The 56,834-nt window shown below is 30.6% G+C and carries 63 protein-coding genes (1 of these 63 running past the window's edge); 12 read left to right on the forward strand and 51 right to left on the reverse strand.

The features are described from left to right. Positions 1-964 (reverse strand): cache domain-containing protein (locus tag AJN58_RS03820; protein ID WP_214283842.1); only part of this gene is annotated, 964 nt, incomplete at its 3' end. A 236-nt stretch (positions 965-1,200) separates the two neighbouring features. On the opposite strand from AJN58_RS03820, the gene AJN58_RS03825 reads away from it, so the two are divergent. From AJN58_RS03825 to AJN58_RS03835, 3 genes are read left to right on the forward strand one after another with little or no spacing between them, the layout of a single operon-like run. Next, positions 1,201-2,076: a metal ABC transporter solute-binding protein, Zn/Mn family gene (locus tag AJN58_RS03825; RefSeq protein ID WP_070233931.1), complete on the forward strand. Its 876-nt coding sequence runs from the start codon at positions 1,201-1,203 to the stop codon at positions 2,074-2,076. Positions 2,077-2,088: 12 nt separating this feature from the next. Beyond that, positions 2,089-2,943, forward strand: a complete 855-nt coding sequence (locus tag AJN58_RS03830) for an ABC transporter ATP-binding protein (RefSeq protein ID WP_070233933.1) — start codon at positions 2,089-2,091, stop codon at positions 2,941-2,943. Further along, on the forward strand, positions 2,936-3,739 hold the full coding sequence (locus AJN58_RS03835) for a metal ABC transporter permease (RefSeq protein WP_070291992.1): 804 nt from the start codon (positions 2,936-2,938) through the stop codon (positions 3,737-3,739). The genes AJN58_RS03830 and AJN58_RS03835 overlap by 8 nt, the downstream gene beginning before the upstream one ends. Here AJN58_RS03835 and AJN58_RS03840 read toward each other — a convergent pair. The 11 genes from AJN58_RS03840 to AJN58_RS03890 form a co-directional block, all read right to left on the reverse strand. Further along, positions 3,728-5,056, reverse strand: a complete 1,329-nt coding sequence (locus AJN58_RS03840; RefSeq protein ID WP_070233935.1) for an McrC family protein — start codon at positions 5,054-5,056, stop codon at positions 3,728-3,730. The genes AJN58_RS03835 and AJN58_RS03840 overlap by 12 nt on opposite strands. After that, complete coding sequence (locus tag AJN58_RS03845) at positions 5,049-7,388, reverse strand: McrB family protein (protein ID WP_070233937.1); 2,340 nt, start codon at positions 7,386-7,388, stop codon at positions 5,049-5,051. The genes AJN58_RS03840 and AJN58_RS03845 overlap by 8 nt, the downstream gene beginning before the upstream one ends. Before the next feature lie 45 nt (positions 7,389-7,433). Then, complete coding sequence (rimP, locus tag AJN58_RS03850) at positions 7,434-7,850, reverse strand: ribosome maturation factor RimP (protein WP_070233940.1); 417 nt, start codon at positions 7,848-7,850, stop codon at positions 7,434-7,436. Then, complete coding sequence (rbfA, locus tag AJN58_RS03855; RefSeq protein ID WP_002778650.1) at positions 7,840-8,202, reverse strand: 30S ribosome-binding factor RbfA; 363 nt, start codon at positions 8,200-8,202, stop codon at positions 7,840-7,842. The genes rimP and rbfA overlap by 11 nt, the downstream gene beginning before the upstream one ends. After that, complete coding sequence (infB, locus tag AJN58_RS03860; protein ID WP_052858947.1) at positions 8,199-10,814, reverse strand: translation initiation factor IF-2; 2,616 nt, start codon at positions 10,812-10,814, stop codon at positions 8,199-8,201. Before infB ends, rbfA begins: the two co-directional genes overlap by 4 nt. Further along, positions 10,801-11,058: a DUF448 domain-containing protein gene (locus tag AJN58_RS03865; RefSeq protein ID WP_002870410.1), complete on the reverse strand. Its 258-nt coding sequence runs from the start codon at positions 11,056-11,058 to the stop codon at positions 10,801-10,803. The genes infB and AJN58_RS03865 overlap by 14 nt, the downstream gene beginning before the upstream one ends. A 24-nt stretch (positions 11,059-11,082) precedes the next feature. Next, positions 11,083-11,961 carry a homoserine kinase gene (thrB, locus tag AJN58_RS03870; RefSeq protein ID WP_002857455.1) on the reverse strand — a complete coding sequence of 293 codons (879 nt, stop codon included), beginning with the start codon at positions 11,959-11,961 and terminating at the stop codon, positions 11,083-11,085. A gap of 8 nt (positions 11,962-11,969) precedes the next feature. Further along, positions 11,970-12,371: a tRNA threonylcarbamoyladenosine biosynthesis protein TsaB gene (locus AJN58_RS03875; protein WP_032599159.1), complete on the reverse strand. Its 402-nt coding sequence runs from the start codon at positions 12,369-12,371 to the stop codon at positions 11,970-11,972. A gap of 38 nt (positions 12,372-12,409) precedes the next feature. After that, a complete protein-coding gene (lpxC, locus tag AJN58_RS03880; RefSeq protein WP_002859351.1) occupies positions 12,410-13,294 on the reverse strand; it encodes a UDP-3-O-acyl-N-acetylglucosamine deacetylase in 885 nt (294 codons plus the stop codon). After that, a complete protein-coding gene (locus AJN58_RS03885; RefSeq protein ID WP_070233941.1) occupies positions 13,294-14,667 on the reverse strand; it encodes a M23 family metallopeptidase in 1,374 nt (457 codons plus the stop codon). Before AJN58_RS03885 ends, lpxC begins: the two co-directional genes overlap by 1 nt. 79 nt (positions 14,668-14,746) lie before the next feature. Next, complete coding sequence (locus AJN58_RS03890; protein ID WP_002860956.1) at positions 14,747-15,574, reverse strand: prephenate dehydrogenase; 828 nt, start codon at positions 15,572-15,574, stop codon at positions 14,747-14,749. A gap of 76 nt (positions 15,575-15,650) precedes the next feature. On the opposite strand from AJN58_RS03890, the gene bamA reads away from it, so the two are divergent. Genes bamA through AJN58_RS03925 form a run of 7 tightly spaced genes read left to right on the forward strand, consistent with a single transcriptional unit; the run spans position 15,651 to position 22,167 of the window. After that, positions 15,651-17,870: an outer membrane protein assembly factor BamA gene (gene bamA / locus AJN58_RS03895; protein WP_070233942.1), complete on the forward strand. Its 2,220-nt coding sequence runs from the start codon at positions 15,651-15,653 to the stop codon at positions 17,868-17,870. After that, positions 17,870-18,592, forward strand: a complete 723-nt coding sequence (locus tag AJN58_RS03900; protein ID WP_070233943.1) for an inositol monophosphatase family protein — start codon at positions 17,870-17,872, stop codon at positions 18,590-18,592. Before bamA ends, AJN58_RS03900 begins: the two co-directional genes overlap by 1 nt. A gap of 8 nt (positions 18,593-18,600) precedes the next feature. Next, positions 18,601-19,443 (forward strand): acetyl-CoA carboxylase, carboxyltransferase subunit beta, encoded by an 843-nt coding sequence (gene accD / locus AJN58_RS03905; protein ID WP_070233944.1) that lies wholly within the window; start codon positions 18,601-18,603, stop codon positions 19,441-19,443. A 1-nt stretch (position 19,444) separates the two neighbouring features. Next, entirely contained in the window at positions 19,445-19,894 is a 450-nt protein-coding gene (locus AJN58_RS03910; RefSeq protein WP_002870404.1) for a 23S rRNA (pseudouridine(1915)-N(3))-methyltransferase RlmH, read from the forward strand. Between the two features lie 11 nt (positions 19,895-19,905). Then, positions 19,906-20,268, forward strand: coding sequence for a molecular chaperone DnaK suppressor DksA (dksA, locus tag AJN58_RS03915; protein ID WP_002870403.1), 363 nt, complete (start codon positions 19,906-19,908; stop codon positions 20,266-20,268). After that, a complete protein-coding gene (locus AJN58_RS03920) occupies positions 20,258-21,244 on the forward strand; it encodes a hypothetical protein (RefSeq protein WP_002870402.1) in 987 nt (328 codons plus the stop codon). Before dksA ends, AJN58_RS03920 begins: the two co-directional genes overlap by 11 nt. Next, on the forward strand, positions 21,241-22,167 hold the full coding sequence (locus tag AJN58_RS03925) for a tRNA dihydrouridine synthase (RefSeq protein WP_070243412.1): 927 nt from the start codon (positions 21,241-21,243) through the stop codon (positions 22,165-22,167). The genes AJN58_RS03920 and AJN58_RS03925 overlap by 4 nt, the downstream gene beginning before the upstream one ends. A 24-nt stretch (positions 22,168-22,191) precedes the next feature. Here the strand turns inward: AJN58_RS03925 and AJN58_RS03930 are convergent, their stop codons facing one another. From AJN58_RS03930 to aspA, 36 genes are all read right to left on the reverse strand, one after another. Continuing rightward, positions 22,192-23,394 carry a Cj0814 family flagellar-dependent secreted protein gene (locus AJN58_RS03930; RefSeq protein WP_070291994.1) on the reverse strand — a complete coding sequence of 401 codons (1,203 nt, stop codon included), beginning with the start codon at positions 23,392-23,394 and terminating at the stop codon, positions 22,192-22,194. A 127-nt stretch (positions 23,395-23,521) separates the two neighbouring features. Further along, positions 23,522-23,929: an rRNA maturation RNase YbeY gene (ybeY, locus tag AJN58_RS03935; protein ID WP_002871111.1), complete on the reverse strand. Its 408-nt coding sequence runs from the start codon at positions 23,927-23,929 to the stop codon at positions 23,522-23,524. Beyond that, positions 23,926-24,540, reverse strand: coding sequence for a recombination protein RecO (gene recO / locus AJN58_RS03940; RefSeq protein WP_070286488.1), 615 nt, complete (start codon positions 24,538-24,540; stop codon positions 23,926-23,928). Before recO ends, ybeY begins: the two co-directional genes overlap by 4 nt. Continuing rightward, positions 24,540-25,061, reverse strand: coding sequence for an isochorismatase family cysteine hydrolase (locus tag AJN58_RS03945; protein WP_002785057.1), 522 nt, complete (start codon positions 25,059-25,061; stop codon positions 24,540-24,542). Before AJN58_RS03945 ends, recO begins: the two co-directional genes overlap by 1 nt. 4 nt (positions 25,062-25,065) lie before the next feature. Next, positions 25,066-25,821 carry an ATP-binding protein gene (locus tag AJN58_RS03950; protein ID WP_002871110.1) on the reverse strand — a complete coding sequence of 252 codons (756 nt, stop codon included), beginning with the start codon at positions 25,819-25,821 and terminating at the stop codon, positions 25,066-25,068. Beyond that, complete coding sequence (gene pfs, locus AJN58_RS03955) at positions 25,818-26,507, reverse strand: aminodeoxyfutalosine nucleosidase (RefSeq protein ID WP_002859787.1); 690 nt, start codon at positions 26,505-26,507, stop codon at positions 25,818-25,820. The genes AJN58_RS03950 and pfs overlap by 4 nt, the downstream gene beginning before the upstream one ends. Beyond that, on the reverse strand, positions 26,504-27,376 hold the full coding sequence (locus AJN58_RS03960; RefSeq protein WP_230099754.1) for an ACP S-malonyltransferase: 873 nt from the start codon (positions 27,374-27,376) through the stop codon (positions 26,504-26,506). Before AJN58_RS03960 ends, pfs begins: the two co-directional genes overlap by 4 nt. Positions 27,377-27,423: 47 nt before the next feature. Continuing rightward, the gene (locus AJN58_RS03965; protein WP_070233950.1) at positions 27,424-27,987 is read right to left on the reverse strand and encodes a peptidylprolyl isomerase; all 564 of its coding nucleotides are present in this window, start codon (positions 27,985-27,987) and stop codon (positions 27,424-27,426) included. Positions 27,988-28,001: 14 nt separating this feature from the next. Continuing rightward, positions 28,002-28,949, reverse strand: coding sequence for a tetratricopeptide repeat protein (locus AJN58_RS03970; protein ID WP_070276136.1), 948 nt, complete (start codon positions 28,947-28,949; stop codon positions 28,002-28,004). Positions 28,950-28,952: 3 nt separating this feature from the next. Further along, positions 28,953-29,450, reverse strand: a complete 498-nt coding sequence (pal, locus tag AJN58_RS03975) for a peptidoglycan-associated lipoprotein Pal (RefSeq protein WP_002851617.1) — start codon at positions 29,448-29,450, stop codon at positions 28,953-28,955. A gap of 76 nt (positions 29,451-29,526) precedes the next feature. Continuing rightward, positions 29,527-30,735, reverse strand: coding sequence for a Tol-Pal system protein TolB (gene tolB, locus AJN58_RS03980; protein WP_002860943.1), 1,209 nt, complete (start codon positions 30,733-30,735; stop codon positions 29,527-29,529). Positions 30,736-30,744: 9 nt separating this feature from the next. Continuing rightward, the gene (locus AJN58_RS03985; protein ID WP_070286486.1) at positions 30,745-31,524 is read right to left on the reverse strand and encodes a TonB C-terminal domain-containing protein; all 780 of its coding nucleotides are present in this window, start codon (positions 31,522-31,524) and stop codon (positions 30,745-30,747) included. Between the two features lie 2 nt (positions 31,525-31,526). Then, on the reverse strand, positions 31,527-31,916 hold the full coding sequence (locus AJN58_RS03990; RefSeq protein ID WP_002866730.1) for an ExbD/TolR family protein: 390 nt from the start codon (positions 31,914-31,916) through the stop codon (positions 31,527-31,529). A gap of 8 nt (positions 31,917-31,924) precedes the next feature. Continuing rightward, a complete protein-coding gene (locus AJN58_RS03995; protein ID WP_002854361.1) occupies positions 31,925-32,479 on the reverse strand; it encodes a MotA/TolQ/ExbB proton channel family protein in 555 nt (184 codons plus the stop codon). Continuing rightward, a complete protein-coding gene (atpC, locus tag AJN58_RS04000) occupies positions 32,479-32,868 on the reverse strand; it encodes an ATP synthase F1 subunit epsilon (protein ID WP_002851752.1) in 390 nt (129 codons plus the stop codon). The genes AJN58_RS03995 and atpC overlap by 1 nt, the downstream gene beginning before the upstream one ends. A 3-nt stretch (positions 32,869-32,871) precedes the next feature. Further along, positions 32,872-34,269, reverse strand: coding sequence for a F0F1 ATP synthase subunit beta (gene atpD, locus AJN58_RS04005; RefSeq protein WP_002852005.1), 1,398 nt, complete (start codon positions 34,267-34,269; stop codon positions 32,872-32,874). A gap of 24 nt (positions 34,270-34,293) precedes the next feature. Beyond that, positions 34,294-35,178, reverse strand: coding sequence for an ATP synthase F1 subunit gamma (gene atpG, locus AJN58_RS04010; RefSeq protein ID WP_070291997.1), 885 nt, complete (start codon positions 35,176-35,178; stop codon positions 34,294-34,296). Positions 35,179-35,186: 8 nt separating this feature from the next. Continuing rightward, positions 35,187-36,692: a F0F1 ATP synthase subunit alpha gene (gene atpA, locus AJN58_RS04015; protein WP_070291998.1), complete on the reverse strand. Its 1,506-nt coding sequence runs from the start codon at positions 36,690-36,692 to the stop codon at positions 35,187-35,189. A 13-nt stretch (positions 36,693-36,705) separates the two neighbouring features. Beyond that, the gene (locus AJN58_RS04020) at positions 36,706-37,227 is read right to left on the reverse strand and encodes a F0F1 ATP synthase subunit delta (protein WP_070233955.1); all 522 of its coding nucleotides are present in this window, start codon (positions 37,225-37,227) and stop codon (positions 36,706-36,708) included. Between the two features lie 2 nt (positions 37,228-37,229). Beyond that, on the reverse strand, positions 37,230-37,742 hold the full coding sequence (locus AJN58_RS04025) for a F0F1 ATP synthase subunit B (RefSeq protein ID WP_044779374.1): 513 nt from the start codon (positions 37,740-37,742) through the stop codon (positions 37,230-37,232). A gap of 10 nt (positions 37,743-37,752) precedes the next feature. After that, positions 37,753-38,178 carry a FoF1 ATP synthase subunit B' gene (locus AJN58_RS04030; RefSeq protein WP_044779373.1) on the reverse strand — a complete coding sequence of 142 codons (426 nt, stop codon included), beginning with the start codon at positions 38,176-38,178 and terminating at the stop codon, positions 37,753-37,755. 60 nt (positions 38,179-38,238) lie between these two features. Beyond that, positions 38,239-39,075, reverse strand: a complete 837-nt coding sequence (locus AJN58_RS04035) for a ParB/RepB/Spo0J family partition protein (RefSeq protein ID WP_044779401.1) — start codon at positions 39,073-39,075, stop codon at positions 38,239-38,241. Positions 39,076-39,080: 5 nt separating this feature from the next. Beyond that, complete coding sequence (locus tag AJN58_RS04040; RefSeq protein WP_002851697.1) at positions 39,081-39,866, reverse strand: ParA family protein; 786 nt, start codon at positions 39,864-39,866, stop codon at positions 39,081-39,083. Then, a complete protein-coding gene (locus AJN58_RS04045) occupies positions 39,863-40,516 on the reverse strand; it encodes a biotin--[acetyl-CoA-carboxylase] ligase (protein WP_002881382.1) in 654 nt (217 codons plus the stop codon). The genes AJN58_RS04040 and AJN58_RS04045 overlap by 4 nt, the downstream gene beginning before the upstream one ends. After that, positions 40,479-41,396 (reverse strand): methionyl-tRNA formyltransferase, encoded by a 918-nt coding sequence (gene fmt / locus AJN58_RS04050; RefSeq protein ID WP_044779372.1) that lies wholly within the window; start codon positions 41,394-41,396, stop codon positions 40,479-40,481. The genes AJN58_RS04045 and fmt overlap by 38 nt, the downstream gene beginning before the upstream one ends. Positions 41,397-41,469: 73 nt before the next feature. Next, positions 41,470-42,225 carry a glutamate 5-kinase gene (gene proB / locus AJN58_RS04055; RefSeq protein WP_044779371.1) on the reverse strand — a complete coding sequence of 252 codons (756 nt, stop codon included), beginning with the start codon at positions 42,223-42,225 and terminating at the stop codon, positions 41,470-41,472. A 122-nt stretch (positions 42,226-42,347) separates the two neighbouring features. Further along, a complete protein-coding gene (obgE, locus tag AJN58_RS04060) occupies positions 42,348-43,385 on the reverse strand; it encodes a GTPase ObgE (RefSeq protein ID WP_044779370.1) in 1,038 nt (345 codons plus the stop codon). A 107-nt stretch (positions 43,386-43,492) separates the two neighbouring features. Continuing rightward, positions 43,493-43,747: a 50S ribosomal protein L27 gene (rpmA, locus tag AJN58_RS04065; protein WP_002800974.1), complete on the reverse strand. Its 255-nt coding sequence runs from the start codon at positions 43,745-43,747 to the stop codon at positions 43,493-43,495. Between the two features lie 10 nt (positions 43,748-43,757). Beyond that, positions 43,758-44,066 carry a 50S ribosomal protein L21 gene (gene rplU / locus AJN58_RS04070; RefSeq protein WP_002778820.1) on the reverse strand — a complete coding sequence of 103 codons (309 nt, stop codon included), beginning with the start codon at positions 44,064-44,066 and terminating at the stop codon, positions 43,758-43,760. A 158-nt stretch (positions 44,067-44,224) separates the two neighbouring features. Next, positions 44,225-45,427 (reverse strand): CsgG/HfaB family protein, encoded by a 1,203-nt coding sequence (locus AJN58_RS04075; RefSeq protein ID WP_070233957.1) that lies wholly within the window; start codon positions 45,425-45,427, stop codon positions 44,225-44,227. A 9-nt stretch (positions 45,428-45,436) separates the two neighbouring features. After that, positions 45,437-46,774, reverse strand: coding sequence for a DUF6844 domain-containing protein (locus AJN58_RS04080; protein WP_070233960.1), 1,338 nt, complete (start codon positions 46,772-46,774; stop codon positions 45,437-45,439). Positions 46,775-46,855: 81 nt separating this feature from the next. Continuing rightward, complete coding sequence (gene lpoB / locus AJN58_RS04085) at positions 46,856-47,479, reverse strand: penicillin-binding protein activator LpoB (protein WP_002851945.1); 624 nt, start codon at positions 47,477-47,479, stop codon at positions 46,856-46,858. A 23-nt stretch (positions 47,480-47,502) separates the two neighbouring features. Beyond that, positions 47,503-47,871: a YcfL family protein gene (locus AJN58_RS04090; protein ID WP_002881373.1), complete on the reverse strand. Its 369-nt coding sequence runs from the start codon at positions 47,869-47,871 to the stop codon at positions 47,503-47,505. 9 nt (positions 47,872-47,880) lie between these two features. Continuing rightward, the gene (locus AJN58_RS04095) at positions 47,881-49,242 is read right to left on the reverse strand and encodes a COG3014 family protein (protein ID WP_070233964.1); all 1,362 of its coding nucleotides are present in this window, start codon (positions 49,240-49,242) and stop codon (positions 47,881-47,883) included. Between the two features lie 105 nt (positions 49,243-49,347). Then, positions 49,348-50,685 carry an anaerobic C4-dicarboxylate transporter gene (locus AJN58_RS04100; protein WP_044779367.1) on the reverse strand — a complete coding sequence of 446 codons (1,338 nt, stop codon included), beginning with the start codon at positions 50,683-50,685 and terminating at the stop codon, positions 49,348-49,350. 16 nt (positions 50,686-50,701) lie between these two features. Continuing rightward, on the reverse strand, positions 50,702-52,108 hold the full coding sequence (gene aspA / locus AJN58_RS04105; protein ID WP_002854440.1) for an aspartate ammonia-lyase: 1,407 nt from the start codon (positions 52,106-52,108) through the stop codon (positions 50,702-50,704). A gap of 275 nt (positions 52,109-52,383) precedes the next feature. On the opposite strand from aspA, the gene ung reads away from it, so the two are divergent. Beyond that, a complete protein-coding gene (ung, locus tag AJN58_RS04110; protein ID WP_070233966.1) occupies positions 52,384-53,079 on the forward strand; it encodes a uracil-DNA glycosylase in 696 nt (231 codons plus the stop codon). Between the two features lie 119 nt (positions 53,080-53,198). Continuing rightward, positions 53,199-53,894 (forward strand): aspartate/glutamate racemase family protein, encoded by a 696-nt coding sequence (locus tag AJN58_RS04115; RefSeq protein ID WP_044779849.1) that lies wholly within the window; start codon positions 53,199-53,201, stop codon positions 53,892-53,894. 193 nt (positions 53,895-54,087) lie between these two features. On the opposite strand, the gene cydB is transcribed toward AJN58_RS04115, so the two are convergent. The 3 genes in view from cydB to AJN58_RS04135 are tightly spaced (each overlapping or abutting the next) and all read right to left on the reverse strand, a layout consistent with a single transcriptional unit that may run on beyond the window. Beyond that, positions 54,088-55,212 carry a cytochrome d ubiquinol oxidase subunit II gene (gene cydB / locus AJN58_RS04125; RefSeq protein ID WP_070276150.1) on the reverse strand — a complete coding sequence of 375 codons (1,125 nt, stop codon included), beginning with the start codon at positions 55,210-55,212 and terminating at the stop codon, positions 54,088-54,090. Beyond that, on the reverse strand, positions 55,212-56,774 hold the full coding sequence (locus AJN58_RS04130; RefSeq protein ID WP_070233969.1) for a cytochrome ubiquinol oxidase subunit I: 1,563 nt from the start codon (positions 56,772-56,774) through the stop codon (positions 55,212-55,214). The genes cydB and AJN58_RS04130 overlap by 1 nt, the downstream gene beginning before the upstream one ends. Then, positions 56,775-56,834, reverse strand: the 3' end of a protein-coding gene (locus AJN58_RS04135; protein WP_002860921.1) for a DUF4492 domain-containing protein. It continues 174 nt past the right edge of the window; only the last 60 of its 234 coding nucleotides appear in the window; its start codon lies beyond the right edge, outside the window; it ends in the stop codon at positions 56,775-56,777.

Raw genomic sequence — 56,834 nt, forward strand, 5'->3', positions numbered from 1 at the left:
TTTGGATAGCTGCAAGTGGAGAGAGATATTTTGATACGATGAAATAAAGGAGGATGACGCTAATAATACTTGTAAAAATAACAATCGCAGTTTGTATAAATGCAATTTTATAAACTGGAGCTTCTATTTGTTCTACTGGTTCTCCAACGCAAGCAGTATAAATTCCAGAAACTTTTGCACACACAGCAAATCTTTCACTATTATCTTTTGGTCTAGTATACTCAAAAGGTTCAAAATCTTTCTTGGTTTTTGCAAGATTTGCAATTGCACTAATATCATAACCTTGTTGTAAAAGAGCTTTGTCTGTAGAAACAAATACTTTATTTTCTTCATCAAATACAAAAGTTCTACCTGGTAAATTTTCAAATTCAGCTTGCAAATCTGCTGCAAGAACATCTACGGCCAAAACTCCTATAAATTTACCATCTTTATAAAGCGGAATAGAATATGTAAAGCAAGGTAAATTTGTAGTTACATCAATATAAGATGGGGTAATATAAAGTTTATTTGTTTTAACTGCTTCTATATAATATTCTCTTGTTCTAGCATCATAATTATCAGCTTTTCCATAAGTTCCAAAATCTAAATTTTTAGCATCAGAGTCTGGATCGCTTACAACAAGTTCGCCACTTGGTTGAGCAATATAAACTGCTAAGAATCTTCCAGCATCTCTAAAATTCTTTAAATCTTTTCCAACATAATGCATTAAAGCATCTTGACTATCTAACTGTTCTACAGGATGCTTTAAAATACTTTTAGCCAAACTTTCAAGAGCTAAAGAATTTCTTGCCTTAAAAGACTCCATAGAATTTTTAGCCGTTTTAACATAATTTATTTCAGCATTCACAACTTCATGAAAAATTGCTTGCTTTACAAATATAAATGTTACAACACCTAAAATTATCAAACACACTACTGCGATTAAATTTGCAATCAGTGAAACCTTCAATTTTACGCTTTTCATAATTTAAGCGCTCCTTTCTAATATTATTTTATAGGGATATTTACATAAAGTTTTATAATTATAAATTAAAAAATTTAAATTTTTACTTAAATTTAAAAGTTATAAAAAATTAATTTAATTAATATTAAATTAATTTATATTTATTATTTTTATTTAAAGTAATATCGCTTCGAAAATTCTATGTATTAAGCTTAATATCGTTATAATTTAGAAAAATTTATATCGAAGGAAATATTTTGAAAAAAATTATATTATTTATCTTATCTTTAGGGATATTTTATACTTTCACACAAGCTAAAAACTTCGAACAAGATCAAAATAACAACAGCAATTTAGTTAGTGTCAGTATAGCACCTCAAGCATTTTTTGTTAAAAAAATAGCTGCAAATACTCTAGATATCAATGTTATTTTGCCCCCAAATAGCAATGAGCATAATTTTGAATTTAAACCAAGCACTATGAAAAAACTTGAAAAAAGTGATATTTATTTCACCATGGGCTTAGAATTTGAGAAAGTTTTTACGGATAAATTTAAACAAAATTTTCCAAAACTTCAAGTTGTAAATATGCAAAAAAACATAGCTTTAATTCAAACTCATGACACTCACGAACACTCTCATGAACATGAGCATTTTGATCCTCATACTTGGTTAGATCCTATTTTAGTCCAAACTATGGCTTTAAATATTTATGACACCTTAATTCAAAAATATCCACAAAATAAAAATTTATATAAACAAAATTTAGATAAATTTTTAGCAGAATTAGATAGTTTAAATTTACAAATTGCCTCAAAATTAGAAAAATTAAAAAATAGAGAATTTGTAGTTTATCATCCTTCTTGGACATATTTTGCAAAACGCTATAATCTTACGCAAATTCCTGTAGAAATTTTAGGCAAAGAACCAAAAAGCAAAGATTTGCAAAACCTTATTACTCTAATAAAAGATAAAAATTTAAAAGTCATTTTTGTTCAAAATGGATTCCCTGAAAATGCAGCAAAAACACTTGCTAAAGAATGTAATGTAAAAATTTACAAAATAGATCATTTATCTTATGATTGGGAAAATGAGCTTTTAAAAACTGCTGATGCCTTTTCTCATAATTTATAATCAGGCTTTTTGATGCTTTTTTTTGAAATTTCTAATCTAAACTACGCTTATGACAATGAAATCATCTTAAAAAATATCAATCTTAGCTATGACAATAAAGACTTTCTCTCTATCATAGGTCCAAATGGCGCAGGAAAATCAACACTCGTAAAACTTATCTTAGGACTTTTAAAATCCAAAAATAAAATCCATTTCAAAGCTCTTCAAAGAAAAGAAATAGGCTATGTTCCTCAACACACTCTAGCCAATCCTAATTTTTGTCCAAGAGTGCTTGAAATCGTTCTTATGGGACTTTTAAGTAAAAAAATTTTTGGTTTTTATGGGAAAAAAGATAAAGAAAAAGCTATGCAAGCTTTAAGAAGCGTAGGAATGGAAAAATTTTGGAACAAAACAATTGATTCTCTAAGCGGAGGACAAAGACAACGTGTTTTTATCGCAAGAGCCTTAGCTAGTGAATGTAAGATGCTTATTTTAGATGAACCTACCGCAAGCGTTGATAACAAGTCTGCTATACAAATTTTTGAACTTCTAAGCTCTTTACACCAAAAAGGCATGGGAATTTTACTCATTTGTCACGATATCAACCTTGTATTAGCTTATAGCGATAAAATTGCACATTTAAACAAAGAACTTTTCTTGCATACCAACACTAAAGAAAAAGAAAAAAGTTCATTTTTAAAACATTTATACGAAAACCACTCTCATTTTTGTGATGTAGAAATGAGTTTAAATACTTGTTTTTGTGATGAAGAAAATTGCGATAGTAAAAAACTATGCGAACAAGAATTTACAAGAAGAAATTTGAAAAAAACAGAATTTAAAAAAGAAAATTTTTGTTTAAAATTTTCAAAGGAAAATAATGCTTGAAATTTTAAATTTCACCTTTTTTCAAAACGCTTTACTAGGAGCGATTTTAGTTAGTATAGCTTGTGGGATCATAGGTACTTTGGTGATGATAAATCGCCTTTTTTCTATGGCTGGAGGTATAACACATGGAGCTTTTGGTGGTATAGGTATAGCTTTTTATTTCTCTTTACCTATTTTATTAAGCACGGGAATATTTACTTTATTTTTGGCTTTTTTAGTAGCTTTTTTAGCTAAACACTATGAACACAGAAGTGATAGTATTATCGCTGTAATCTGGGCTTTTGGAATGGCTGTTGGGATTATTTTAATCGATTTAAGCCCTAGTTATAACACAGATTTAATGGCTTATCTTTTTGGAAGTATTTTAGCTGTAGGAACACAAGATTTATGGCTTATGGCTTTGGTTGATAGCGTGGTGGTTCTTTTGATCTTTTTATTTTATAGACAATTTGAAGCATTAAGCTTTGATACGGAATTTGCAAAAGTTCGTGGTATCAATACAAGTTTTTTTCATTATCTTTTAATCGCCCTTATGGCTTTTTGTATAGTTATTTCTATACGCCTTGTAGGGCTTATTTTGGTTATGGCTTTGCTTAGTATCCCAAGCTTTATTGCTGAAAATTTCACTAAAAGACTTGGCTTTATCATGATTTTGGCAAGTTTTTTAAGTATGATTTTTTGTGTTTTAGGACTTATACTTAGCTATTATCTTAATCTCTCAAGCGGTGCTTGCATCATAGCTGTAGCTTGTTTTAGTTTTTTAGTGCATTTGATAGGCAAATTTTTAAAAAGGTAAAGGTGCAAAACACACTTGCACTTTTATATCTTTTTGCCCTTGTTCTTTAAAATACAAATGTTCGCTTGCTTTAAAAACAAAAAATTTTTCTGCGATTTTTCTTTGTAAATCTTGAGTTTTTTCACATAAAGGATACACAAGTTTAATATCATAAATTTTAAATTTGCAAGCATAAGCAAACATTTGATATAAATCGCTTTGTTCTATGCCCTGCTTTTTATCTTCATCACTATCTGGAATTTTCCACTTGGTATCTAAAATCATTTTATTTTCTATATATAAATCAGGCTTTAACATGAAACAATTTTCATCATTTTTTGAGATTAAATACTTTCCATTGTTTTGAACTTTAATATCTTGAGTTGGATTTGCTTTTTTTAGCATATAAGCTACATAATCTTCAAAAATTTTCTCCATAGGAAAAAGCAAAGCAAAAGCTTCATTTTTACCATGATAAGGCATAAAACTTTCATTTTTTAAGAAAATTTTACACCACAAAAGCAAGTTTTCATAATAATCAAAATGTCTTGAAATTTTATAACTAAAATCTTTTTCATAATTTTTAGAAAATTCTACCTCATCGAGCATTTGCATAGATTTTATAAGTCTAAATTTATTCAAACTTGTTTTGGATTTTAAAAAATTTAGCGTTGATTTTATCAAACGATTGGGTGCTATATCTAAAACAAACTCATCATTGCTTGTAAAAAATCTTTCTTTGTGTATCAAATTTTGCTTGATATGCTTGTTAAATAGTAATTTTCCCTTTAAAAAAGCCCTATTTTCTTCGCAACTTAGATAAGATCTCATCAAGCCTTTTTTATACACGCTATCAAATTCATCTAAAAACATAGTGATAAACACTTCAAATAAAGGAATTTTAGAACTTTGCAAAGATGAAATTTGCGATTTTTTAAAGGGGGAGTTTTTTAAGGTTTTTAGCATATTTATCAAAAGATTTTTGGGATTAAATTTAAAATCTTTTTCATAAAAATCATTATTTTTAGAAATATTGTCTAATTCATAGTATCTTTTTAGTTTTTCTTTATCGTGATTTGAAGAGCTATCTTCTTTTTTATAGCTATCTAAATTCGTGCATTTTGGCAAGATCTCCAAAACCCCACTTTTAGTCTGTATAATGCCGACATAATTTTTAGCTTTTAAGGTATTTTTATTTTTAAAGCCTAGAAGATTTTCATTATTTTTTGCAAAATCTTCTAGCTCTTTATAAAACCCTTCGGCCTTTTCTTTGAAAATTTCTTTTAAATCTTCTTTAGAAAAAGCTTGGTGTTCGATGATGGAAAAAGTGCTATTCATTTTCGTTTTTTAATTTATTTGCTATTTCATCATTATAAATTGCTTGATATATTTCTATTTTATCCCAAATTTTATCATCAAATGAAGCAATATTATAAATACTTCTCTCGCTATTAACACTATCTAGATTTTTTATTTTTTGAAGATATTTATCATCTTTTTTATCTTCAAAAATCATACCATTATCATTTAAAACCGCATTAATCAAAGCATAATCATTATAAAAATACTCTTGCAAAAGCGGGATAATTTTGTTTTGAAAAATACTTTTTAAATCATTTAAATTTTCAACACCTATAAAAAATGCGTGTCCTATGGTTTTTTCTCTATCTAGTAAATATTCTATACGAGTGTTTATAGCTTTTAATAATTCTTGTAAATTAATACCTTCGCAATCCATAGATAATTTGCTCACATCAGGCATCATCTCAATAAATTCAAAGCGTCTTCGCAAAGCTGTATCAAGAGAAGTTATGCTTCTATCGGCTGTATTCATAGTGCCTATGATATAAACATTTTTAGGCACTCCAAATTTTTCACCGCTATAAGGCAAAGTCACTTTTAACTCTTCTTTTTCACCTATCCTTTTACTAGGCTCTATCAAGGTTATAAGCTCACCAAAAATCTTACTTACATTACCACGATTAATCTCATCTATGATGATTATATAAGGTTTTAAAGAATTATCATTGTTTTTATTATTTTCAATCTTTGCAGTTAATTGTTTTTCATATGCTTTAAATTTTTTCACTAAATTAAAGTAATAAGTATGAGTTCTATCAGCATAATCTCTATTAAATACCTTTTTAAACATTTCAGTAGCATTGTTAAATTCATCTTTGCATTTTAATAACTCCATAAATATAGATAAATTTAAATTAAAAATTCCATCGAATCTCTCTATGCCTTCACTATAAATCACAATTGTTTTATTATCAATTTCAATAACAAAGAAATTTCCACCCTTTGTTTTACCAATAGGCTCATTTGTTTCCAAAAGCCAATTTAAAAAATTTTCAACCTTTTCTTTTAATTCTATTTTTTTATTCAACTCATCTGCATTTAAGATACTATTCTCATAATTATCCAAAGCTTTTTCGCAAAGTTCTTTAAAAATTCCATCTTTTATTTCATATTCTATTTCTTTAGAATTTTCTTCACTATCTATGCGAGGCTTTATACCTTCTACAAATTCTTCATATCCATAGCTTTGATGAAAAGTAGTAAATACTATTTGTCCCTTTTTGACATACTCATCAAATTTTGCTTTTTTGTCATCTCTACTTTCTAAATTTTTGCCCAAAATTTCCAAAGCTTTATCTATAGTATGATAAGTTTTTCCTGTCCCTGGAGACCCATAAAAAATTTGATTTAAGGGTATAATTTTCATATTTGATTCCTCAGATTGCACTCTTTCAGTTATAAAAATATCTTGTTCATAATAATCAATCAAAAAAGCTCTATAATAATTCAATGCACTAGAATTGCTGTTTTTTAACTTAAATTCTTCATTTTTATTTAATTTATTTATATTTTGATCAAAACTAAATAAATCACAACTATATAGATTTTCTTTTAAAAATTCTTTTGATATATTTTCTATAACTTGAATATATTTATTTATAGTATTTTTATCTAATTTCTTTTTATTTAAATATTCACTAAATAAATTTTTCATTTTATCTATATAATTTTGACTATTCATGCCATATTTATTCCATAAAGGAATAGCTATATTTTCTATCATTTTAACTAATGATAAATTTTTATTCTCTAATAATTTTTTATGTATTTGATATATTTTTAATTTTTCTTTAAATTCATTTAAAGATATTAAATCTAAAACATTTTTAGAAAAAATATTAACTATTTTTATATTCTTTACATCTTGATAATGAAAAGCTATTTTCCATTTAATTGCATCCCCAAAATCTATTTTTTCTATAGTTTTTAAATTATTATCTTGACTTGCTTGTATTATTTGTATGATTTTTTCTTTGATATTATTAAATGCTTCATTTTCATTATTGCCATATTTAGCAATCCAAGCATAATTTTGACTATATAATCTACCACTAGAAGATTCTTTCTGACTTTCATCATTTCTTCTATATATACCAAATTTAAAAGCTGAGCCACCCCAAATACTTCCTAGATTATCCAATTTGCTTTCTATCCAAAAAGTAAAATCATCTCTATTTGGATTATCTTTTTTAATGTTAGTATATTCTTCAAGAGTCATATTTTTAACTTTTTCTAAAGTCCATACTTCTTGAAAATTTAAAAAGCCATCAAGCATTTCTTGTAATTTTTTTTCATCTAAATTCCACATTACCAAATCCTTAAATTATGCTATTTTAAATCATATTTAAATTTCCTACCACTCTACAAAAGTTCTAGCTTTTTTAATATCTGCAATTTCTATACTGATTTTTTCTTCTGAGTCTTCTATAAGAATGCGTTCATTTTTGACTTCTAAAAGTGTGCCTTGAAATTTTTCTTTTTCATTGGTTGTGATCTTCACAAGTTCACCTATACTTTTAGCAAAGTGTTCTATCTTACTCAGTTTTCTTTCAAGTCCTGGTGAAGATACTTCTAAAAAATACTCTCCATTTACAGGTGGTTCTACATCAAAAATAGGCGATAAAATTTCACTAAGCCTTGCACAATCATCAAGATTTACCCCGCCTTCTTTTTGCACATAAATTCTATAAATTTTTCTGCCATTTTCACTTACTAGCTCATCATCATAAAAACTAAGTCCTGCTTCTTTGCAAAGGGCTTCAAGATTCATTTTTATCCTTTTTTATTTTTTCAAAAAGTGCATCCATATGGTTTTGATACTCGAGCCTATCATCAAATTTAAAGTGAAAATTCGGACACCTATACCAGCCCTGCTCACTCATGCAGTAATTTTGCAAAGCTCTACTTGCCTTTTTTAAAGAAGATAAAATTTTTTCTTGCTCATGAACATTAAAAAACATCTTATCAAGATACACAAAAGCATCATATCTGCCTTTTTTACACTCTACATCCACTACACACAAATTTTTCAAATTTTCATCATCTAAATTTGCTAAAGCTTCAGGGATCAGCTCTTTTAAGATACTTTCAGTGCGTAGTTTTTTAATCTCACTTGGGTTCATAGACTTGCTTGTTCCTCTACTTCTTTATAGCTTTCTATATAATCACCCACTCTCATATCATCACACCCTTCTATACCTACGCCACACTCATAGCCTTTTGCCACTTCTTTAGCATCATCTTTAAAGCGTTTAAGCGAGCTTACATTTCCTTCATAAACCACAACTCCGTCACGGATAAGGCGAATTTTAGCTCCACGGTTAATCACCCCTTCAGTTACCATACAACCTGCAATTTGTCCGATTTTTGGCACATTGATCACTTGTCTAATCTCTGCTTGTCCTAATTGCTCTTCAGAAATAATCGGACTCATCATACCACCAAGCAAGGCTTTTACATCGTCTAAAAGATTATAAATCACATTATAGGTTTTAATTTCTACGCCTTTATCCTTAGCACGCTCTTTAACTTCCCCTGTTGGGCGTATGTTAAAACCTAGTACTATAGAGTTTTCACTCGCACTTGCAAGCTCTATATCACTTTGTGTGATCCCTCCTACCCCGCTATGAATGATATTCACTTTAATCTCATCATTTCTAAGTTTTTCTAAACTTGCTTTTAAGGCTTCTAAAGATCCTTGTACATCAGCTTTTAAAATAACAGGCAAGGCTTTTAGATTACCTTCTTTGATCTTAGCTCCAAGCTCATCAATGCTAACTTTAGTAGATTTACTAAGTTCTTTTTGGCGATTGTATTCGTGGCGTTTATTAGCGTATTCTCTTGCTTCTTTATCGGTTTTTACTGCGATTAAAATTTCACCTGCATCTGCTACTTCGCTAAGCCCTACGATAACCCCACATTCGCCTGGTTTGATTTCTTTTAAAGCTTTACCTTGATCATCACTCATCGCACGCACTTTTCCATAAGCCTCACCTGCAACCACAGTACTTCCTACAGTAAGTGTTCCATTTTGCACGATGATAGTAGCTACCGCACCACGCCCTTTTTGCACAGAACTTTCTATAATACTTGCTTTAGCAAAACTTTTTGGATTGGCTTTAAGTTCTAAAATATCAGCTTGTAAAAGCACGATCTCAAGCAAATCTTCAATCCCCATTCCTGTTTTAGCCGAAACCCCTACAAATTCATAAGATCCGCCCCATTCTACTGGCATGATTTCCATTTCTGCGAGTTGAGTTTTTACCATATCAGGATTTGCTGCTTCTTTATCCATTTTGTTAATAGCAATAATAATAGGCACACCTGCTGCCTTGGCATGATTTATCGCTTCTTTGGTTTGTGGTTTTACCCCATCATCTGCGGCCACAACAATGATTACAATATCAGTGATACTTGCACCCCTTGCACGCATAGCAGTAAAAGCTTCGTGACCTGGGGTATCGATAAAAGTAATTTTACGTCCATTTTTTTCTACCATATAAGCACCCACGTGCTGAGTAATACCCCCTGCTTCACCACTTGCAACGCGTGATTTTCTGATATAATCTAGCAAAGAAGTTTTACCATGATCAACATGCCCCATGATGGTAATCACAGGTGCTCTAGTCACTAAATCTTTTTCATCAGTCTCTTCTTCATAGTCTTTTACATAATCAAACTCATCAGCCTCGTTAATGATATTGATCTCTATACCAAATTCAGCAGCCAAAATTTCAATCGCATCTTCATCTAAGAAATCATTTTTTGTTGTCATCATTCCAAGCATGAAAAGTTTTGAAATCACTTCACTAGTGCTTTTTCCTATCTTATCAGCGAATTCATACACACGAATTTCTTTAGAAATAGAAACACTACTTACTTCTTCTACTTCCTTTTTTTCAATCTTTTTAGGTGGTTTTTTACGACTTCTTCTTTGAATTCCACCTTCAAGCCCAAAACCCGCAGAATTTCCAACAGCTTGTCTTATAAAATTAGGTTGTTTTTTATTGATATTTTGTGGTTTTTCTTGTTCTTTTACACTAAAATCAGGTAACACTACCTCATCTTCATCATCTAAAGAAATATCACCAAAATCATGTTCATCTAAAAAATTCATTTTTTCGGTACTTTCTTTTTTACTCGCAACAAAAGATTTTTTTTCTTTTTTCTTTTTCTTTAAACTCTCATCAGCATTTGAAAACATAGTTTTTAAACTTAAGCGCTCTTCATTATTGATAGATATATCATTTGAATTTTTTACTTCTTCTTTTTTAACTTGAATTTCTTCTTCGTCTTTTTTCTTTTTAACAATGACAAGTCCGCGTCTTTTGGCTAAAGTTGCACTAGCAAGGCTTTGTGGCTTATGAGTATCAATAATTTCTTGTTTTTCTTCCTCTTTTGCATTTTCTTTTTCAACTTTTAATTCTTCTTTTTTAACTTCTTTTTTAAGCTTTTCTTCTTTTTTAGGTTCTTTTTTTTCAGATTCATTTAGCTTTTCTTGTTCTTTTATATTTTCTTTTTTAGGCTTTTTTGCCGTAGGAGTTTTGATATTTTTCTTAAAAGCTTCTGGAATTTCTCTTGTTTGTATATACTCATAAATAGCTGCTGCGATCTCAGGCTCTACAGCATTTGATGCTGTTTTAATTCCAAGTCCTAATTCATTTGCCTTTTCAATAATTTCCTTACTATCATAACCTAATTCTTTTGCGATTTCATGAATTCTAATCTTTGCCATTTAAAAATATCTCCTTAAGTCCTTGCTGAGTAATTTTAGTATTTAAATTTTTACATATTTTAGAAAATGCTTTTTGTAAGATTTTATCTTCTTTCTCAATACAATTTTGACATAAATATCCGCTTCTTCCATGTTCTGCTTTAGGCACAATATCTCCTAAAACAACTTTAAATCTAAATAACATATTTTGCTCAAAGCGGTTTTTACACACTATGCACATTCTAATTGGTATATGTTTTTTCAAAATTATATCTTTTTTTTATATTTTTTAGCAAATTTCAAAGCCATTATCATCAAATTCTAAATATTGCACACGAAAATCTTTAAATTTTGTTTGCATTTTCTTTGCCAAAGCTAAAGCATCATCTTTAAAAGCTAAAGAAAAAAAGCTCGATCCCGAACCTGAAAGCGTACTCATTAAAGCTTTATTTTCTAAGGCAAATTTTTGCACTTCAAAAAGCTCGGGTAAGTTTTTCATACGATTGATTTCATGGAGCTTATCTTGACTTGCAAATTTTAAAAATTCATATTTTTTCTCCAAAAAACAAGCGGTTAAAAATGAAGCATGGGAAAGGTTGAAAACCGCATCATTAAAACTTAAATTTTTGGCCAAAGCTTGGCGTGATTGTTCCGTGCTCATTGCCAAATTTGGGATCACAACCACAGCAGCTAAATCTTTATCAATCTCTTTTTTGATGCTATAAACTTTATTTTTTTCAACCAAAGAACACACAAAACCACCAAGAGTAGCTGGAGCGATATTATCTGGATGGTTTTCGTAAATTAAAGCTTCATCTAAAATACGTTCTTTTTCTACCTTAAATCCACTCATATAATAAGCACTGGCAATAGCTCCAACAATCACAGCTGAAGAGCTTCCTAACCCTCTTGAAAGAGGAATGTTATTTTGAAAAATAAAACGAAAATTATCTTTTTTTCCGCTTAGTTTTTCATAAATTTCATAAAAAATATTTACAAATATATTGTTTTTTTTAAGAAAAATATTATCACTGCCCTCACCTCCAATACTAATGCTAAAAACACCTGATTTTTGGATTTGAGTTTCATTAAAAAGCTTTAAACTAAGTCCTAAACAATCAAAACCTGGCCCTAAATTCGCACTCGTAGCGGGAACTAAAATTTTCAAATTTCATCCTAAATTGCATCTAAAAAATAAAAGGGAAGATTATCATTATTTAGTTTAAGCTCTTGTAAATTTTTTGGTAAAAAAAACTCTGCTGGGATATTTTGCTCTAAACAAATTTCACCTTCCTTATATACAAAACAAAAATTTTTATTTGCACTTATGGGTTTATAGCCATTTAATTCAAAAGCACTCACCGCAAATAAAGGAATATTTTTTACTATACTTAAAGTACTCAAACTTACATAAGAAATTTTAATCCCCATATAAGAACCTGGACCATTAGCATAAATTAAACTTGTAAAATCATATTCTTTAAGCAATTCATCTAAAATTTTTGGTAAAAATTCGCTTGCTTTTTCTTCACTTTTATAAGTTTTTATAAGTTCATCATCTTGATAAATTCCGATCATTAAAGGCTTAGATAAAGCATTAAGCAAAAGAGAGGTTTTTATGCAAATACCTTTTCATAAGCTTTTTGGGTTGTTTTTTCAAGGCTTACAATTTCATAAGCATCTTTATCTTTTAAAACTTCTTTAGTAAGCAAATGATTTAAATGATGACTCCCAGCATATGAAGTATAATCTCCAAAAACACGATATCCAAGTAAAGTTAAATCTCCAATTGCATCTAAAATTTTATGTCTTACAAACTCATCTTTGAAACGCAAACCCTCAGGATTTAAAATACGATTTTCATCTACCACTATAGTATTTTCTAAACTTCCACCTAGTGCTAAATTCATACTCCTAAGAGCTTGAACATCTTTTAAAAAACCAAAAGTTCTAGCCCTTGCTATGTTTTCTATATAATTTTTTTTGCTAAATTCAAAATTGTAACTTTGTTCACCTATAACAGCATTGTCAAATTTAATTGTGTAATTAATACGGGGTTCTTTAGTAGGAGTTAAACGCACAAATTTATTACCATCTCTTACTTCTATAGGCTTTTTAATTACCATAATTTTTTTAGGCGCATCAAGTTCTTTTACCCCTGCTTCATCAAGCATCATACAAAAACTAATACTTGATCCATCCATAACAGGAGCTTCATTTGCATTTAAAACTATGCGTACATTATCGATTCCATAAGCATTAATCGCACTCATTAAATGCTCTATTGTAGAAATAAATCCACGATCATCTCCTAAAACAGTTGCCATTTGAGTATTGATCACATTTTCAGGACTTGCCTTATAGCTTGCATTAAGATCGCTTCTAAAAAATACTATACCACTATTTGCTTCTAAAGGCTCTAAAGTAATTTCTATAGGTTCACCCTTATGAAGTCCTATACCTACGCCTTTGACAGTTTTTGCTAAAGTTAATTGTTTCATTAATTTTTTCCTAAAATTATCTTTTTACCATCATTTAAAACATTGTAAATATTATTTTCTATCCATTTTTTATCTTGCCATTGTTCAGGACGCGTTTCAACTCCTTGAACCAAAACTCCAAAATGCAAATGATCGCCTAAGGCTAACCCACTTGTTCCTGTTTTGCCTATAATACTTTGTTTATTAATCATTTCATCTAAATCAACATTTTTAGAAGAACAGTGCCCGTAAAGACTATAAACACCAAAACCATGATAAACAATTAAATTTAAACCGTAAATCCCATTTTCAGCAGCAAAAACAACCTTGCCCGCGTTATTACTTATGATAGGAGCTTGTGCTACGCTTGCTAGATCAAGCCCCATATGATAAGAATCACTCACAAATTGCCCATTATAAGAATAATACCTATGATCAGCAAAATCCGCTACTTTCATACCATTTTTAAGAGGTAAAAATAAATTCAAATCAAAATTATCAATTTTTTCCTCAGGTACTTTTGAAGTGATTTCATGGATAAGTTTTTCATTACTATTTCTTAAAGTTTCATTGACAAACTTAAATTTTTCATAACGATTGAAATTATTATCTTTTGGAGCGTATTGATTTGCTAAATTCTCAATCTTTCCATCTAAAAATTTATCCGTTAGATTGATATTTGAAACACGATATTTACGATTAACAAAATAATACCTTATACGTTCTTTTGAAATATTTCCCGCTTTATCCGTAGCGATAACAAATGCACGAAATTCCTCATCTCTTGCATCCCAAGCAATCAAAGCCGCATAATACCCTTCTTTTACATAAGGCGTAGCTTTAAAAATTTTACCTTTATTTGTCTCTATATATACCTTATCTAAATTAGCATCATCAGCCTTGAAAACAACAGCCCCAGCACCGCCTTGCTCGATTTGGTAAGAATTGCTTATGATATTGATTTTTGGAGCCGTATTATCTACTAATACCGCAATTTGTTTTCTTGCTTCATTACCACTAAAAAAATTCCAAAAACTAGAATCTTTAGCTATCACCTCCAAAACAAAAGATTTTACATTTTCTTTGTAACCAAATTTTGGCAAAGCAACTTGTAAGGTAATATCTTTTAAATTAGAAATCTTTTCATCTGCTATAACCATTGCACTAGTATTGTCGTCTTTATGCAATATAATTTGTACATTTTTGATAGAACTTTCATCATCTTTAACATGCACTAAAATAGGTTTTTTAAGATCAGTATATACAACATCTGGCATTAAAATTTGAGGAGGATTTTTTTCAAAAATACTTAATCTTGAAATAAAAAAAATCAAAATTGCTATTAAAACTAAAATTAAAACAGATAAATAAGTTTTGCCTTTTCTTTTTGCCATAACCTTCCTTAAAAATTTTCGATGTTTTTGTTGTTTTTAGTATAAATTCTATTATATTTTCAGTAAATATCTAGCAAATTTATAAAATTTCTCTTAGAGTATTAGCCTGTTTCATCCATTCTCTTAATTCATCGTTTTTATCTAATTGTATCATTTGTTTACATCTCTCTAATTCTTGTTGAAAAAAATCAATAGAACTTAATAAGTTATCTTTATTTTGTAAAAAAATACTTTCCCACATTTGTGGTGATGATTTGGCAATTCTGCTCATACCTTTAAAAGATCCTCCAGCCAAATGAACAATATTTCTTTTATCCTCTTCTTTCATTACAAAATTAGCCAAAGAAAAACTTATAACATGAGGCAAATGAGAAATAATAGCAGCATGATGATCATGGGCTTTACTATCCATAAAAACAATTTTCATCCCTAAATGAGAAAAAATTTCTACTGCTCTTTTTTGATGCAAATCATCAGCTATTTCACTATCGCAAAGAACACAAACTGCATCTTTATAAAGCTCTTTAAAAGCCGCTTTTGGACCTGAATTTTCAGTTCCTGTCATAGGATGAGCAAAAAGAGTTTGTTTGATTAAATTCTTAGGCAAACTTTCTATAATTTTTCTTTTTGTACTTCCAAGCTCTATAATTGTTACATTAGAAGGCAAATCAACTAACTTTTGCAAAATTTCTATAATAGCATTAACAGGAGTTGCGACAAAAATCATATCACATAAAGCTAAATCTTTAAATTCTATAAGCTCATGAATAAGACCTAATCGCAGGGCATCTTTTTCATTTTCTTTACTTAAATCCATACCATAAACACAAGAAATAAGCTTATTTTCTTTCAAACAAAGCCCTAAAGATCCACCCATAAGCCCAAGCCCTATAATTGCTATTTTCATACTTTCTACCTTAGTTTTTTTGTTAAATTTTTTTTGCTATTATACAGCTTTTAATAAAGCTTTAGGTAAAAAATCAATGAAAAAACATCTTATTAGTATTTGTGCTTTAGTTGCTATAGCCAATGCAGCAACCATTAAGGATATTAAATTTATCGGATTAAACCACTTATCAAATACAAGTGCCATAAATATTACAGGGCTTAAAATAGGAGAAGAAATAAATCCTGCAAAAATCAACACTGCTATTCTTAATCTTTATAAACAAAATTATTTCGAAAATATTGCAGTAGAAAACAACAATGGAATTTTGGAAATTATAGTTACTGAAAAACCAACTATAGCAAAGGTTACTATCACAGGTATAGCTTCAAATGATAGAAAACAAGTTGAAAGTATTTTAGGGATTAAAAGAGGTACGCTACTTGATGAAGGAAGTATAAAAGAAGCTATTGAACGCATTAAAGCTTATTATGAAGCAAAAAGTTACTTTGATACTATTGTAGAATACAAAAAAAAGACTTTAGAAAATACCGATGGGTTAGAGCTTGAATTTATAGTAAATCGTGGTGAAAATATCATTATTGATAATGTTCATTTAAGTGGAGCCAAGAAATTTTCATATTCTGATATAGAACCTTCAATTGTCAATAAAGAAAAAGAATTTATGGGTTGGATGTGGGGACGCAATGATGGAAAATTAAAAGTTTTTGAGCTTAGCAATGATAGTTCAAGAATTGCTGATGAGTACATGAAAAAAGGATATTTAGATGTTCAAGTATCTCCTCCTTATCTTAAAACCTACACAGATACTTATCAAGCAAATTTGACTTATTTTATCAAAGAAGGAAAGCCTTATAAAATTAAAAGTATAAACATAGAAAATCCTTTATTTGATGATAAACAAAATGCACAAACCGTAAAAGATTTAAGATCAAGCGCTGGCAAAACTATCAATATTGAAGACATTAGAAAAGATGTTAAAACCATAGAAACACAAAGTGCTGATTTAGGTTATGCGTTTGTAGAAGTCTATCCTGATATTCAAAAAAATGATCAAACTCAAGAAGCTACTGTTGTATTTAAAGTAATCCCTCACGATAAAGTTTATATAAGAAATGTTATTATTTCAGGAAATTCACGCACTGTAGATCGCGTCATACGCCGAGAATTATATATAACAGAAGGTAATTTATACAATAGAACAGACTTAAGCGAGTCAAAAAATGCTTTAAAAAGAACTTCTTATTTTGACGATGTGAATATCAAAGAAGAAAAAGTTGACGATACACATATTGATTTGATTGTTGATGTTAAAGAAGCTTCTACAGGAGCTATTTCTGGAGGCATTGGCTATGGATCAAGCGATGGTATTTTACTTAATGCTTCTTTATCAGATACAAATATTTTTGGTTCAGGGATAAAAAGCTCTGTAAGCGTAGATAAAAGCGATGATACCTTATCAGGAAGGATTAGTCTCATAAATCCACGCGTTCTTGATAGTCAATATAGCCTAGGTGGAACACTTTATTCAAATGACTATGAATGGGATAATTATTCAGAAAAAAATTACGGCTTTGATATAACAGTTGGACGCCAATTTGCAAGATACTATAATGTAAGCTTAACTTATAATCTTGAACAAAGCGATATTTATCACTTAAGTCCAAATCTTTTAAGAACAGGATATGAACTTGGCAAAAGTATTAAAAGCTCTATAACTCCAGCAATCACCTTTAACAATACAGATGATTATTATCTGCCACGATCAGGTATCATTGCTTCAACTAGTTTAGAATACGCTGGACTTGGCGGAGATCAAGAATTTATTTCATCAAGCTCTAAATTTAACTTTTATCAAGGTTTGCAAGACTATATAGGATATGATCTTATTTATCGCTACAAAGCAAGCTTTTATAAAGTATGGAATGAAGGTTATTTACCAATTAACCAAAGAATTTATTTAGGTGGTATTAGATCGATACGCGGTTTTGAAAGCAGAACAGTAAGCCCTAAAAACCAATGGGGAGATGAAGTGGGAGGAACCATAGCTTTTGCCAATTCCGTAGAACTTAGTTTTCCTTTGATTGATAGAATTAAACTTCGTGGTAGCGTGTTTTTTGATTATGGTATGATAGGACGCAAAAATTTAGATGAAATAAAAAGAATGAGTACAGGTATAGGCATTGAATGGATTACACCAATTGGACCTTTACAACTTGTATTTGCCAAACCTCTTAATGATAAAAAAGGTGATGATACTAACAGTTTTGAATTTAATCTTGGAACACGCTTTTAATGAAAGAATTTTTAGATGCTTGCTTGAATGCAAATTTGCAAATACGCAAGTATCTAAACAATATCCCACAAAATGATCTTAAACTTTGCTCTAAATTAGGCTATGATGAAAATCAAGGCTATGAGCTTGACTTAAAATGTGAACAAATTTTCATAAAATATCTTAGTTGTTTTGGGCAAATTTTTTCTGAAGAAAGTGGCTTGATCGGGAAAGATAACCCAAAACAAATGATTCTTGATCCTTTGGATGGAAGTTCAAATTTTGTTTCTAAAATACCATTTTATGGAACTTCTATAGCTCTCATAGAAAAAGATCAGGCAAAAAGCGCTTTTGTTTGCAATCTTGTCAGTCAAGAAATTTTTGCTTTTAATAACAATCAAGCTTTTAAATCTAATCTTTTCGATCCAAAATACTCACCCTTAACACCTAATCTATTTTCTAAAATAGGTATAGTTGAAAAAATTTCACTTTATCCAGAACTTCTCGATTTTTTAACAAAAAATCAATTAAAATTTCGCTCTTTGGGCGCAACAGCTTTAAGTCTCGCTTATGCTTCGTATTTTAGTTTTGTATTAATTCTTGGAAAAACACGAATTTTTGATACAGTAGCTGCTTTAACAATTCATCAAAATTTATATATAGAAAAAAATGAAAATTTCCTTCTACTAAGCCAAGACAAGAAAATTTTTGATATAATCTTAAAATTTTTAAAAAATAATTAGGTGAATATATGAATTTTGCAGATATTTTTTCAAAAATAAGAAGACAACAACCTAGCGTTAAAGAAGCTCCAAATCACTGGGTAAAATGCCAAAGTTGTCATGCTTTGATGTATTATAAAGAAATAGAATCTTGTTTTAATGTTTGTCCTAAATGCAATTATCACATGAGAATTTCAGCTGATGAACGTATTAAACTTTTAAGCGATGAAGGCAGTTTTATTGAGTATGATGCAAATTTAGAAGCTATAGATCCTTTAAAATTTGTTGATAGCAAATCCTATAAAAAACGCCTTAGCGAAGGTGAAAGTAAAACAGGTAGAAAAAGTTCTGTCATCAGCGGAGAATGTGAAATCAACAGTTTAAAAACCCAACTTGTTGTATTTGATTTTTCTTTTATGGGTGGATCTTTAGGTTCTGTTGAAGGAGAAAAAATCGTTAGAGCTATACAAAGAGCTATCACAAGCAAAACCCCTCTTGTCATCGTAAGTGCAAGCGGTGGAGCTAGAATGCAAGAAAGCACTTATTCTTTAATGCAAATGAGCAAAACTAGCGCCGCGCTTAAACTTCTTAGCAAAGAAAAACTTCCTTATATTAGCATTTTAACTGATCCTACTATGGGTGGGGTAAGTGCTTCTTTTGCATGGCTTGGAGATTTAATCATCGCTGAACCTGAAGCTTTAGTCGGTTTTGCTGGTGCAAGAGTTATTAAACAAACTATAGGAGCAGATTTACCTGAAGGCTTTCAAAAAGCAGAGTTCTTGTTAGAACATGGACTTATAGATGCCATAGTTGAAAGAGGAGAACAAAAACAATATCTTAGCGATGTGCTAAAATTTTTCAGTGGAAAATAATTTGCAAGTTAATATCTTTTGTATTCAAAAAAGTGATGAATTTAAAACTTGGAGTGAGAAATACTCTAAACTTATTTCTAAATACGCCACTTTAAAAGAAATAAATGTTTTTAATAAAAAAATAGCCTTAGCTCAAAATTTAAATGCCATAGAAGCAAAAAAAAGCTATGAAGAAGCTTTTATGCCTTATAAAAAAGGCTATTGTATCGCTCTTGATGAAAAAGGGAAAGAACTTACAAGTATAGAATTTGCAAAACTCATCCAAGATAAAAATGAATTAAGTTTTTTTATAGGTGGTGCTTATGGTTTAAGAGAAGAATTTAATCAAAGTTTGGATTTTAGACTATCATTAAGCAAACTTACTTTAGCACATCAATTTGTTAAAACCTTACTTTTAGAACAAATTTATCGTGCATTTTGCATCAACAACAATCACCCTTATCACAAATAGAAAGTTTTAAAATGAAAAAAAATGAAATACAAAATTTCAAAAATATTTTAGAAGAAAGAAAAAAAACCATCTTAGAAAATTTGCAAAGCAATTCAAATGAAATCGAAGCTCTTCACAATAGCGTCCCAAGCGATAGTGTAGATTTTTCTATCATAGAAACAGGCTCTCAAATTGACTTTACTATCAGCACCAATCTCAAAGAAGAACTTATAGAAATCGAAAATTCTTTAGATAAAATCAAAAACGGCACTTATGGAATTTGCGAATCTTGCGATGATGAAATCGACTCTCAAAGACTAAAAGTCAAACCTCACGCAAGATATTGTATCACTTGCCGTCAAATTGCAGAACAAGGAAAAAAACATGAAAATTAAACTCTTTTTACTTGCAAGTTTTATTTATATAGCACTTATTTTTGCCTTTGCTTGGCATCTAGAACTAGGAAGCTATACTCTAAATATCAGTACTTATACCTTTGAACTACCTATTATGATATGGCTTGTTATTCCTTTATTTGTTTATATGATTTTAGCCGTTTTGCACATAGCATTTTATGGATTTTTGCGTTATTTAAAATTTAAGCATTTTTTTAAAGATGCAACTAAATTTGAAGCTTATACTCAAGATTTGCTCCTTGAAAAAGATCTTAAAACCACTTTTCAAACAAAAGAATTTAGAGCTGTGGCACAGCTTTTTAAAACCCTAAAAACACATGAAAAAATTCCACACTCAAATAAAATCAATGAAATTTTAGATCTTATTGATGGTTTAAATAAAAACGAATTTTTTAACCTTAGTAAATTTAAACTCGAAAATAACAATGTTTTATATTTGCAAAATGAAAAAAATCATCTCAAAAACGATGCAAATTATGCCTATAGCAAACTTAAAAACCTTAATGAAATCAAAGATGAATTTGAAGAAATTGCTTTTAATACTCTTATAGAAAAAGCTAGTTATGAACAAATTAAAAATGTAAAAATCCCTAAAAAGCCTTCTGAAGTTCTCACACTTATCAAGCGTTTTAAAGAAGGAAATTTAGAACTTAGTGCAGCAGAATACGAAGTTTTACTTTCACACAATATACTAAGCGAAAAAGACTATCTTAACGCAGCAAAACTAAGTACTAAACTTTTAAATCCTGATGCTATTTTAGGAATTTTTAACAAAATTAAAAATGAAAAAAGCGAAGCTTTAAGAGCACATTTATATCTTTTAGCTGAATTTGGACTTTTAGATGAGTTAAGAGAGCAAATTCACAATGATGATAAGAAATTTAATGATTTTAAGGCCTTTTTAGCCTTGCGTGAAAAAAATATCAAAATCAATCTAAACCAACTCATACAATGATAGATTTTAGCAAAAAACCTTTATTTTTAGCTCCTATGGCAGGTTTTTCAGATCTGCCTTTTCGTAATGTAGTAAAAAAATTTGGTGCTGATATCACCATAAGCGAAATGATAAGTTCTAATGCCTTAGTTTATGAAAGTTCTAAAACTCTACATATGCTAGAAAGAGCTGAATTAGAAAATCCTTATATAGTCCAAATTGCAGGTGGAGATAAAGAAGTGCTAAAAAAAGCAGTGCAAATGCTAAATGAAATGGATTTTGTAGATGGGATTGATTTTAATTGCGGTTGCCCTGTAAATAAAGTTGTTAAACAATGCGCTGGTAGTGCTTTGCTAGAAAAATTAGAGCTTTTTAAAAATCTTGTAGGAGTAATTAAAGAAAACAATAAAAAAAGCCTTACAAGTGTGAAATTTCGACTAGGATTTAATGAAAAATATCCTGAAAAAATGGCTAAAATTTGTGAAAGCTTGGGGGTGGATTTTGTAAGCATCCACGGACGCACAAGAAAACAGCTTTATAGCGGAAAAGCCGATTATGAATCCATTGCCAGTGCTAAAGCGAGCGTGAAAATTCCTGTGATTGCAAATGGTGATATTAACGCACAAAACGCTAAAGAAGTTTATGAAATCACAAAATGCGATGGACTCATGATAGGGCGTGCAAGCGTGGGAAATCCTTGGATATTTTATGAAATCAAAAGCGGTAAAAGCGTAGATGAAAAACTCAAAAAAGAAATCATACTCACTCATTTTGATGAAATGATAAAACACTACAAAGATCAAGGCGTAAGTATATTTCGCAAACATTTACACGAGTATTCTAAAGGCTATAAAGACGCTTCAGCCTTTAGAGATAGCGTTAATCGTATCGACAATGTCGAAGAAATGCGAAAAAAAATAGAAGAATTTTTTAGTTTAACTTGATCGATTTTTATAATTTAAAAAACCTTAAGCCTTAATATCTATACTTTTTGGTGCAGAATTTAAAGAAAGAATTTTATTAAATTCTCCTGTGTTATCATCACTAAATTTCATACCAAAAAGAAGTTCTAACTCATCGCTTGTGCTAAATTTACCTTCTAATAGTTTTTTTACAATCTCGTTTCTTACATTATCATTTTTGTAAGTTTCTTTGTTTTTACTTTCTGCTTGTATAGGTTTAAAAGGCTTTTCTTTGTCTTCTTCTGAAGTTTCTTTGTTATTTGTATTTTTTAAAGGATTGCTATAATCTACACCTTTTGCCTTTTCTGTTTCTTCTAGTGATTTTACAAACTCATCGTGCCTTTGTTTAAAATCAAGATATTTAGTTTTAAATTCTTCTAGGCTCATATTAGAATTAATAAGCTTATTGTATTCATCTCCTAAATTCTCAATAGTTTTTATTAGTTTATCATCTCCTAAATTTTTAGCTCTATTTATATAATTCCATATTGATAAACTATCTCCCATAGGATTGCCCCAGCCATCTTGCTCGTAGGAATATTTTAAGGGATTTTTATTCATAAAGGACAAAAATTCTTTTATTTCATTGTTGTCCGTATCGCTATTAAGTCCAGCTAATTTACCCAGTAAGGTTGTTTGTCCTTTAATTGTGCTAAGATTATTTATAAAAAACGCAATTAAAGCACCACCTTTAGATATTTTGTTATCATGTATTTGATATTTATTAGAACCCAAATCCGCTATATTTTTATCAGCAAGCTTCCAAATGAAAGCATTATCGCTTTGTAATTCTTGCCAATAATTTACCCCATCTTTTTGGGATAGATTTTTTAAATCCTGTTCTTGAAAGCTTTCTCCTAATCCCTTATCTTTAACAAAAGAAGAAAAAGAGTTATAAGCATCTCCTATTGTTTTGGCAATGTCTATTTGAGAGTAAAAAGGTTGTCTTTTAATAAAGTTATTTACAAAATTATTTAAACCATCTGCATAAATCTTATAATCTTTTGGCAAGCCTGCTGCTTCGTTGAAATCACTTGTAAAAAAGCCCTCTTTATCTACGCCATAGCCTAAAATTTTATCTACCGCTTGTGATTTATCACTTACAAGGTTATTATTTGCTATGGCATTAGATGATTTTGTATTTGAAGTAGTATTACTAAAAGTATTTGTGTAATTGTAGTTTGAATAAGAATTTATACCATTAATCATTTTTGCCTTCCTTGTAAATGAAATTTATTAAGATAAATCGGCAAAAATGATTTTTTCTTAAAATATCTACTCATAATTTAAAATATATAATATAAAACCTTCTAACACTCGAAGAAAAAATTCTTACTTAATCTTTTAAAGTCCTTATAATCAAACTTTTAGGCAAATTAAAATGCTCTATAAGTTCTTTCTCTTTTTCTCTCATTTCTCCATTATCATTTTCATGATCAAAACCTAACAAATGAAGCATAGCGTGGATAAAAAGCAAGCTTATTTCTTCTTCATAGCTATGCCCTAACTCTTTAGCCTTCTCTTTTGCCAAATCCACATTGATCACAACAGAACCCAAAGGCAAACTTTCATCGATATTTTCAAGCGGAAAAGAAAGTACATCAGTGGTTTTATCTTGTTTTCTTTGCTCTAAGTTAATTTCTTGCATTTCTTTACTATCCACAAAGACAAGCTCCACATCTTTAGGGCTTAAAAAACTTGCTATAGATTCTAAAAAATCACATTTTTCATCACTTAATATCATAAACCTTCCTTAATCAAATGATATAAATTTTCTATTTCTTCATCATCAAAAATCGCACAATTTTTACTGCTATAAAATTGTTTTAGTTTTTTCTCTTCAAACTCAAATCCTAAAGCACATTGAGAATGCGAAGGTAAAAAAGCCCTTAGTAATGTAATGGAATTTTGAATTTTCTCATCACAGGCGAAACAAAAAAAATCTTTATGCAATCTTCCTTCAAATTCCAAAATTTTTAAATAAGCATCAACAATAACACGCTTTGGATTTTGTTTTTCAAACCTTTTCACACACTCATCAAGTAAATTAAAATAAAAACTATCAAGCTCTTCCACATCTTTTAAGTGTCTATATAAAAGACGGATAAATTCTTGCCAAATAAGCATTTTATCCCTTTGCATAATCCATAAAAATCCCAAATGCAATACATCTTTAAGTCTTGGTAAAAAACTAGGATTTTCTTCTAAAGCAAAGTCGATTTTATAGCCGCTTAAAATACTAGAATGTCTAAGTCCATAAAAACGATAAGCCTTAATAAGCATTTTAGGACTTAAAATATAAACGATCAAATCCTCGTCTTTAACTTTTTGAGTATGAAGTATAAAGCCTTGCATTAAACAATTTCAATACCATAAGCTCTAAGTATATCAAAAGCGGATTTTTCTAAATTTTCATCAAAACTTGCACTTAAATTTTGGTGTAAAATTATCCTTGCATTAGGCTTAGCACCAAAAGCTAAAATGATATTACAAAACACACAAATATGAGAAACAAGCCCTGCAAAATGAAGTTCTTCATAATCGCTTTTTTGTATGAAATTAGCTAGTTCTAAGCTACCAAAAGTATTTTTATAAAAAATTTTATGAGCTTTTTGTAAAAAAGGTTCAAATTCCTTTGGCATTTGCCAACCCAAACTCTCTTTAATACAATGTTTTACAGGTAAATTTAAACCTTCTTTACTTTGTAGATAATGCTCATCATGCGTATCATAGGTTAAAAGCAAATGCGTGTTATTAAAATCGATTTGATTTAAGGCTTTAAGAATATTTTCTTTGATTTTTAAAGCCTTATCAAAACCTAAACTTCCATCAATAAAATCATTTTGATAATCCACTAAAACAAAAGCTTTTTTCATGCTTTTATGCCTTTTGAAGCCAAAAACTCTCCGTGTGTAAATTGGCAAAAGCGGTTTTTAAACTTGTAAAAAGCTTAGGATGATCTTTTTCTAAATTTGCTAAAAGCTGTTTAGCTTCTTCTCTAGCGTGGGGGAATTTTACATTTTTTTCGCTGAGTTTCATACCAGGACAAAATTCATTTCCTATCACGCTAAGTTCATTTTGCGTAGCATTATCCCTAAGCTGTCTTTCTCGCACAAAAATCAAAGGGCGTATCACAATTACACCGCGTTTGCTTTGATAAATAGGCGCTAAGGTTCTTAAAGCTCCATTATGAATAAAATTCATAAAAAAGCTTTCTGCTGCATCATCTAAATGATGGGCTATAGCAAGCTTGTTAAAACCTTTTTCAAGAGCGTAAGTATATAAAGCTCCACGACGCATTCTCGAAAAATAACTACAAAAACTTGAATTTTCTCTTATGGTATCACCTGAAACTTCATAAATATTTGAATCAAGCACGCTATGTCTAATGCCGTGTTCTTCACAATGTGCATGAAGATGAGAATAATCCTCGCCCATGCCATAACTCAAAGTTACCGCTTCAAGTTCAAATTTAAAAGGAGCATGAGCTTGCATACGATTTAAAAGATGGGCTAAAGCCAAAGAATCTTTCCCGCCGCTAAGCCCTAAAAGAACCCTATCTCCATCTTTAATAAGTCCAAATTTAGCATTAGCTTGTGCAACTTGGCGTATAAGTTTTTTGCTAAGATTTATCATAATTTCTCGCACATTTTAAGCACAAAATTGGCTGAAATTTTAGCTGAATTGATCACAAACTCATCAAAATCAAATTCAGCCTTTTCCCCTGCTTTATCACTCATAGCTCTTAAGATAAAACAAGGCACCTTTAAAGCATCACAAACCAAAGCCACACTTGCGCCTTCCATTTCACAAGCATCCGCATTGAAAATTTCTCTAATTTTTGCTTTTTTTGCTTCATCGCAAATAAACTCATCACCCGTTGCAATAATACCTGCACGAAGTTTGATATTTAATTCCTTAGCAACTTCTAAAGCAAGATTGTTTAATTTCTCATCGGTTTTGATAAAAATTTCATTACCTGGAACAAAACCCAAAGGATGCCCAAAAGCGGTAATATCAAGATCGTATTGAGCTAATTTTGTTGCGTAAAGCAAATCACCAATTTCAAGTTCAGGATTAAAAGCACCTGCAACTCCTGTAAAAAGCAAAGCTTGTGCGCCAAATTTTTCTATCATCACACTAGCACTAAGAGTAGAATTTACCTTGCCGATTTTAGAATACGCTAAAACAAGTTCATGATTTTTATACTTTGCAAAATAATAAGTATTATTAGCGTGTTCTATTTTTGTATAATCTTTAAGTGTTTCAAGCAAAGGAGTGATTTCTTCACTCATGGCTCCTAAAATTGCTATTTTCATCATATAACCTTTAAAAATTCATCAATATCATTCATATTTGTTAAAGCATAAGTTTCTTTTGAAGTGATTTTTTTATTCAAACCCTTAAGCACACTTGCGCCAAATTCTATGAAATAATCTACTTCATTTTCACATGCCTTAATGCTTTGTTTATAAAGCACAGGAGAGATAAGTTGTGCTTTTAAAAGCTCAAGGGCTTCTTCTTTGCTTGTATAAATTTTGGCATTTGCATTAGAAATTACGGCTTTAAAATTTGGTTTTAACACCTTTTCAAGCTCCACACAAAGCTTAGCTGAAGCATTTTCCAAAAGAGGACAATGACTTGCCACGCTCATATTTAAAAGCATAGCTCTTTTAGCTCCTGCTTCTTTAAATACACTTTCATAACTTGCTAAATCAGGTTTTAAACCTGCTACAACGATTTGTCCATCGCAGTTATAATTTGCAGCGAAAATTTGCTTGTTTTCTTTTTGTGCTTTTTGACAAAGCTCTTCAACCTTTTCATCATCAAGCCCTAAAACAACCATCATACCCGCTTCAACTTTTACACAATCTTCTTGCATAAAAAGCCCTCTTTTATTGACCAAAGAAAGAGCCTCTAAAAAATCAAAAGCACCATTGACAGCTAAGGCTGAAAATTCTCCCAAAGAATGCCCTAAAGCAAATTTCGAACTTAAATCAGGTTTTTTTTCAAGTAAAACACTATAAGCCATTAAGGAATTTAAAACGATGGCGGGTTGAGTAAATTCACTTTGATTGAGTTTTTCGTTTTCTTCAAAAAGCAAATGTTTAAAATCAATCTTACAAAAATCACTTGCGTTTTGAAGGAGTTCTTTGGCTTTTATAGAGTTTTCATAAAAATCTTTTCCCATGCCAAGACTTTGTGAGCCTTGACCTGGAAATATAAACGCGGTCTTCATTAATGACAACCGCAACCGCCGCCACCACAGCAACCGCCGCCACCGTGTCCGTGATTATGATCGTGTCCATGTCCGCTTCCACAACCACAACTATGACTTCCTGCGATAATACCTGTAAGAATTTCATCTTCACTTGCAGCTCTAGCATCTACGATATTTAAAGAAAAAAGCAAATCACGACCCGCATAAGGGTGATTATAATCAATTGTCACATCATTTTCACTAATTTCTTTTACAGTTACACGAACAGTTTCGCCATTTTCACCTTCGCCAAAAAGCTCCATACCTACCTTTAAATCAATACCTGCAAATTGCTCTTTTGGTAAAGTTTGAACGGCATTTTCATCGTATTCGCCTAAACCTTTTTCTTTTTTAATTACCACATCAGCATTGCTAGGACAATCAAGCTTCATCACTTCTTCTTCTAAGCTTTCTAAAATCTGACCTTTGCCTAAAATAAAAGAAATAGGTTGAGAATATAAATTTGATTCTAAAACTTCATTTGTATTTGCGTCTTTTAACTCATAAAACATTGAAACTACACTATTTTTTTCTATAGCCATTTTATCTCCTTAATTTATTTTCTATTGGGTGAAGCTTTTGCTTCGGGTGAATTTGGATAATTAGTTTTTAAAGCTTTATAAAAACCATTTGCTGTTTTTGTATCACCTGTTTTATCCAATGAAATGGCAGTATGATATAAAAGTTTTGGGAAATAATCCCCTTTTGTACTCAAAGAAGAACTTTTTTTATAATAAACAATAGCATTGTTATAATTTTTTTGTTTATACTCGATCTCCCCTAACCAAAAATTTGCTCTTGCGGGTTTATACTGCTTTGTTATGAGAAAATTTAATTTTGCTTTGGAATCTTCAAAAGCATTTTTATCAACATCTTTTATCGCTAATTCTAAAATTTCATTATTTTTTTTCTTTTTCCAAGATTCATCAATTTGTTTTACTTTATCATCTTGGGTATTTTGAGCATTATTGTTTTCAATAGTACTGTTTGAATCTGTAGTTGAAACAACAACACTAGGTGTAGTAGCTTTAACGCTTAAATTTGCATCATTTAATTCGTTTTTAGAAACATAATTTGCATTAATAGCATCTACTAAAGAACTAAGTTCGGCTAAAACTTTTTTTACTTGCTTATTATTAGCTTCTTGAATTTTTCTACTTTCTTCAACATAAGCCTTTAATTTTTGAATTTCACTAGTAAAATTATTTTCAATATTTTGATTATTCTCTTCAACTTGACTTAATCTAGAATTTGATTTAGCATATTGAGAATTTATACCTTCTAAAGTGCTTTGTAAACCCTCGATTCTTTCGTTAATTTCATTAATTCTAGCATTTGTTTGTATATTTTCATTATTTAAATTATCTAACTTTTCTTTAAATAATTTTTCATTTGAAGTTAAACCATAAGAAGAATTGCTTGTTATATCTCCTGCACCAAAAGCTGAGCTTTCTGCATAAAGTAAAGTAGCTCCAAGAAGAGCTACTGTGAATATTTTTTTCATTAATTATCTTGATAATTTAAATTCAGCACGTCTGTTTTGCGCATCGCAAGCTTTAGTTTTTTCAGTGCACACAGGATTTGTTTCTCCATAGCTTTTAACAGCAATTCTATCAGCATTTACACCTTTAGCGATTAAAGCTTCTTTTACAGCTTTTGCTCTTTTTAAACCTAGAGCTTGGTTATATTCATCAGTTCCCCACTCATCGCAGTTTCCTTCAACAGTAATACTTACACCGCTTACTTCAGTGTTAAAGATATTAGCATTCGTGCTTACAACATTTTGCATATCAGGACGAATGTTGAATTTATCAAAATCAAAATATACTTTATTTAAAGTATCATTAAGTTGAGAAATTTTTGAATCAATATCCCAACCATCACTTCCACCTGAACCACGATTTGAATCAACACTACTATCACCGCTTACGCTAGTGCTTTTTGTGCTACAACCACTAATAACAACTGCAAGAGCTGCAATTGAAGTAAAAAGAATTTTTTTCATTTATGACCTTTCAAAGTTAATAAATTCTTACTATTATATCTAATTTTTAATTAATTTTAACCTAAAATTGAAATTTTTACCAATCAATTGATTGAATTTTTCCAACCCTAAGAGGAAAATAAAAAGTCTTATTTGCATTTACACGAATAACACCTAAAGCACTTTGCGCACCTAAATATTTAATAAATACTATACTTCCACCGTCACTAGAAAATCTTGGAAATAAATTTTTTCCATTTGCTGTAAGTTGACGAATATAATCACTATTAATTGACATCAAATAAATATTAAAAACACCTGCTTGATTTGGTTCACGACTTGAGTAAACCAAAAAATCTTTATAAGTCGAAACAGCCGAATTGTTTCTACCATGAAAAACAACTTGTTCAGCACTATTGCTATTTAAATCTTGCATAAAAATATTAGGATATCCTAAACGATCGCTTACAAATACCACTTTACTATCATCTGAGCCAATAAAATTTCCATTAACATCAATACCAGAATAATTAGTTAATTGTGTTAGATTTTTGGTATTTAAGTCATATAAATAAACATCAGGCTGATCTTTTGGAGCCATGGTAACAAGTAGTTTACTTCCATCTACACTCACATCACTTGCTACAACCATACCGCCGCTTGATAAAATTTTACTAGCTTTATTGGTATTTAAATCATAACGGTATAAAGTTGGCTTATCATGATCATAAGCTGTATAATAAAATAGAGTTTGTTCTTTATTTCCCCATTTTGGAAATAAATTAAGCCCACCATCAACAATAACTTTTTGATAAGTTAAAGTATAATCAGCCATAATAATTTGACTTTTCTTAGAGCTAGAATTTCTCGCGATCAAAATTTTATGATCCATCCAATCAACAGGTGCAAGTCCTAACGCATTTACAGAAGCTTTGACGCTTTTATGTGCCAAAAATGGATATTGCTCTAAACCATTTAAAGTATAAGTTTGCTCTGACTTATCAGAACCGCCAGCTTTTATTTTTACATTTAAACTCAAAGTGTTACCATTTTTATTTAAAGCGTATTCAAAAGTATAATTACTTGTCTCAGTTGCATTAGCAACAACTTCAAAGTTTGAACTTACTTTCAAATCGTTCACAATGATATTATAAAAGCTTTTCTTTAAATTCTCATCACTTAAATTTGAATTATCTTTAACAATAATCTTTGGTAAAACTACACCAGAATTAACAACATCAATCACTGGATCTTCTGCCCAAAGACTTCCTAAAAAGACTAAAAAAATTGCTACAATTTTTTTCATTTTTTTCTCCTAATCATTTTTAACTTTTGCTTCATCTCTTAAATTCATGGTAATGCTTATATTTTTATTTTGCGGAGGATAAGTAATAAATTTACCTTTTTGACTTTCTAAAAATTCAGCCACTTTAGCATCATATAAAGGATTCCCACTTTTTTCAACTGAAGTATAGCCAAATTTTCCATTTTCATCAATAAAAATTTTTACCTTAACAGAAATTTTTTCACTATTTGGATAATACTGAGTCCATCTTTGAGTGATAATACGCACAACTTTCCCTAAAAATTCATCATAAATTCCAATCTTTTGCGCCTTTGTGCTTTCGCCTTGCGTTGAACTTTCTTCTTGAAGTAAACTATCATTAAGTTGTTTTACAAGTTCGGAAGCTTGAGGTTTTGGAGCACTAGAAATTCCTGATTTAGCACTTGATTGAATTTTTGTAGTCTTTTCTTCTTGTATTTCTTTAATATTTCCAAAAAGCTCATTAAAATTACTTGCCTTTTGGTCAATATCTTCAGTTTTAACTGTTTTATTTGTAGTCTGAGCAAAAAGTTTTTCTATATCAATTTGCTCTGTTGGTTTTTGTATTTCTTTAGGAGTGTTGCTTTGAGTAATAACTTGTTTTGATGGTTCAGTAAGTTCAATATCTACAAAACTATCTTTTATATCGGTATATTGTATAGCAGATTCAACCTCGCTTACAAGTCTAAAAAAAACAAGAATTACTATACTAATATATATTACTAAAGCAAGTAAAAACGAATTTAAATTACTCAAACCATAATTTTTCATGATTATTCAGTCTGTAAAGCAACTTTATTAAATCCTAAATTTTTTACACTTCTTAAGACTGAAATAACATCGTCATATTTTAAGCTTTTATCAGCGCGTATAAAAACTGGATCTTCGGTATTAAATTGTGCTTTTCTTTGAGCAAGATTGTCAGCAAAACTTATAAAATCGTATTTTTCTTGATTTAAAAAAATTTCTTTTTTTGCATTAATACTAATAATTAAACTCTTAACAGTTGGAGCGCTAGTATTTTTTTGACTACCTTGTGGAAGATTAATTTTTTCTTCATAAGTAATGCTTGGAGCTGTTACCATTAAAATCGCAAGCAATACAAGCATAATATCCACTAAAGGTGTGATATTAAGTTCAGGTTTTTCATCATCAAATGGCATTTTTAACCTTATTTACTCGAACTTATAACTTTAATCTCGCTATCAATAATGCTTAAAAGTTCGAAAGCTTTTCTTTTAATGATGAGATGAAATGTATAAGCAGGAATTGCCACTAAAATACCGCAACCTGTAGCAACTAAAGCCTCGCTGATTTTAGGAGCTATGATACTTAAAGAATTTTGAGTTCCAAGCCCACCAAAAGTTTCAAGTATAGAAATAACTGTCCCAAAAAGACCTATAAAAGGTGAAGTTGAAGCAATAATACTAAGCCAAGTAAGTCCAGCAGAAGCGCGACGACTTGCTAAATTTTTATAGATTTCTAAATGATTTGAAGTTGTATCATTGCATTTTCTTAAAATCGAATCAGTACGACTTAAATCCTTCTCACCCAAGAGCAAAGTTTCTAAACTTTCTTTTTCCTTATTTCTCCATGTAGCCAAATAAGTCAATCTAGCAAACAAAATACTAAACGCTAAAATAAAATATAAAGAAAGCCATAATAAAACTATATAAGTAATAATACTTGAACTATTGAAAAAATGAAATATAGCTTCAAAATTCATTAATGCATCCTTGCATTATCAAGTTTTGAAAAAGTTGCCGCTAAAGCTGCATTATCAGAACTCATAGATTTGATCAAATCTTTTGCTTGAGCAAGATTTTTTTCAATCTCACTTTCATCACTTCCGCAAACCCAAACCGCACCCTTTGCTAGCACGCAAATCTTATCTTCATCTACCTTTGCATGCCCAGCATCAATAGCAATTAATTCATGATTTAAATCAGCTTTTTCAATATCAATTACTCCAGATTTTAAAGAAGAAACCAAAGCAGCATGTCCTTTAAGCACGCCAAATTCTCCTTCACTACCCGGTAAAGTAACAGATTTTACTTCTCCTTGATAGATTACACCCAAAGGCGTAACTATCTCGAAATTAATCAAATCGTTCATAAATTAACCTTTTAATTTATCCGCTTTTGCAATAGCTTCATCTATATTTCCAACCATATAGAAAGCATTTTCTGGTAAATGATCATATTTACCTTCTAAAATTCCCTTAAATCCTGCTATTGTATCTTCAAGGCTTATATATTTTCCTGGGCTACCTGTGAAAACTTCTGCAACGAAAAATGGTTGTGATAAGAATTTTTCAATCTTTCTCGCTCTTTCAACTACAAGTTTATCCTCTTCGCTAAGCTCATCCATACCTAAAATGGCGATGATATCTTGTAAATCTTTGTATTTTTGAAGCACTGATTGAACACCACGAGCAACTTTATAATGTTCTTCTCCAATGATATTTGGGTCAAGCATTCTTGAAGTTGAGTCAAGTGGGTCAACTGCAGGATAAATACCCTTTTCAGCAATAGCTCTATTTAAAACCGTTGTAGCATCTAAGTGAGCAAAAACAGTTGCTGGAGCTGGGTCGGTTAAGTCATCAGCTGGAACGTAAACAGCTTGAACTGAAGTGATTGAGCCTTTTTTAGTTGAAGTAATTCTTTCTTGGAATTTACCCATTTCACTTGCTAAGGTTGGTTGATAACCCACAGCTGATGGAATTCTTCCTAAAAGTGCTGACATTTCAGAACCTGATTGTGAAAATCTAAAGATATTATCAATAAACATAAGCACATCAAGACCCATTTCATCTCTAAAATACTCAGCCATTGTTAAACCTGTTAAAGCAATACGATTTCTTGCCCCTGGTGGTTCATTCATTTGCCCATAACATAGAGCAACTTTGTCTAAAACATTGCTTTCTTTCATTTCATTATAAAGATCATTTCCTTCACGAGTTCTCTCACCCACACCTGCAAATACAGAATAGCCGCTATGCTTAAATGCAACATTGTGAATAAGCTCCATAATAATAACAGTCTTACCAACACCTGCACCGCCAAAAAGACCTACTTTACCACCTTTTGCATAAGGAGCAAGTAAATCCACAACTTTAATCCCTGTTTCAAAAATCTCACTTTTTGTGCTTTGATCTTCAAAAGCTGGTGGATCTCTATGAATCGCCCATTTTTTATCAAAAGAAATTTCTTCACCTTCATCGATCAAATCTCCAGTAACATTGAAAATTCTTCCTAAAACTTTCTCACCAACAGGAACACTAATAGGAGCACCTAAAGCCTCAGCTTTTAAGCCCCTTACCAAACCATCTGTCATATCCATAGCAATAGTTCTAACTCTATTATCTCCTAAATGAGCTGCTACTTCTAAAACAAGTTTATGTTTTTTTCCTTCGCTTTCAAAATTTACAACAATTGCTTCATTAATTTGAGGTAAATAGTCGTTAAAATCTACATCAACAACCGGACCTAATACCTGTGAAATAAATCCTTGCATTATTTATCTTCTCCTTAAAATTTACTATTTCATTGATTCAACACCACTGATAATTTCTATAAGCTCAGTAGTAATAGATTCTTGTCTTGCTTTGTTATAAGCTAAATTTAGTTGTTTCACTCTTGCCTTTGCGTTATTAGTTGCATTATCCATAGCTTGCATTCTTGCGCTATGCTCTGCCGCCAAAGAATCGATTAACGCATAATACATATTATACTCAAAATACGTTTTCATTAAATCTTCTAAAAGCTCAGTTCCTTCCGGTTCAAGCTCTAAAAGAGAATTATGAGTCTGTTCAATACTCTTTGGTTCAACTGGAATAAGATGATTAATTTTAAGTTCTTGGGTAATCATATTTTTATAACCATTATGAACTAAAATCACTTCATCTGTATTTCCATTTAAAAAATCATCTACAGCAGCATGAATTACTTCACATGCTTTCTCATAGTCAGGACTAGAACTAAGATGGAAATATTTCTCTAACAATTCTATTTTTTGAAAATTAAAATATTCAATCCCAGTTTTACCTATAGCTCTAAGACGAATATTAATATTTTTTGCTTCATATTCTTTTAGCATTTCACTTACTGTTTTTAAAGTCTTAATATTAAAACCACCGCATAAGCCTTTATCTGCAGTGATAAATATTAAATCTACGGTTTTAATTTGTTCTTTTTTATGAAACAAAGATAAACACACATCATCTTCATTGTGAACAATTTTATTGATCTGAAATGAAATTTCACTCAAAATTTCATCGATTTTTTGTGCATAAATTTTTGATCTTTTAGCTGCTTCTTCTGCTTTTTTTAACTTAGCAGTAGAAACTAGCTTCATAGCATTTGTAGTCTTTTGAGTGTTATGAACACTTTTAATTTTTCTTTTAATTTCTTTTAAATTAGACATAAAAGACCTTATAAATGATTTGCTTTAAACTCATTAATGGCTTTAGCTAGTTTTTCTTCCAAATCAGAATCTAAAGCTTTTTTAGAGCGAATTTGCTCAAAAATATCTGGATGTTTTGCCTCAATAAAAGGATAAATTCCATCTTCAAATTCCTTAATTCTAGAAACAGCAATATCATCTAAGAAACCTTTGGTTCCTGCAAAAATTAAAACTACTTGTTTTTCAACGCTAAGCGGAGAATAAGGTGGTTGTTTTAAGAGTTCAACCATTCTTTGTCCACGTTCAAGTTGTTTTCTACTTGCCTCATCTAAATCACTAGCAAATTGTGCAAAAGCTTGAAGCTCTCTATATTGAGCAAGGTCAAGTCTTAATGTGCCTGAAACTTGTTTTGTAGCTTTAATTTGAGCAGCCCCACCTACACGAGATACTGATAAACCAACATTAATTGCAGGACGAATTCCTGAGTTAAATAAATCAGTTTCTAAGAAAATTTGTCCATCTGTAATTGAAATAACATTAGTTGGAATATAAGCAGAAACATCTCCTGCTTGTGTTTCAATTATCGGCAATGCCGTCAAAGAACCAGCACCTAATTCATCATTTAGCTTGCTTGCTCTTTCAAGCAATCTTGAATGAAGGTAAAAAACATCGCCTGGATAAGCTTCACGACCTGGAGGACGACGTAAAATCAAAGACATTTCGCGATAAGCTACAGCATGCTTGCTCAAATCATCATAAACAATTAAAGCATGTTTTGCGTTGTCTCTAAAAAATTCACCCATGGTTACACCAGTATATGGAGCTAAGTACTGTAAAGCCGCAGGATCTGAAGCGCCGGCATTTACAACAATAGTATATTCCATAGCACCATGTTCTTCTAGTCTTTTAACCACTTGTGCCACTGTACTTTGCTTTTGACCAATTGCAACATATATACAGATAACTCCTCGACCTCTTTGAGATATAATAGTATCAACAGCAACAGTAGTTTTACCTGTTTGTCTATCGCCTATGATAAGCTCTCTTTGACCACGACCAATTGGCACAAGTGCATCAATAGCTTTAATTCCTGTATGTAAAGGCTCATGAACACTTTTTCTCGCCATAATACCTTTTGCTTTTTCTTCAACAAAACGATATTCATTAGCATTGATCACACCTTTAGCATCAATTGGCTCACCTAAAGCATTTACAACACGGCCAATCAAAGCCTCACCTACTGGAACTTTAAGTAACTTCTTAAGTCTTTTTACAGAAGCACCTTCTTTTAAACCTTCTCCTTTTCCAAGTATAACAATACCTACACTCGACTCTTCAAGGTTTAAGGCCATTCCTTTATCACCATTTTCAAATTCTACCATTTCTCCAGCCATAATATTCTTAAGTCCATATACCTTAGCAACACCATCAGCTACAGAAATAATTTTTCCTGTTTCTTCAATTTCAAGATTTAAATCAAAATTTTCAATTCTTTCTTTGATTATTGAACTGATCTCATCAGCTTTAAATTTCATTTACTTTTTCTCCTTAGATAATTTTCAATATATATTCGTTTAGCTTATTTTGAAGAGCTTTCATAGAAAAAGAAAGTTCATAACCTAATTCTTCTAATTCTATTTTAACACTATCATCTTGACTGATTTTATTGATTAATTTAATATTTGCATCAAATTTTTTGTTAAGTTTTACTTCAAGATCTTTAAGATTTTCTTGACTTAATTTTTCTTTAGAATACACAATACCAACAAAAATATTTTCTTTAAAAGCTTTTTGTCTTTCAAGTTCTTTAACTATTTGAGGAATGTATTCTAATCTTGAATTTTCAATCAAAAGTCTTAAAAAATTTTGAAAACTAGAATTTTTAATATCAAAAAAAGAATCAAGAAATTCCATTTTTCTTTCTTTTTTAATCTCGTTAGATTCTATAACATTTTTAAATTTCGGCAAAACAAAAGCAGAATTTAAAATACACAAATTCTGATAAAAATCATTTATATCAGCTCTTGAAGCTATCGCTTTTGCATATCTTCTTGCAATTATATTCTCCATATTTAAGATACCTTCTTCATCATAAGTTCTATTATTTCACTCTGTTTTAATGTCATATTTGGATCAGAAAAAATTTCGTTTAAAGTATTTGATACTAATTCTTTTTCCATTTTTCTAAATTCATAATCTTTCTGTTCCTCGAAATGTTTTTGAAGTAAATCCAACTCATCTTGAGTTTCTTTCTTAATATTTTGAACTAAGATTTCAGCTTCTTTTTTTGCTGTAACTAAAGCAGCAGCAGCATTTGCTTTCGCTTCTTCAAGTTTTTTCATCGTATCTAATTTCTTAGCTTTACTTTCTAAAAGTTTTTTTTGAATTTCATCAAGCTTAGAAGAAATTTTTACAATACGGTTTTTGTAAAAATTTTTAAATGGAGTTGCAACAAAATAATACAATATAGCCACAAAAATTAGAAAATTAATAGTCCTTGGAATAATATCATATTCTCCACTACCATTTGATGCACCAAAGGCATACAAAGGTAGCAAAAATATAATAAAGAATAACTTACTCATTTCTCTCCTCTTAAATTTTCTTTATGTTATTTTGCAAAGCCTGCTTAAGCTCAGGTAAATGTATGTTTAAATGTTCTTGCAACTCTTTTCTTTGAACAGCTAAATCTGCATAAAAGCTGGCCATTTTTCGTTCTAATTCTTCTTTTTTGCTTCTAAGAATTTGCTCTGCCTCTTCTTTAGCAACAGCTATAGCACTTTGTTTAATTTTTTGAATTTCTTCTCTAGTGTTAATATGAATAGCTTCTAGTTCATCATTCACACCTAAAACTTCTTGAGAATTTTCTTTTACTTTATTCTCATCATTTTTTATAGAATCATTTCTTTCATCCATAAATTTTAAAAGCGGCTTATACAGCATACTATTTAAAATAACTATCATAGCTAAAAAAATAGCCATAGTAGCAAGCATTATGGAAGGATGCATATCTTCAAACATAATTCTCCTTGGTTAGAATTTTTGAAGGACTATTCTACCATAAAAAAGCTAAGATTTTGGTTAAAACTTTTCAAGCATTTTGATTAATTTTTTAATTTTATCAATATTTTCTAAATGAATTACAAAATCATTATTTTTATTTTTGCAGTCAAATCCAAAGCGATTTAGTATGTGTTTTAATTTCTTTATTTCATCTTCAAATTCTTGATTAGGTAAGCTTTCATTATTTTTTATTTTTTTAACTATTTTTTCGGTATCTCTAACATTAAGTTTTTGACCTATTATACTATCAACCAACATTTTTTCATCTTTTTGATCTAAACCAACTAAAACTTTAGCATGACCCTGAGAAATTTTTCCAGAAGCAATCAACTCTTGAGTTCTAATATCTAAATTCAGAAGTCTTAAAGTATTTGTTATTTGAGTACGAGACTTATGAATAAGTTCTGCTAAATTCTCTTGAGTAATTTTATGAACTTGCATCAAATCCTTATAAGAATTAGCAAGCTCAATAGGGTTTAAATTCTCTCTTTGTATATTTTCAATAAGAGCCAATTCTCTAAGCTTATTCTCATCAATATCAGCAATAAAAGCTAGAATTTCTTTTTTTCCTAATGCTTTCACCGCTCTTAAGCGACGTTCTCCAGCAATTAAAATAAATTTACTATTTTTTTTAAATACAATAATAGGCTGAATAAGCCCAAATTCTTTGATAGAATTAGCAAGCTCATCTAAAGCTTCTTGATCAAAATTCTTTCTTGGCTGAAATGGATTGGGTGAAATTTGATCAATTTCTATCATAGTGCTTTGATTTTTATCAAAACCCAATTCTTTACTATAAACAGTATCCATATCACTGATTAAACTGCTTAAACCCCTATCTTTATTTAACCCCATCATAATTATCCTAATATAGAATACGCCAAATTTTGATAAGCAACAGAACCTGGCGATTTAATATCATAAAGAATTATAGGCTTTCCAAAACTTGGACTTTCTGCAAGCTTTACATTGCGAGGGATCACAATAAAGTCATCTTCGTTTCCATTAATAGTAAAAAGTTGTTTTTTAAAATTTTGTTTCAAATCATCTACAACATCTTTAGAAAGATTATTTTGAGAGCTATACATTGTCGGTAAAAATCCACGAACCCTGAGTTTAGAATTAATAGTTTTTTTGATAATTTTAATTGTATTTAAAACCATAGCTACACCCTCAAGCGCATAAAATTCACACTGTATAGGGATAATTACACTATCGCTTGCTGCAAAAGCATTTATAGTAATACTTCCAAGAGCAGGTGGAGAATCAATAATAATAAAATCATACTCATCAATCACTTCTTGAATTTGATTTTTAAGCAGCATTTTTTTTTCATTATTTTCACCTTTAGCAAGCTCTTGTTCTATACCTACAAGACCTATATTTGAAGGAGCTAAATGAAGTTGTGGCAATTCTGTTTTTAAAATAATATCTGAAAGCTTTTTTCTTCCTATAAAAACATGGTAAATATTATACTCATAATTATTACGATTAAAACCAAGTCCTGTAGTCGCATTAGCTTGCGGATCAACATCGATCAAAAGTACTTTTTTTTCAGCCACAGCCAAAGAAGCAGCTAAATTTACTGCTGTTGTAGTCTTTCCTACTCCACCTTTTTGATTTGCTATTGTAATAATTTCGCTCATCTTAAACTATACACCCTTTTATCACCTAGTAAAATTGAACCATCTTCATACAAAAAAGAATTTTCAAGTGAAAAAACTTTACCTTCATGATGGACGCTAAATTTTCTTGATTTTTCAAATTCTAACATATACTTGCTAAAAATATTCTTCCATAAATTTTTTTTTTCTACTTTTTGCAAAAACTCACTCACTAAATCTTTAAGCGAAATTTCTATATCACAAAAAGCTGTATTTTGGGGTGCAAATTTAAGATTTAAACCCATACCACCTATGATAAAATTTGAAATTTTAGCACTTATAACCCCTCCAGCTTTTTTATCATCTAAATATAAATCGTTAGGCCATTTAAGCCAAATTTTAGAACCTTTTTCTTGTAAAACTTCTTTAAGTAAATAAGCAAAATAAATACTCACAGAAGCTAAAGGTAAATCTTTTGGCAAGTCTTCTTCTTTAATACAAAAAGAAAGATGTAAATTTCCTTTAGAGCTCTGCCAAGAATTTTCCCTACTTCCAACTCCATTTGTTTGTTCTAAAGCATAAATAGCAAAATTTCCATCAATCTTTCCATTGCGTATTTGCTTGCATAAAAAAAGATGAGTTGAGTCTATACTTTCAACACAAACTATCTTCACTTTTAAGCCTTTTTCCATTTAAATAAGTCCTACCATCAAGAGCTTTTTTTCCACTTTCTTGAAGTTTTTTAATACGCAAAACTCCTTGTTTGCAAGCAAGCAAAAAACTTTCTTTTTCCAATTCTAAAATTTCACCCATCTTAGCATTTTGTTTTAATTCATCCACAAGTTCAAGCTCTAAGAATTTAAGTCCATTTTCCAAAAAAACTCCAGGCCAAGGAGTAAAAGCTAGATATTTTTGATAAAGTTCTCTTGCATTTTGCAAATTTATAAGTCCATCTTCTTTTTTGATTTTTCTACAAAGTGTTGCTAGACTTTCCTCTTGTTTTTTAGGGGTGATTTTATCAAAATTTAAAAGAGTAGTGAGGATGAGCTTAGCGGCCAAATTTGCTAAAAGTTCAAAAACTTCACTTGAATTTTTATCTTTTATATCACACTCTAAGCTTTCAAGTATAGCACCTGTATCAAGCCCTTCTTCCATGAGCATGGTGCAAACTCCACTTTTTTCATCTTTGTTTAAAATCGCACTTTGGATCGGACTGGCACCGCGGTATTTTGGAAGTAAAGAAGCATGCAAATTCACACAAGGTGCTAAATCCAAAATGGCTTTAGGTAAAATTTTTCCATAGGCAGCAACCACGATAAAATCAGGATTTAAATCCTTAATCTCTCTTATAATATTTTCATCTTTTAAAGAACTTGGAGTAAAAATAGGAATACTAGGATAATTTTGACTTAAAAAAGCCTTAGTATCACTTGGAGTTAAAATTTGCTTTCTACCTACGGCTTTATCAGGCTGGGTAAAAAGTGCTACGAGTTTAAAATTTTCATTTTCTACTAGTGCTTTTAAAATACAAGTTGCATAAGATGGAGTACCCATAAAAATAATTTTTTTCATTTTTTCGCTTTATGTGAAATTAAAAGTTTTAATTATAACTTATTTGATTTTAAAAGAGAATTTAATAAATTAATCACTCAAACAAAGTTCCACCTATCTGTTTATCTTCTAATAAAAATGTCTTTGCCGCACTTAAATCAAATCCACTTGCTAAAAACATTTTTTTATTGTGTTCAAGTAAAAATTTAGCTGCCTTAAGTTTGGTTACTATACCACCCGTTCCGTGCTCACTACCTGTTTTTATGGTTGCTTGTAGCCATTCTTCTTTGATATGAGTGATTTTTTCTAAACGTTTTGCATCACTAAATTCACTAGGATTTTTATCATAAAATCCATCAATATCGCTTAAAATCACAAGCAAATCCGCATCAAAAAAATGCGCAGCATAAGCACTTAAGCTATCATTATCACCAAAGACAATTTCTTCTATAGCTGTAGCGTCATTTTCATTGATAATAGGCAAAATTCCTAAATTTATCATCATATCGATAGCATTTTTTGCGTGTTTGGTAGCTTTTCTAGAGTCAAAATCCTTGCCTGTAAGTAAAATTTGTCCGCCTAGTTTACCAAATTTGGCTAAAAGCTCGTTATAAACACTGATTAAAAAAGGTTGTCCAATAGCGGCTAAAACTTGTTTATTAATGAGGTTTTTTCTATCAATATCTAGTTTAGTGTGTCCTGCTGAAATCGCTGCTGAAGTTACTAAAATCACTTCATATTTTTCCATGAGTTTAGCTAAAAATGCGACTAAATTTTTAAGACGCTCAAAACTTAAAGTGTTTTCTTCACTAATCACATGAGAACCCACTTTAACAACTATTCTTTTCATGCTTATTCCTTGAAAAATTTTTATAATTTTAGCCAAAATTTCATATAAACTAGTTATTGTTTGAAAAAATAGGGAGTGTTTGAAACTTTTAATATAAAACACTTCCTAGATTGTTAAAATTTTTATTTGTTATTTCTTAAAGTTTTAATTTCTTCTAAAAGCATGAATTTAAGTTCTTTAAGTCCTGTTTTTTCAAGACTTGAGACTTTGATTAAAAAGCTTTGCGGATTATTTATTTCTTTGAGATAATTTTCTAACTCATTAATGTTTAAAGCAATTTGCTCGGCAAATTCTTCTCCTAAACTAACACTATCACTTTTTGAAATCATGATGCCAAATTTACGCCCAAAAAGTTCATTGGAAAATTTTTCAAGTTCTTTTCTTAGTACTATAAATTGTTCTTTTAAAGGCATTTGCCTCATAGGATCTAGCACGAAAAGTAAAAAGCTCGTTCTTTCTATGTGCTTTAAAAAGGCAAGTCCTAAGCCTTTACCCCCACTTGCTCCTTCGATAATCCCTGGAATATCAGCCATAACAAAGGAATTATACTCATCTACATCCACGAGTCCAAGTTTTGGAGTAAGGGTGGTAAATTCATAATTTGCAATTTCAGGTTTTGCATTTGAAACAATGCTTATAAGAGTAGATTTTCCCACATTTGGAAAGCCCACAAGCCCTACATCGGCAATAAGTTTAAGCTCAAGTCTGACTAAGCGACTTTCTCCTTTTATACCAGGTTGTGCGTAATCGGGGCGTTGATTAGTGGCGTGTTTAAAATGAGTGTTGCCAAGTCCGCCTTTTCCACCTTTTAAAAAAAGCTCTCTTTGTCCTTCTTTGGTAAGATCGAGTAAAATTTCATTAGTTTGCGCATCGATAACTTGCGTTCCTTCGGGCACTATAAGTTCTAAATTTTCACCCTTTTTGCCATTTTTATTGCGCCCCATTCCACCAGCACCATTTTGTGCGCGTAATTCTCTTTTGCCTTTGAAATTTACAAGAGTGTGGGTATTATTATCACATACGAAAATAATATCACCACCATTTCCACCATCTCCTCCATCAGGGCCACCAAGTGGAACATGTTTTTCACGGCGAAAACTTACAGCACCTTTGCCGCCATCGCCTGAAGCTAAAGTAATTTTAACACTATCAATAAACATTTAAATTGCCTTTGACTTTAAATTTATAAAGCTAAATTTGAGTAAATAAAAGAAGTTAAATTTATAAATTTAAAGTTTTCAAGACGCTAAAAAAGCGTCCTGAAAACTTATGCAGGATATACAGAAACTTTTTTTCTGTCTTTGTCTTTTCTTTCGAATTTTACAAAACCATCAATTAGAGCAAAGATAGTATGATCTTTTCCCATACCTACATTGTTACCTGCATGAGTTGCAGTTCCTCTTTGGCGGATGATGATATTTCCAGCTCTAACAAACTCGCCACCAAATTTTTTAACACCTAAACGACGACCTATAGAATCGCGGTTATTTTGAGTTGAACCTTGACCTTTCTTGTGTGCCATTCTTTACTCCTTAAGCTTTGATATCTTTTACTACAACGCGAGTAAATTGTCTTCTAAAACCGCGTTTGAGTTTAGAATCTTTTCTGCGTCTTTTTTTGTAAATCACAACTTTTTTATCTTTTCCGTGATTGATCACTTCTAAAACAACTTTTGCACCTGCTACGAAAGGCGCACCTACCTTTAATTCTTTATCATTGATAGCAAGAACTTCGCTTACTTCAATACTTGCTTTGCTTTCAGCTTCAAAGTGATCTAGTTTTAGCTCATCGCCAACACTTACTTTGTATTGCTTTCCGCTGTGTTTGATAATAGCATACATTGCTTTTCCTTATAAATTGGTAGTACCATAAAGCACCGCAATAACGGATTTAAAAGCTTTAGTGGTTTAATAGAATTTTGATTTTACAAAATTTTTCTTTAATTTTTGATGAATTTAAGAAAGGATTTAGAGTTTGAGAAAAATCAAACTCTAAAAATTTAAAAGCCTAGATTTACTCCGCCACCTTCTTGGGTTTCATAATTTGCATCACGACCTATAGTATAACCATTTCCACTATTGCTACCAATTAAAGGTCTACAAATATCGCCTACTTTTACACTACCTTCTGTGATTTTTGCATAAGAAAGTTTAGGGCTTGTGCGAGTGATTTCAATACTTCCTGTTTTGCTTTCTACTCTTCCTGTATTTTCTTTTGTATAAGCATCTTTTATAACCTTCCCAAGAGCAAAACATTCATAAATATCACCTTGATTTAAGCTTTGAGAAAATACTACTTCATTGTTTTCAACGCTTGCAACTTTCAAAGGATAAATTGCATTTAAAATATCTCCTGCAATACGATTTGCAATTTGTTTGAGTGCAGCTTCATTGGCACTAAGGCTATCGTCTTTAATGCTAACTTTCATACTTAAAGTATTAGAAAATTTAATTTGTCTTGTAGCAAATAAAAACACGCGATAATCTACGATAACTTCAATTTCAGTTTTGCTTTTTCCTGTTAAATTGCTTGTTTTTTGCTTACCTTCAAGTCCTGAAATAGAAAACAATAAAATATAATCTGTTGCTAACACATTTTTAAGTTTATAAACTTCATCACTAGCTGCGTCGCCACTTTTGATTAAAGCTTTTTCCATTTCATAATAGCCACTAGAATCACGGTCTAAAACATTAAATTTACGACTTTGCAATAAATCAGAAATGATTTTTTGTTGCAAAGCTGAGCCTATACCTCTTTTTGCAACATCTGGAGTAGAATCAAAAACAGTAATACTTCTTCTATTATCTGCACTTAAACCTGGAGCTTGATACTTTTTTGTTGTTGTGGTTTTAAAAATCGTTACATTGGCTGTATATTTACCATTTACATCTTGTTCAACACTATTGATTTCATAAGTATCGGCTCTACCTTTGGTGGCTTTTGAAATTTGCTCGCTGTAATTATCTTGTATGTTTGAACCTGAATTATCAGTTGAAACGCTAGTGTTAGATTTCTTAAGAGAATTGATGCTTACTCCGCTCATTTTTCCTATAGCTTCTATAATGGCATTGTTTATCGCATCTTCCCTAGTCAAGCCTGTGCCTTCGCCTGTGCTTGATTTTGTTGAAGTTGTGGTTATAACTTTAGCATTAAGACTTAGACTTAAAAATAAGCCTAAAAAAAGAATTTTAATTATTTTCATCTTTTACCTTTAAAAATCATCCATGCTATTTACAACATTAGAGCTTCTTTGTATGCTAGAAGATTTTTTAGCTTCATTTTTTGTTGTATTTGACTTTGAATTTAAAGCCTCATTTGTGTTAGCTAAATTTTCATAAGAATAAAATCTCACAGCTCCTACATATTCAATACCATTTTCACTTGTATAGCTCCATTTTTTAAGAGTACGAATACCACGAATTTTACCGCTTGCACTTGCTTTTATTTTACTACTTACTTTGTCAATAATATTTGTTATGTTTTGAGTTTGTTCTTGAGTGGAACTATCATTAACATTAATACTTTGTTTGATAATTTCCTCGTAAGTATCACCAGTTGTTCTTTCATCTTTAAGACTTAAATTTGTATTAATAAACTCTATAATAGCAGCATCAGCCATAGTAAGTGCTGTTTCTTTGGCTCTATCTTCTAAAATATTTGTTTTTTTAGCATTGCTAGGATCTGCTACATAACCCCAGTTTCCATAACTTAAAATAATAGGCGCACCATTTTCATCATAAACTAAGCGAATTCCATATTCATTTAAAAAGCCTTTTGTATCTTTTGGCAGATACTCACTTATTGCCTTGCCTTTACCCTTAATAGCACTCTGTCTTGCTAGTGCCATATCTTTTGCTAATTGGCGAGTTTTATTGGAAATAACAGCAATAACACCTACATCATACTCACCTCTTCTTTGTGTAACTATAGTTTGCACAGGAACAAGTCCACTCATAGAACCTATGGCATTTGTCATAGTTTTATTAAGAAATTCTTGCTTTAATAAAGTCTTTTTTCTGTCTTCGCTTAAAGAATTTGTATCTATACCTAAATCTTTTAATGCCTTATCAAGCTGAGCACCAGCTAATTGTGTAAGTTTATTTAAAATTTGATCAACCTTATCACCTTTTGGCAATTCATCAAATTCCTTAGCATTAGTAGAATTATCTGCTTCATAATTTTGAATCTTGCTTGTAGCAATTCTTCCAAAAGCATCTCTTATAAATTCGCTTTGTAAATTTAACATTGCTTTTTGATAAGCATTTTGTAAAGCTTGTGCAAATTGTGGATCAGTATCATTTACAGCAACAGTACTTTTTCCCGTATAAAAAGTTTTTCCATCTTTGGTTATACCATATTCTATACCGAAATTATCGGCAAATTCTTCAAAAAAATCTTCAATTGATTTTGGGGTAATATCCTTAGTACTTGCATCAGACATTTCATTTTGAGTATTTATATCTTGTTGTGTAATTTCTACAGGCTGGGAACCTTGTGCATAAAGTAAACTTGCCATAACTAAAGAGCCAATAAATAATATTTTTTTCATTTCATATCCTTTTAAAAATCATAAAAAAAGCTCAAGCTAAACACTTGAGCTAAAAATTTTATTCATAAATTAATTTTTATTTTACCAAGTAACTGATTTACTAGAACCAGTTTTATCAATAGTTTGCTCATCTTCCCAATAAACTAAACCTGATGTTAAATCAGTAAGTCTTAGTAAGAAAAAGTATTCTACTTGAGTTTTACCATTGCTAAGTTTTACATTATCTTGTCTAATTTTACCCGCAAGAGAAAAATCAGGCGATACCAATGTCCCTTTTTTTGCTATGGTTTTTTGATTAAACTCATCATTATCTCTTAATTCTCTTACATCTTCACTCATGCTATCAAGCGCTCCGCCTGCAGCAACTGCCGAAGTTAGAACAAATTTACCTGATTTTCTTAATGCAGAAGTGATTTTTGCGGTGAGTTTTTCAGTATCGATTCTTTGCGGGGTATCATTCACAACCCTACCAATAGCAATAACCTTTCTTGTACCTGGTTTAATATTTGCAAAAGCAGGATCGCTTAACATACTATTTATCATAGTTTCAGCTGCACTTTCAAAATCTTGTCTATCAAGACCCAAGGTTAAAGCATCGCCTTTTTTTACCTGACTTGCCTTTCCATCTGTATAAGCTGTTTGCGCACAACCACTAAAAAGCAAAGCTCCAATAAGAGCTGTTCCTAAAATTTTTGTTTTTTTCATGATTTATCCTTCCTAAAATGAGATTAATTTTTTGCTTTAATTTCTAATCTAAAATCCTTCGCTCTTGTATCAGATGCAAGTTTACGAAGAATTACCTCTTGTCCTGCTGGAATTCTAAGGGCTTGATAATCCTCATTTAAAACATCTCTTAGCACAAAACCATCTTTATCTAACCAATCTACTTTATAAATTACATCTTTAGCAAAAGTACTGCGTAAAATCACTTCAAATTCTAAATAACCATTGCTATTTATACGCTTTTGAAATTGTTTTACTAAACTTTTTGGTAAATTTGAACCTAAAATTACAGTATTTTGATTTGAATTTATTTGATAACTTGGTGCACAAGCACTAAGTAAAAACATTAAAATAAATAAAATAATTTTTTTCATCTTTTAGCCTTATTTTTCCATGATAGCAACACTTGCAGGTAAATACGGAGCAAAAGAACGCACTACAACAAGAGCATTTTTATTTTTATCCAATGATTTTTGAAACAAAATATTGCCTTGTGGATCTTTGATTTCTAAATTTCCGTCGTTTTCTATTGTTGCTATGGCAATACTTTTTGGTAAACCTCTCCAAGAACGCACATCAGCTTTGTTGGTTGCAGCAGTTGCTACTGCTGTTGCAAGACTTAGCCATCCACCTGTAGAGTCATTATTTGCAACAGCTACATTTAAAGTGGTTTTAATTATAGTTTGAGCTAAGGCTTTAGCAATCATTGCAGGCATATTTATTTTAAATTCAGTAGCGACAATATTGTCTAAATCTACAAAATCATTTGTATTTTGACCATTTATATTTAAATTTGCAAAAGAAGCTTCCCTTTTTTTCAAGGTTTGTAAAGCAATATTTGTGCTAATAATTTTTTTATCCACTATAAAAGGTAAGGTTAAAGCAAATTCATCCTTAACTACACCAAATCCATTTTCATAAACTACAAAAACATATTTTTTAGCTTTTTTGACTTTTATTTTTGTGGCATATTCTTTAAAAATTTTAGCCTCTTTTTTGATAGTTTTATTTTTTGGATAAATAATAGCTACTTCTCTAAATAAATCTGCAGCTTTTCTATAATCTTTATCCATAAAGAAAAATATTGAAGCAAGATAAGTCGCATAAGGATTTATGAAATTTTTTGTTGTATCAAACTCTTTAAATAAGTTATCGTATTGTGCTTCTATAACTTTTGAGTTTTCATTCATATTTTTATCATAATTTTTATCTTCTTTTGCCTTATCTAAATCAGCACGATTTTTCTCAATTTCTTTAGCAAAATATTCTTTTGCCTTATCTTGACGCATTAAAGCACGATTAAACTCAACTCTTGCATTTTCATAATCATCTTCTTCCATATAGTTTAGAGCTTTATATATATTAACCATAATTCTTTCATATAAAGAACCATCATAATCAACTATAGTATCATTAAGCAAGGTTGTACCAACAAATTTAGCTGCTTTAGAGCCTACATTTTCTAAATCCACATCATATTTATAAGATTCTTCCACAGCATCAAAAAATACATTACTTTTGTTAAAATCACCACAATTTCTAGCAATCAAACCTGCATTTAATCCTGTATAAATGACATCATCATTTTTTTTAATTTTTTCTAAATTTTGATTGAAAAAATCATCACCACAATATTTTTGTGTTAAAGCATTTTCAAATGTTGTATTTTGTTTAACCTGATTAACACAAGCTGTTAAAAAAAGGCAAACAATACCTGAAAAAATCAACCCAACTTTTATCTTCATTAAATTCCTTTCTTAAAGAAAATTAAAAATGAATATTATAGCGTAGTATATACTTAAAAACTAATGAAAAAATTTTCACCCTAGGAGAAAAACCTAGGGTTTGATTTAAATAAGCATAGGAGCTAATACAAAGCCTAATGCTACAGCAATTGCAATAGCTAAAACTCCTGGTATAAAGAAAGAGTGATTAAATATAAATTTACCAATTCTAGTCGTTCCTGTATCATCCATTTGCACAGCGCCAAGTAAGGTTGGATAAGTTGGAAGCACAAAAAGTGCTGAAACTGCTGCAAAACAAGCTACAAGCATATAAGAATCATGCGGATTTGTTGCTGAAATTCCTAAAGCGGTGATAATTACAGGTACAATGGCCTTTGCGGTTGCTGCTTGAGAATATAAAAGCATACTTGCAAAGAAAAATGCAACTGCTAACATAGCAGGGGTTTGTTTAACCCAGTCGCCTGCTACTTCTTTAATAGAAGCTTCGTGTCCTGCAACAAAAGTATTTCCAAGCCATGCTACACCAAAAACACAAACACAAGCAGTCATACCACTTTTAAATACACTGGTATCAAGAATTTTACCTGGTTCAACTTTACAAAGCCAAGTGATCAAAGTTGCTGCAGTAAGTAAAAAGCTCATAATAGCTGCATCTCTTGGAACCACAACAGGATCAATCCATTTAATATTACTTGAAATTGCAGTTGCATAAAGTACAACTGCCAAAACAGTGATCAAGAAAATTCCTACTGAAAGTTTAGCACCTGGTTTATCTTCACCATGTAAAATAGCTCCTGCATCTTTAACAAGTCCTGCTTTTAAGCGTTCTTGATAAACGCTATCTTTGCTTAAATCCATAGGAGTGATTAAACTCACTATAAAAGCTGTAAGCATACAAGCTATAAAAGTTGTACCGATCCAAATTCCAATTAAAGTTGGATAATTCCATCCAAGTGGCTCTAAAACGCCGCTCATATAAACCACAGCTGCACTTACAGGAGAAGCAGTGATTCCAATTTGCGAAGAAACAACCATTAATGAAAGTGGAACACTAGGTTTTATGTTTTGAGATTTTGCAACATCAACTACAACAGGCATTAAAGAAAATACTGCATTTCCTGTTCCTGCTAAGATTGTAAGCAACCATCCACAAGCTGGAGCTAAATAATTTATAAATTTAGGGCTTGATCTTAAAATTTTTTCTGTCACCCTTACCATATAATCAAGTCCACCTGCTTGTTGCATAGCAGAAATTGCTGCAATAGCTGCAGCAATAATTAAAATAACATCCCAAGGAATATTACCAGGTTTCATACCTAAAACAAGTCCTAGTATAACTACACCCAATCCTCCAGCATAACCTATAGCAATACCGCCTAGGCGAATACCGATAAAAATTGCCCCAAGAAGGACGATTACTTGCAAAATTATCATTATATCCATATTAAATCCTAAAATGCTATTTTTTAGCTTCCATGTGAGGATTTAGCATATTTGATGGTGTTAAAATTTCATCAATTTGTTCTTTACTTAAAAGCCCTCTTTCAAGCGCAATATCAGCCACTCTTTTTCCAGTGTTCATTGCCTCTTTAGCTATAGAAGCTGAATTTTCATAACCAATATAAGGATTTAAAGCTGTTACTATACCTACTGAATTATAGACAAAGTCTGAACAAATTTTTTCATTTGCAGTAATACCATCTATACATTTATCAGCTAAAGTATACATTGCTTTTTCTAGCATTACAATAGAATTAAATAAGCTATATGCTGCAACTGGTTCAAAAACATTAAGTTGTAATTGTCCACCCTCGCAAGCAAAAGTTACAGTTACATCTGCTCCAATAACAAAATAACAAACTTGATTAACTACTTCAGGAATAACAGGATTTACCTTACCTGGCATGATAGAACTACCTGGTTGCATTTTTGGAAGATTAATCTCATTAAGACCACATTTTGGACCACTACTTAAAAGTCTTAAGTCATTACATACTTTAGAAAGTTTTGTTGCAACACGTTTTAAAACACCTGAAATTTGTACATAAGCTCCCGTATCTTGAGTCGCCTCGATCAAATCCTCAGCCACAGTATATTCAAAACCTGTCACTTCTCTTATTTTTCTTTCTACAACCTTCGGATAATCAGGATGAGAATTAATTCCCGTTCCAATAGCAGTTCCACCCAAATTGATCTCTAAAATCAATTTTCTAGCTTCTAATACTCTTTGTATATCTTCACCTATCATTACGGCAAAAGTTTTAAATTCACGACCTAAAGTCATAGGTACAGCATCTTGCAGTTGGGTTCTACCCATTTTAAGAACATCTTTAAATTCTTCAGCTTTTCTCTCATAAGCTTTTTTCAGATGCTCCATAGCTTTTGCCAAATCACTTAAATAATCATGCAAGGCAAGGTGTAAAGCTGTAGGATAAGCATCATTAGTACTTTGGCTTAAATTAACATGATCATTTGGATGAAGATATTGGTATTCACCTTTTTTATGACCCATAAGTTCAAGTCCTATGTTTGCTATAACTTCATTAGCATTCATATTTGTACTTGTTCCAGCACCTCCTTGGATCATATCTACTACAAATTGATCATAATACCCGCCTTCTAAAATTTTATCACACGCTTTAATAATCGCATCTTGGATATTTTTATCCAAAAGACCTAATTCATGATTTGCCATAGCTGCAGCTTTTTTTACTCTAGCCAAAGCTCTAACAAAGCGAGGAAAATCTTTTAATCTATCATGAGAAATATCAAAATTTTCAACAGCTCTAAAAGTTTGCACTCCATAATAAACCTCATCAGAGATTTCCAATTCCCCAATAAAATCATGTTCTTTTCTTGTTCCCATTTTGAACCTTTCATAAAAAGTATTTTAATTTAAAATCAAAAATTTTTGATTTAAATCATAAAATAATGATATTGCATTTTTAGTTAATAATTGGTTAATAATTAAAATACTTTCAAAATATAATAAATTAAGTATTTTTATATCCTAAATTATGTCTTTATATTTAATTTTTATTAATATAAAAAATTTTATTTACTTCAAAAAAAATTAATATATTTTTGCAAGCTTTTTTTGCTAGAATAAAATTTTTAATAATTTAAATAATTAGGGATAACATGGAAGAAATTACAATAAACATAGATAAGATTAAAATAAATGATGACTGGAAAGAATTTTTAAGAGACGAATTTCAAAAAAAATATTTTCTAGAAATCAAAAAACAATACCTAAATGCGATTGATCAAAATATAATTATTTATCCGCCTGCAAATTTAATCTTTAATGCTTTTAATTTATGTCCCTTAAAAGAAATTAAAATTATTATCCTAGGACAAGATCCCTATCATCAACCAAACCAAGCAATGGGGCTTAGTTTTTCGGTTCCAAAAAATGTAAAAATCCCACCAAGTCTTAATAATATTTTTAAAGAATTGCAAAATGATTTAAACATCGCTCCAGCAAAAAGCGGAGATTTAAGCTCTTGGGCAAAACAAGGAGTTTTGCTCTTAAATTCTATTCTTAGCGTTGAAGCAAATAAAGCAGCTAGTCATAGTTCGTGGGGTTGGCAAGAATTTAGTGATGCTATAATACATAAATTAAGCAATGAAAAATCAGGGCTTGTTTTTATGCTTTGGGGAAATTACGCAAAAAGCAAGGAGATTTTGATTGATAATGCTAAGCATTTGATTTTAAAAGCAGCTCACCCAAGCCCTTTAGCTAGAACAGGATTTTTAGGTTGTAAACATTTTTCAAAGGCTAATAAATTTTTAAAAAAAGTTGGTAAAATTCCTGTAGATTGGAAAATAGTTTAAAAAATTATTTTAAATTTTAATAAAAATATTAAAATATATTTATTTATTTAAAAATAAATCGTATTTCTATGAAATATATTATAATAAAACAACTCAAAAATTAATTTTTAAGGAGAAAAATGAAAACCATTGGTATTATAGGCGGAATGAGTTTTGAAAGTACTATTACTTATTATAAAACAATAAATCAAGCTATAAATGATAAATTAAAATCTTTAAATTCTGCAAAAATTTTACTTTACAGTGTTAATTTTGAAGAAATAGAAAATTTACAAAGCCAAGATAAATGGCAAGAAGCTGCGCAAATTTTAACTCAGTGTGCTAAAAAATTAGAACTTGCAGGGGCTAGTTTTATAATAATTGCAACTAATACTATGCATAAGGTTTTTGATGAAATTCAACAAAACATAAATATCCCTATTTTGCATATTGCAAAAAGCTCTGCTAAGGCTTTAAAACAAGAAAACATACAAAAAATTGGTTTATTGGGTACTAAATACACAATGACTCAGGATTTTTATAAAAAAATGCTTATTGAAGAAAATATTAGCGTTATTATTCCTAGCGATGAAGATATAAAAATCGTTAATGATATTATTTTTAATGAGCTTTGCAAGGGTAAAATCAAGCAAGAATCTAAAGAAAAATATTTAAATATTATAAAAAAATTACAAGAAAAAGGTGCAAAGGGAGTGCTTTTAGCTTGCACTGAAATTGGTTTATTAATATCCAAAAATGATACAAATATCAAAATTTTTGACACAAGCCTTATTCACGCCCTTGATGCTGCTAATGAAGCTTTAAAAGATTTATGATTAAAAGATGCCCAAAAGTAGGCAAATTGCAATATTTTGAAAAGATTTATACTTATATCGGTTTAAATCTTATCTTGCTTTATAGTTTGCTATCTTTTTCTAATTGATTGATATTTAGCATTATAAATTTATAGCTTAGATAAATTACTAAAGGCCAAGTCAATAAAAACAAAGCATGTAACATTTTTTCTCCTTAATATGCGTGATCATCGTTTGCGATTTCTTCGCGTGTGATTTTTACCTTATCCATTGCATTCCAAACATAGATAATATAAGCTAAAACAAAAGGTACAAGCAAAGACACATAAGCCATGACGCTTAGAGTATAATAGCTTGAACTTGCATTTTTTAAAGTTAAAGAACTTTGTAAATCACTTAAAGATGGGTAAAAAGCACTTTGACCTAAACCAATACTTGATAATAAAGCAAAAACTATTAAAACCGTTCCAAGTCCTAAAGTAAAAATAGCCTTAGAGCAACCTTTTGCTCCTTGAACCATACCTAAAAGCACTAAAATCACACCAATAACAAGCAAAACAGCAAAAATCATTTGATTTAAGAAATTATATAAATATAAATTCGCACTCATGCTTACAACTCCATTGATATCTACACTAAAACCATCTTTTAAGAAAATCCACGCTAAAAAACCTAAGAAAAAAGGTAAAAATAGAATGCTATTGATCATAAGTTTTTTCATAGCTCTTATTTTGATATTCTCATCATTGATATTGTTCATAAAATACGCTGCGCCTAAAAGCCTTGCTAAAAATACCAAAGCTAAGCCTAAGAGATAATTAAAAGGATTGAGTAAAAGCTCTAAGCCGTGCAAAGGATTTTGCCAAGAAACAAAATTATGCTCATTTAAGATAAATTCGGAACCGCTAAAAAAGCTACTTACTGCAACTCCGATTAAAAACACACCTAAATAGCCATTAATTTTAAGAAAAATTTCATAGGTTTTAGAGCCATAAACATTATTTTCTTTTTTACGATACTCATAAGCCACAGCTTGTAAAATAAAACAAAATAAAATACAAAGCCAAGCCCAATAAGCTCCGCCAAAACTTGTACTATAAAAAAGTGGAAAAGCTGCAAAAGCAGCTCCGCCAAAAAGTACGAGAGTTGTAAAACCAAGCTCCCATTTACGCCCTAAAGAATTGACTAGCATGGTTTTTTCAAGCTCATCCTTGCTAAGCTCATCGATTAAAGTTTGTCCACCTTGGACAAAAAACATAAAAACTAAAAGTCCGCCGAGCAAACTTAAAATCAACCACCAATAAATTTGCAAACCTTCGAGTTCTAAACCAAAAAACATCATTTTTCTCCTTTGCCCATAAGTGGAGTATGCTCTGCATGTGCGTCAAAACCTTTTTTAATCTGAGTAAGTATGATTTTAACTTCTGCAATCAATAAGGCTGTAAAAAGTACTGCAAAAATCCAAAATGAAATTTGAACATTGACTTTTCCAAGTTGCGTTGCTGCGATATGTACAGGAAGTAAGTCTTGAATTGCCCAAGGTTGTCTGCCTACTTCAGCAACAATCCAGCCTGCTTCAGCGGCGATATAACCCAATGGAATGGATAATAAACATACCCAAAGTACTTTTCTAAATTTCTCAATATCATTTGCCATAGTAAGATAAAGAGTAACGATGAAAAGTAAAAAGAAAAAACTTCCCAAAGCAACCATGATATGAAAGCTATAAAAAGTTAAAGCCACAGGCGGAATAGTATCGCTTGGTTTTTCTAGATATCCATAGCCAAAATCTTTAAAATGAGTTTCTAAAATAGATTTGTGATTTGCCATAGCTATTGTATCATTGTTTTCTTTAGCAAGCTTATAGTCTTTTAGAGCTTGTATAGCGATTTTTCCTCTATCGATACGATTTTGCATAGGTTCTATACCTTTGCTTTCATTTCCATAGATTAAATCTTCAATTCCTGGTACAAAAGAATTTGGATCACGGTTTCCTAATATAGAAAGAGCGTAAGGTATAGTAATGTCAAATAAAAACACACTTTCGTTATTATCTATGGTTTTTTTAGGGTTTAAGATTCCAAAAGGTACAAGTCCTGCACGATGTTCACCTTGATAAACCCCTTCCATAGCTGCAAGTTTCATAGGTTGAGTTTGAGTTACACGGTAAGCACTTTCATCTCCGCTGAAAAACAAAAAGATTGAACAAACCAAACCAAAACTAGCTCCTACAACTAAGCTTTTTTTAGCCTCGATAATATGGCGTCCCTTTAACATAAACCAAGCTGAAATTCCTATTACAAATAAAGCTGAAATCACATAACCACTGCCTATGGTATGTAAAAATTTTGAAATAGCCACAGGAGAAAGTGCTACTTCAAAAAAGCTTTGCATTTCATTTCTTGCTGTATCAGGGTTAAAGCTCATTCCTACAGGATATTGCATCCAACCATTTGCCACTAAAATCCAAAAAGCAGAAAGATTACTTCCTATAGCCACACACCAAGTTGAAAGTAAGTGAAAACCCTTACTTACTTTATCCCAGCCAAAAAACATAACTGCAAAAAAAGTAGCCTCTAAAAAAAATGCCATAATACCTTCAATCGCCAAAGGTGCACCAAAAATATCTCCCACAAACCAGCTATAATTTGCCCAGTTTGTTCCAAATTCAAATTCCATTATAATACCTGTAGCTACACCGATAGCAAAATTTATAGCAAATAATGAAAGCCAAAATTTGGTGATTTTTTTCCATCTTTCATTTTTAGTTTTTACATAGATAGTCTCCATGATAGCAATGATAAAAGATAAGCCTAAGGTTAAAGGCACAAACAAAAAATGATAAAGTGCAGTTAAAGCAAACTGCGCTCTTGACCAATCAACGCTATTAAGTTCGTTCATTTATTTTCCTTCGAGTGTAAGATTTTTGAGTACAAAAGTGCTTTTTTCTTTGTCGCTTTT

The sequence above is a fragment of the Campylobacter sp. BCW_4321 genome, assembly GCF_001763075.1.
Classification (GTDB): Bacteria; Campylobacterota; Campylobacteria; order Campylobacterales; family Campylobacteraceae; genus Campylobacter_D; species Campylobacter_D jejuni.

What these genes read in the sequence shown, in the direction of transcription:
- AJN58_RS03900 (WP_070233943.1), top strand. Translation starts at nt 17,870, where the DNA reads ATGAAAGAATTTTTAGATGCTTGCTTGAATGCAAATTTGCAAATACGC.
- AJN58_RS03985 (WP_070286486.1), bottom strand. Translation starts at nt 31,524, where the DNA reads ATGAAAAATTATGGTTTGAGTAATTTAAATTCGTTTTTACTTGCTTTA.
- AJN58_RS03960 (WP_230099754.1), bottom strand. Translation starts at nt 27,376, where the DNA reads ATGGGAAAAGATTTTTATGAAAACTCTATAAAAGCCAAAGAACTCCTT.
- AJN58_RS04035 (WP_044779401.1), bottom strand. Translation starts at nt 39,075, where the DNA reads ATGGGGTTAAATAAAGATAGGGGTTTAAGCAGTTTAATCAGTGATATG.
- rplU (WP_002778820.1), bottom strand. Translation starts at nt 44,066, where the DNA reads ATGTATGCTATTATCAAACACAGCGGAAAGCAATACAAAGTAAGTGTT.
- AJN58_RS03930 (WP_070291994.1), bottom strand. Translation starts at nt 23,394, where the DNA reads ATGATTAATGGTATAAATTCTTATTCAAACTACAATTACACAAATACT.
- AJN58_RS04075 (WP_070233957.1), bottom strand. Translation starts at nt 45,427, where the DNA reads ATGAAAATAATTAAAATTCTTTTTTTAGGCTTATTTTTAAGTCTAAGT.
- AJN58_RS04100 (WP_044779367.1), bottom strand. Translation starts at nt 50,685, where the DNA reads ATGGATATAATGATAATTTTGCAAGTAATCGTCCTTCTTGGGGCAATT.
- accD (WP_070233944.1), top strand. Translation starts at nt 18,601, where the DNA reads ATGAATTTTGCAGATATTTTTTCAAAAATAAGAAGACAACAACCTAGC.
- atpG (WP_070291997.1), bottom strand. Translation starts at nt 35,178, where the DNA reads ATGTCTAATTTAAAAGAAATTAAAAGAAAAATTAAAAGTGTTCATAAC.
- infB (WP_052858947.1), bottom strand. Translation starts at nt 10,814, where the DNA reads ATGGCAAAGATTAGAATTCATGAAATCGCAAAAGAATTAGGTTATGAT.
- AJN58_RS03920 (WP_002870402.1), top strand. Translation starts at nt 20,258, where the DNA reads ATGAAAATTAAACTCTTTTTACTTGCAAGTTTTATTTATATAGCACTT.
- atpD (WP_002852005.1), bottom strand. Translation starts at nt 34,269, where the DNA reads ATGCAAGGATTTATTTCACAGGTATTAGGTCCGGTTGTTGATGTAGAT.
- rimP (WP_070233940.1), bottom strand. Translation starts at nt 7,850, where the DNA reads ATGAATCTTGAAGCCCTTTGCAAAGAAGCAGGACTTAGTTTTTATGAT.
- atpC (WP_002851752.1), bottom strand. Translation starts at nt 32,868, where the DNA reads ATGAACGATTTGATTAATTTCGAGATAGTTACGCCTTTGGGTGTAATC.
- AJN58_RS04115 (WP_044779849.1), top strand. Translation starts at nt 53,199, where the DNA reads ATGAAAACCATTGGTATTATAGGCGGAATGAGTTTTGAAAGTACTATT.
- AJN58_RS03925 (WP_070243412.1), top strand. Translation starts at nt 21,241, where the DNA reads ATGATAGATTTTAGCAAAAAACCTTTATTTTTAGCTCCTATGGCAGGT.
- cydB (WP_070276150.1), bottom strand. Translation starts at nt 55,212, where the DNA reads ATGTTTTTTGGTTTAGAACTCGAAGGTTTGCAAATTTATTGGTGGTTG.
- lpxC (WP_002859351.1), bottom strand. Translation starts at nt 13,294, where the DNA reads ATGAAACAATTAACTTTAGCAAAAACTGTCAAAGGCGTAGGTATAGGA.
- AJN58_RS03995 (WP_002854361.1), bottom strand. Translation starts at nt 32,479, where the DNA reads ATGAATTTTGAAGCTATATTTCATTTTTTCAATAGTTCAAGTATTATT.
- aspA (WP_002854440.1), bottom strand. Translation starts at nt 52,108, where the DNA reads ATGGGAACAAGAAAAGAACATGATTTTATTGGGGAATTGGAAATCTCT.
- AJN58_RS04025 (WP_044779374.1), bottom strand. Translation starts at nt 37,742, where the DNA reads ATGAGTAAGTTATTCTTTATTATATTTTTGCTACCTTTGTATGCCTTT.
- AJN58_RS04080 (WP_070233960.1), bottom strand. Translation starts at nt 46,774, where the DNA reads ATGAAAAAAATATTATTTATTGGCTCTTTAGTTATGGCAAGTTTACTT.
- fmt (WP_044779372.1), bottom strand. Translation starts at nt 41,396, where the DNA reads ATGAAAAAAATTATTTTTATGGGTACTCCATCTTATGCAACTTGTATT.
- bamA (WP_070233942.1), top strand. Translation starts at nt 15,651, where the DNA reads ATGAAAAAACATCTTATTAGTATTTGTGCTTTAGTTGCTATAGCCAAT.
- AJN58_RS03875 (WP_032599159.1), bottom strand. Translation starts at nt 12,371, where the DNA reads ATGATCGGAATTTATCAAGATGATGAACTTATAAAAACTTATAAAAGT.
- AJN58_RS03840 (WP_070233935.1), bottom strand. Translation starts at nt 5,056, where the DNA reads ATGAATAGCACTTTTTCCATCATCGAACACCAAGCTTTTTCTAAAGAA.
- AJN58_RS04030 (WP_044779373.1), bottom strand. Translation starts at nt 38,178, where the DNA reads ATGTTTGAAGATATGCATCCTTCCATAATGCTTGCTACTATGGCTATT.
- AJN58_RS03990 (WP_002866730.1), bottom strand. Translation starts at nt 31,916, where the DNA reads ATGCCATTTGATGATGAAAAACCTGAACTTAATATCACACCTTTAGTG.
- AJN58_RS03890 (WP_002860956.1), bottom strand. Translation starts at nt 15,574, where the DNA reads ATGAAAATAGCAATTATAGGGCTTGGGCTTATGGGTGGATCTTTAGGG.
- lpoB (WP_002851945.1), bottom strand. Translation starts at nt 47,479, where the DNA reads ATGAAAAAAACAAAAATTTTAGGAACAGCTCTTATTGGAGCTTTGCTT.
- AJN58_RS03970 (WP_070276136.1), bottom strand. Translation starts at nt 28,949, where the DNA reads ATGAAAAAAATATTCACAGTAGCTCTTCTTGGAGCTACTTTACTTTAT.
- recO (WP_070286488.1), bottom strand. Translation starts at nt 24,540, where the DNA reads ATGCAAGGCTTTATACTTCATACTCAAAAAGTTAAAGACGAGGATTTG.
- AJN58_RS03945 (WP_002785057.1), bottom strand. Translation starts at nt 25,061, where the DNA reads ATGAAAAAAGCTTTTGTTTTAGTGGATTATCAAAATGATTTTATTGAT.
- AJN58_RS04040 (WP_002851697.1), bottom strand. Translation starts at nt 39,866, where the DNA reads ATGAGCGAAATTATTACAATAGCAAATCAAAAAGGTGGAGTAGGAAAG.
- AJN58_RS03845 (WP_070233937.1), bottom strand. Translation starts at nt 7,388, where the DNA reads ATGTGGAATTTAGATGAAAAAAAATTACAAGAAATGCTTGATGGCTTT.
- pfs (WP_002859787.1), bottom strand. Translation starts at nt 26,507, where the DNA reads ATGATGAAAATAGCAATTTTAGGAGCCATGAGTGAAGAAATCACTCCT.
- AJN58_RS03965 (WP_070233950.1), bottom strand. Translation starts at nt 27,987, where the DNA reads ATGGCTATAGAAAAAAATAGTGTAGTTTCAATGTTTTATGAGTTAAAA.
- AJN58_RS04130 (WP_070233969.1), bottom strand. Translation starts at nt 56,774, where the DNA reads ATGAACGAACTTAATAGCGTTGATTGGTCAAGAGCGCAGTTTGCTTTA.
- AJN58_RS04020 (WP_070233955.1), bottom strand. Translation starts at nt 37,227, where the DNA reads ATGGAGAATATAATTGCAAGAAGATATGCAAAAGCGATAGCTTCAAGA.
- AJN58_RS03830 (WP_070233933.1), top strand. Translation starts at nt 2,089, where the DNA reads ATGCTTTTTTTTGAAATTTCTAATCTAAACTACGCTTATGACAATGAA.
- AJN58_RS03885 (WP_070233941.1), bottom strand. Translation starts at nt 14,667, where the DNA reads ATGGCAAAAAGAAAAGGCAAAACTTATTTATCTGTTTTAATTTTAGTT.
- AJN58_RS04090 (WP_002881373.1), bottom strand. Translation starts at nt 47,871, where the DNA reads ATGAAAAAAATTATTTTATTTATTTTAATGTTTTTACTTAGTGCTTGT.
- dksA (WP_002870403.1), top strand. Translation starts at nt 19,906, where the DNA reads ATGAAAAAAAATGAAATACAAAATTTCAAAAATATTTTAGAAGAAAGA.
- atpA (WP_070291998.1), bottom strand. Translation starts at nt 36,692, where the DNA reads ATGAAATTTAAAGCTGATGAGATCAGTTCAATAATCAAAGAAAGAATT.
- rbfA (WP_002778650.1), bottom strand. Translation starts at nt 8,202, where the DNA reads ATGAACCCAAGTGAGATTAAAAAACTACGCACTGAAAGTATCTTAAAA.
- ung (WP_070233966.1), top strand. Translation starts at nt 52,384, where the DNA reads ATGGAAGAAATTACAATAAACATAGATAAGATTAAAATAAATGATGAC.
- pal (WP_002851617.1), bottom strand. Translation starts at nt 29,450, where the DNA reads ATGAAAAAAATTCTTTTTACTTCAATTGCAGCTCTTGCAGTTGTTATT.
- AJN58_RS03950 (WP_002871110.1), bottom strand. Translation starts at nt 25,821, where the DNA reads ATGATAAATCTTAGCAAAAAACTTATACGCCAAGTTGCACAAGCTAAT.
- AJN58_RS03835 (WP_070291992.1), top strand. Translation starts at nt 2,936, where the DNA reads ATGCTTGAAATTTTAAATTTCACCTTTTTTCAAAACGCTTTACTAGGA.
- tolB (WP_002860943.1), bottom strand. Translation starts at nt 30,735, where the DNA reads ATGAAAAAAATTGTAGCAATTTTTTTAGTCTTTTTAGGAAGTCTTTGG.
- rpmA (WP_002800974.1), bottom strand. Translation starts at nt 43,747, where the DNA reads ATGGCACACAAGAAAGGTCAAGGTTCAACTCAAAATAACCGCGATTCT.
- proB (WP_044779371.1), bottom strand. Translation starts at nt 42,225, where the DNA reads ATGAAAAGAATAGTTGTTAAAGTGGGTTCTCATGTGATTAGTGAAGAA.
- obgE (WP_044779370.1), bottom strand. Translation starts at nt 43,385, where the DNA reads ATGTTTATTGATAGTGTTAAAATTACTTTAGCTTCAGGCGATGGCGGC.
- AJN58_RS04095 (WP_070233964.1), bottom strand. Translation starts at nt 49,242, where the DNA reads ATGAAGATAAAAGTTGGGTTGATTTTTTCAGGTATTGTTTGCCTTTTT.
- ybeY (WP_002871111.1), bottom strand. Translation starts at nt 23,929, where the DNA reads ATGATATTAAGTGATGAAAAATGTGATTTTTTAGAATCTATAGCAAGT.
- AJN58_RS04045 (WP_002881382.1), bottom strand. Translation starts at nt 40,516, where the DNA reads ATGGAAAAAGGCTTAAAAGTGAAGATAGTTTGTGTTGAAAGTATAGAC.